The 57,671-nt window shown below is 46.4% G+C and carries 59 protein-coding genes (2 of these 59 cut by a window edge); 12 read left to right on the top strand and 47 right to left on the bottom strand.

Going from position 1 to position 57,671, the window contains the following annotated elements; genetic code table 11:
• From ABMB67_RS12940 to ABMB67_RS12920, 5 genes are all read left to right on the top strand, one after another.
• On the top strand, positions 1-1,017 hold the 3' portion of the coding sequence (locus ABMB67_RS12940) for an aldehyde dehydrogenase (protein WP_354572320.1). 450 nt of this gene lie to the left of the window's left edge; the window shows 1,017 of its 1,467 coding nt (coding positions 451-1,467); its start codon lies beyond the left edge, outside the window; it ends in the stop codon at positions 1,015-1,017.
• 29 nt (positions 1,018-1,046) lie between these two features.
• Positions 1,047-1,832 carry an N-acyl homoserine lactonase family protein gene (locus tag ABMB67_RS12935; RefSeq protein ID WP_354572319.1) on the top strand — a complete coding sequence of 262 codons (786 nt, stop codon included), beginning with the start codon at positions 1,047-1,049 and terminating at the stop codon, positions 1,830-1,832.
• A gap of 2 nt (positions 1,833-1,834) precedes the next feature.
• Complete coding sequence (locus ABMB67_RS12930) at positions 1,835-2,857, top strand: TRAP transporter substrate-binding protein (protein WP_354572318.1); 1,023 nt, start codon at positions 1,835-1,837, stop codon at positions 2,855-2,857.
• A gap of 162 nt (positions 2,858-3,019) precedes the next feature.
• Positions 3,020-3,523: a TRAP transporter small permease gene (locus ABMB67_RS12925; protein ID WP_354572317.1), complete on the top strand. Its 504-nt coding sequence runs from the start codon at positions 3,020-3,022 to the stop codon at positions 3,521-3,523.
• 3 nt (positions 3,524-3,526) lie between these two features.
• Complete coding sequence (locus ABMB67_RS12920; protein ID WP_354572316.1) at positions 3,527-4,801, top strand: TRAP transporter large permease; 1,275 nt, start codon at positions 3,527-3,529, stop codon at positions 4,799-4,801.
• Between the two features lie 249 nt (positions 4,802-5,050).
• Here the strand turns inward: ABMB67_RS12920 and ABMB67_RS12915 are convergent, their stop codons facing one another.
• The 18 genes from ABMB67_RS12915 to ABMB67_RS12830 form a co-directional block, all read right to left on the bottom strand.
• The gene (locus ABMB67_RS12915) at positions 5,051-6,139 is read right to left on the bottom strand and encodes a flavin-containing monooxygenase (protein WP_354572315.1); all 1,089 of its coding nucleotides are present in this window, start codon (positions 6,137-6,139) and stop codon (positions 5,051-5,053) included.
• A gap of 190 nt (positions 6,140-6,329) precedes the next feature.
• Positions 6,330-7,157, bottom strand: a complete 828-nt coding sequence (locus ABMB67_RS12910) for a 1,4-dihydroxy-6-naphtoate synthase (protein ID WP_251224633.1) — start codon at positions 7,155-7,157, stop codon at positions 6,330-6,332.
• Positions 7,154-7,819, bottom strand: a complete 666-nt coding sequence (locus tag ABMB67_RS12905) for a futalosine hydrolase (RefSeq protein WP_251224632.1) — start codon at positions 7,817-7,819, stop codon at positions 7,154-7,156. Before ABMB67_RS12905 ends, ABMB67_RS12910 begins: the two co-directional genes overlap by 4 nt.
• A 66-nt stretch (positions 7,820-7,885) precedes the next feature.
• A complete protein-coding gene (locus tag ABMB67_RS12900) occupies positions 7,886-8,110 on the bottom strand; it encodes a hypothetical protein (RefSeq protein WP_354572314.1) in 225 nt (74 codons plus the stop codon).
• Between the two features lie 69 nt (positions 8,111-8,179).
• Positions 8,180-8,599, bottom strand: a complete 420-nt coding sequence (locus ABMB67_RS12895; RefSeq protein WP_354572313.1) for a hypothetical protein — start codon at positions 8,597-8,599, stop codon at positions 8,180-8,182.
• A gap of 81 nt (positions 8,600-8,680) precedes the next feature.
• Positions 8,681-9,001: a hypothetical protein gene (locus tag ABMB67_RS12890; RefSeq protein ID WP_251224629.1), complete on the bottom strand. Its 321-nt coding sequence runs from the start codon at positions 8,999-9,001 to the stop codon at positions 8,681-8,683.
• Between the two features lie 3 nt (positions 9,002-9,004).
• Positions 9,005-9,313 carry a DUF4176 domain-containing protein gene (locus tag ABMB67_RS12885; protein ID WP_354572312.1) on the bottom strand — a complete coding sequence of 103 codons (309 nt, stop codon included), beginning with the start codon at positions 9,311-9,313 and terminating at the stop codon, positions 9,005-9,007.
• A 39-nt stretch (positions 9,314-9,352) separates the two neighbouring features.
• The gene (locus tag ABMB67_RS12880; RefSeq protein ID WP_354572311.1) at positions 9,353-10,843 is read right to left on the bottom strand and encodes an LXG domain-containing protein; all 1,491 of its coding nucleotides are present in this window, start codon (positions 10,841-10,843) and stop codon (positions 9,353-9,355) included.
• Positions 10,844-10,865: 22 nt separating this feature from the next.
• Positions 10,866-11,138, bottom strand: coding sequence for a YwqI/YxiC family protein (locus tag ABMB67_RS12875; RefSeq protein WP_251224626.1), 273 nt, complete (start codon positions 11,136-11,138; stop codon positions 10,866-10,868).
• A 26-nt stretch (positions 11,139-11,164) separates the two neighbouring features.
• Complete coding sequence (locus tag ABMB67_RS12870; RefSeq protein ID WP_251224625.1) at positions 11,165-11,509, bottom strand: DUF5082 domain-containing protein; 345 nt, start codon at positions 11,507-11,509, stop codon at positions 11,165-11,167.
• 44 nt (positions 11,510-11,553) lie between these two features.
• The gene (essA, locus tag ABMB67_RS12865) at positions 11,554-12,099 is read right to left on the bottom strand and encodes a type VII secretion protein EssA (protein ID WP_354572310.1); all 546 of its coding nucleotides are present in this window, start codon (positions 12,097-12,099) and stop codon (positions 11,554-11,556) included.
• On the bottom strand, positions 12,074-14,932 hold the full coding sequence (gene esaA / locus ABMB67_RS12860; RefSeq protein WP_354572309.1) for a type VII secretion protein EsaA: 2,859 nt from the start codon (positions 14,930-14,932) through the stop codon (positions 12,074-12,076). The genes essA and esaA overlap by 26 nt, the downstream gene beginning before the upstream one ends.
• A gap of 21 nt (positions 14,933-14,953) precedes the next feature.
• Positions 14,954-19,405 carry a type VII secretion protein EssC gene (gene essC / locus ABMB67_RS12855; protein ID WP_354572308.1) on the bottom strand — a complete coding sequence of 1,484 codons (4,452 nt, stop codon included), beginning with the start codon at positions 19,403-19,405 and terminating at the stop codon, positions 14,954-14,956.
• An 11-nt stretch (positions 19,406-19,416) separates the two neighbouring features.
• A complete protein-coding gene (gene essB / locus ABMB67_RS12850) occupies positions 19,417-20,610 on the bottom strand; it encodes a type VII secretion protein EssB (protein ID WP_251224621.1) in 1,194 nt (397 codons plus the stop codon).
• A gap of 31 nt (positions 20,611-20,641) precedes the next feature.
• Positions 20,642-20,881 (bottom strand): ESX secretion system protein YukD, encoded by a 240-nt coding sequence (gene yukD / locus ABMB67_RS12845; RefSeq protein ID WP_251224639.1) that lies wholly within the window; start codon positions 20,879-20,881, stop codon positions 20,642-20,644.
• Between the two features lie 80 nt (positions 20,882-20,961).
• Complete coding sequence (locus ABMB67_RS12840; RefSeq protein ID WP_251193870.1) at positions 20,962-21,255, bottom strand: WXG100 family type VII secretion target; 294 nt, start codon at positions 21,253-21,255, stop codon at positions 20,962-20,964.
• Positions 21,256-21,533: 278 nt separating this feature from the next.
• On the bottom strand, positions 21,534-23,243 hold the full coding sequence (locus ABMB67_RS12835; protein WP_251224620.1) for an ABC transporter ATP-binding protein: 1,710 nt from the start codon (positions 23,241-23,243) through the stop codon (positions 21,534-21,536).
• Positions 23,244-23,607: 364 nt separating this feature from the next.
• On the bottom strand, positions 23,608-23,970 hold the full coding sequence (locus ABMB67_RS12830) for a hypothetical protein (protein WP_251224619.1): 363 nt from the start codon (positions 23,968-23,970) through the stop codon (positions 23,608-23,610).
• A gap of 388 nt (positions 23,971-24,358) precedes the next feature.
• Here ABMB67_RS12830 and sda point away from each other — a divergent pair, with 388 nt between their 5' ends.
• Positions 24,359-24,508, top strand: a complete 150-nt coding sequence (sda, locus tag ABMB67_RS12825) for a sporulation histidine kinase inhibitor Sda (RefSeq protein WP_251224618.1) — start codon at positions 24,359-24,361, stop codon at positions 24,506-24,508.
• 311 nt (positions 24,509-24,819) lie between these two features.
• Here the strand turns inward: sda and ABMB67_RS12820 are convergent, their stop codons facing one another.
• Entirely contained in the window at positions 24,820-25,143 is a 324-nt protein-coding gene (locus ABMB67_RS12820; protein WP_251224617.1) for an NIPSNAP family protein, read from the bottom strand.
• A 183-nt stretch (positions 25,144-25,326) separates the two neighbouring features.
• Here ABMB67_RS12820 and ABMB67_RS12815 point away from each other — a divergent pair, with 183 nt between their 5' ends.
• Positions 25,327-25,563 carry a helix-turn-helix transcriptional regulator gene (locus ABMB67_RS12815; RefSeq protein ID WP_251224616.1) on the top strand — a complete coding sequence of 79 codons (237 nt, stop codon included), beginning with the start codon at positions 25,327-25,329 and terminating at the stop codon, positions 25,561-25,563.
• Between the two features lie 175 nt (positions 25,564-25,738).
• Here ABMB67_RS12815 and ABMB67_RS12810 read toward each other — a convergent pair whose 3' ends face one another.
• The 22 genes from ABMB67_RS12810 to ABMB67_RS12705 form a co-directional block, all read right to left on the bottom strand.
• Positions 25,739-26,350 (bottom strand): peptidoglycan recognition protein family protein, encoded by a 612-nt coding sequence (locus ABMB67_RS12810; protein WP_354572307.1) that lies wholly within the window; start codon positions 26,348-26,350, stop codon positions 25,739-25,741.
• Positions 26,340-26,615 carry a holin gene (locus ABMB67_RS12805; protein ID WP_251193863.1) on the bottom strand — a complete coding sequence of 92 codons (276 nt, stop codon included), beginning with the start codon at positions 26,613-26,615 and terminating at the stop codon, positions 26,340-26,342. Before ABMB67_RS12805 ends, ABMB67_RS12810 begins: the two co-directional genes overlap by 11 nt.
• A 222-nt stretch (positions 26,616-26,837) precedes the next feature.
• On the bottom strand, positions 26,838-29,147 hold the full coding sequence (locus ABMB67_RS12800; protein ID WP_354572306.1) for a xanthine dehydrogenase family protein molybdopterin-binding subunit: 2,310 nt from the start codon (positions 29,145-29,147) through the stop codon (positions 26,838-26,840).
• 1 nt (position 29,148) lies between these two features.
• Complete coding sequence (locus ABMB67_RS12795) at positions 29,149-29,619, bottom strand: (2Fe-2S)-binding protein (RefSeq protein ID WP_354572305.1); 471 nt, start codon at positions 29,617-29,619, stop codon at positions 29,149-29,151.
• A 16-nt stretch (positions 29,620-29,635) separates the two neighbouring features.
• Complete coding sequence (locus tag ABMB67_RS12790; RefSeq protein ID WP_354572304.1) at positions 29,636-30,508, bottom strand: FAD binding domain-containing protein; 873 nt, start codon at positions 30,506-30,508, stop codon at positions 29,636-29,638.
• Between the two features lie 17 nt (positions 30,509-30,525).
• Positions 30,526-31,131, bottom strand: a complete 606-nt coding sequence (locus ABMB67_RS12785) for a nucleotidyltransferase family protein (RefSeq protein ID WP_354572303.1) — start codon at positions 31,129-31,131, stop codon at positions 30,526-30,528.
• A 6-nt stretch (positions 31,132-31,137) separates the two neighbouring features.
• A complete protein-coding gene (locus tag ABMB67_RS12780) occupies positions 31,138-31,458 on the bottom strand; it encodes an XdhC family protein (protein WP_251224610.1) in 321 nt (106 codons plus the stop codon).
• On the bottom strand, positions 31,451-32,263 hold the full coding sequence (locus tag ABMB67_RS12775) for an XdhC family protein (RefSeq protein WP_251224609.1): 813 nt from the start codon (positions 32,261-32,263) through the stop codon (positions 31,451-31,453). The genes ABMB67_RS12780 and ABMB67_RS12775 overlap by 8 nt, the downstream gene beginning before the upstream one ends.
• An 11-nt stretch (positions 32,264-32,274) precedes the next feature.
• Entirely contained in the window at positions 32,275-33,741 is a 1,467-nt protein-coding gene (locus tag ABMB67_RS12770; protein ID WP_251224608.1) for an amidohydrolase family protein, read from the bottom strand.
• A 49-nt stretch (positions 33,742-33,790) separates the two neighbouring features.
• Entirely contained in the window at positions 33,791-35,077 is a 1,287-nt protein-coding gene (locus ABMB67_RS12765) for a TRAP transporter large permease (RefSeq protein WP_354572302.1), read from the bottom strand.
• The gene (locus tag ABMB67_RS12760; protein WP_251193854.1) at positions 35,067-35,555 is read right to left on the bottom strand and encodes a TRAP transporter small permease; all 489 of its coding nucleotides are present in this window, start codon (positions 35,553-35,555) and stop codon (positions 35,067-35,069) included. Before ABMB67_RS12760 ends, ABMB67_RS12765 begins: the two co-directional genes overlap by 11 nt.
• A 145-nt stretch (positions 35,556-35,700) precedes the next feature.
• Positions 35,701-36,762, bottom strand: a complete 1,062-nt coding sequence (locus ABMB67_RS12755) for a TRAP transporter substrate-binding protein (protein ID WP_354572301.1) — start codon at positions 36,760-36,762, stop codon at positions 35,701-35,703.
• A gap of 75 nt (positions 36,763-36,837) precedes the next feature.
• A complete protein-coding gene (locus ABMB67_RS12750) occupies positions 36,838-37,506 on the bottom strand; it encodes a GntR family transcriptional regulator (RefSeq protein WP_354572300.1) in 669 nt (222 codons plus the stop codon).
• A gap of 268 nt (positions 37,507-37,774) precedes the next feature.
• Positions 37,775-38,953 (bottom strand): M20 family metallopeptidase, encoded by a 1,179-nt coding sequence (locus ABMB67_RS12745; protein ID WP_251193851.1) that lies wholly within the window; start codon positions 38,951-38,953, stop codon positions 37,775-37,777.
• 25 nt (positions 38,954-38,978) lie between these two features.
• Positions 38,979-39,290: a 2Fe-2S iron-sulfur cluster-binding protein gene (locus tag ABMB67_RS12740; protein ID WP_251193850.1), complete on the bottom strand. Its 312-nt coding sequence runs from the start codon at positions 39,288-39,290 to the stop codon at positions 38,979-38,981.
• 14 nt (positions 39,291-39,304) lie between these two features.
• Complete coding sequence (locus tag ABMB67_RS12735; RefSeq protein WP_354572299.1) at positions 39,305-41,026, bottom strand: FAD-binding protein; 1,722 nt, start codon at positions 41,024-41,026, stop codon at positions 39,305-39,307.
• Between the two features lie 45 nt (positions 41,027-41,071).
• Positions 41,072-41,320: a ferredoxin gene (locus ABMB67_RS12730; protein WP_251224601.1), complete on the bottom strand. Its 249-nt coding sequence runs from the start codon at positions 41,318-41,320 to the stop codon at positions 41,072-41,074.
• 20 nt (positions 41,321-41,340) lie between these two features.
• Positions 41,341-42,336 carry an NAD(P)/FAD-dependent oxidoreductase gene (locus ABMB67_RS12725; protein ID WP_354572333.1) on the bottom strand — a complete coding sequence of 332 codons (996 nt, stop codon included), beginning with the start codon at positions 42,334-42,336 and terminating at the stop codon, positions 41,341-41,343.
• A gap of 205 nt (positions 42,337-42,541) precedes the next feature.
• Entirely contained in the window at positions 42,542-43,345 is an 804-nt protein-coding gene (locus ABMB67_RS12720) for an HpcH/HpaI aldolase family protein (RefSeq protein ID WP_251224600.1), read from the bottom strand.
• 15 nt (positions 43,346-43,360) lie between these two features.
• On the bottom strand, positions 43,361-44,428 hold the full coding sequence (locus ABMB67_RS12715) for an Ldh family oxidoreductase (RefSeq protein ID WP_354572298.1): 1,068 nt from the start codon (positions 44,426-44,428) through the stop codon (positions 43,361-43,363).
• A gap of 40 nt (positions 44,429-44,468) precedes the next feature.
• On the bottom strand, positions 44,469-44,963 hold the full coding sequence (gene rraA, locus ABMB67_RS12710; RefSeq protein ID WP_251225143.1) for a ribonuclease E activity regulator RraA: 495 nt from the start codon (positions 44,961-44,963) through the stop codon (positions 44,469-44,471).
• 179 nt (positions 44,964-45,142) lie between these two features.
• On the bottom strand, positions 45,143-46,024 hold the full coding sequence (locus tag ABMB67_RS12705) for a LysR family transcriptional regulator (protein ID WP_251225144.1): 882 nt from the start codon (positions 46,022-46,024) through the stop codon (positions 45,143-45,145).
• A gap of 184 nt (positions 46,025-46,208) precedes the next feature.
• Between ABMB67_RS12705 and ABMB67_RS12700 the strand changes: the two genes are divergently transcribed.
• The 3 genes from ABMB67_RS12700 to ABMB67_RS12690 are packed head-to-tail and all read left to right on the top strand — an operon-like array spanning position 46,209 to position 50,875.
• Entirely contained in the window at positions 46,209-47,831 is a 1,623-nt protein-coding gene (locus tag ABMB67_RS12700) for a thiamine pyrophosphate-binding protein (RefSeq protein WP_354572297.1), read from the top strand.
• A 29-nt stretch (positions 47,832-47,860) separates the two neighbouring features.
• Complete coding sequence (gene tcuA / locus ABMB67_RS12695) at positions 47,861-49,366, top strand: FAD-dependent tricarballylate dehydrogenase TcuA (protein WP_354572296.1); 1,506 nt, start codon at positions 47,861-47,863, stop codon at positions 49,364-49,366.
• 36 nt (positions 49,367-49,402) lie between these two features.
• The gene (locus tag ABMB67_RS12690) at positions 49,403-50,875 is read left to right on the top strand and encodes an aldehyde dehydrogenase (RefSeq protein ID WP_251225147.1); all 1,473 of its coding nucleotides are present in this window, start codon (positions 49,403-49,405) and stop codon (positions 50,873-50,875) included.
• A gap of 274 nt (positions 50,876-51,149) precedes the next feature.
• Here the strand turns inward: ABMB67_RS12690 and ABMB67_RS12685 are convergent, their stop codons facing one another.
• The 3 genes from ABMB67_RS12685 to ABMB67_RS12675 form a co-directional block, all read right to left on the bottom strand.
• Positions 51,150-51,422 carry a hypothetical protein gene (locus ABMB67_RS12685; protein WP_354572295.1) on the bottom strand — a complete coding sequence of 91 codons (273 nt, stop codon included), beginning with the start codon at positions 51,420-51,422 and terminating at the stop codon, positions 51,150-51,152.
• 167 nt (positions 51,423-51,589) lie between these two features.
• Positions 51,590-53,095: a tagaturonate reductase gene (locus ABMB67_RS12680; RefSeq protein ID WP_354572294.1), complete on the bottom strand. Its 1,506-nt coding sequence runs from the start codon at positions 53,093-53,095 to the stop codon at positions 51,590-51,592.
• A 24-nt stretch (positions 53,096-53,119) separates the two neighbouring features.
• The gene (locus ABMB67_RS12675; RefSeq protein WP_354572293.1) at positions 53,120-54,133 is read right to left on the bottom strand and encodes a zinc-binding alcohol dehydrogenase family protein; all 1,014 of its coding nucleotides are present in this window, start codon (positions 54,131-54,133) and stop codon (positions 53,120-53,122) included.
• A gap of 137 nt (positions 54,134-54,270) precedes the next feature.
• On the opposite strand from ABMB67_RS12675, the gene ABMB67_RS12670 reads away from it, so the two are divergent.
• Both ABMB67_RS12670 and ABMB67_RS12665 read left to right on the top strand, forming a co-directional pair.
• Positions 54,271-55,137 (top strand): AraC family transcriptional regulator, encoded by an 867-nt coding sequence (locus tag ABMB67_RS12670; protein WP_251224551.1) that lies wholly within the window; start codon positions 54,271-54,273, stop codon positions 55,135-55,137.
• Positions 55,138-55,259: 122 nt separating this feature from the next.
• A complete protein-coding gene (locus tag ABMB67_RS12665; RefSeq protein WP_354572292.1) occupies positions 55,260-55,898 on the top strand; it encodes a cupin domain-containing protein in 639 nt (212 codons plus the stop codon).
• Between the two features lie 152 nt (positions 55,899-56,050).
• On the opposite strand, the gene ABMB67_RS12660 is transcribed toward ABMB67_RS12665, so the two are convergent.
• From ABMB67_RS12660 to ABMB67_RS12650, 3 genes are all read right to left on the bottom strand, one after another.
• Positions 56,051-56,692 carry an O-methyltransferase gene (locus ABMB67_RS12660; RefSeq protein WP_354572331.1) on the bottom strand — a complete coding sequence of 214 codons (642 nt, stop codon included), beginning with the start codon at positions 56,690-56,692 and terminating at the stop codon, positions 56,051-56,053.
• 116 nt (positions 56,693-56,808) lie between these two features.
• Positions 56,809-57,606, bottom strand: coding sequence for a CPBP family intramembrane glutamic endopeptidase (locus ABMB67_RS12655; protein ID WP_251224549.1), 798 nt, complete (start codon positions 57,604-57,606; stop codon positions 56,809-56,811).
• A gap of 63 nt (positions 57,607-57,669) precedes the next feature.
• Positions 57,670-57,671: a 2-nt sliver of an ABC transporter permease gene (locus ABMB67_RS12650; protein WP_354572291.1), read on the bottom strand. 1,096 nt of this gene lie beyond the right edge of the window; just 2 of its 1,098 coding nucleotides fall inside the window; the start codon falls outside the window, past its right edge — the gene reads right to left on this strand; the stop codon is cut by the window's right edge — 2 of its three bases fall inside, at positions 57,670-57,671.

Here is a 57,671-nt window from a genome sequence, read left to right as displayed (position 1 = left end):
AATTCTCCAATGCAATTATTAATGAATAAATTAGCGCCTGCTTTGGCTGCGGGCAATTGCGTCATCATTAAGCCATCAGAACATGCTTCCATCTCAACCTTATTTTTCGGTGAATTGGTGGAAAAGGCCGGCTTCCCGCCTGGTGTTATCAACATCGTTACTGGCGATAAACAAGTAGGAGAATTCCTCACAAAATCAGACAAAGTGAACAAAATCAGTTTTACAGGTGGTACTCTGGCTGGGCGTGCTATTGGAAAAAATGCGGCTGAAAATTTCATCCCGCTTACGCTTGAACTTGGTGGAAAATCTCCAAATATTATTTTCGAAGATGCAAATCTGGAGAAAGCGATCCCCGGGGCCATTGCCGGCATTTTCGCTTCAAGTGGTCAAACATGCATCGCTGGTTCCCGTCTCCTTGTCCAAGAAACGATCTATAATAAGGTGGCAGAATTGCTTGCCGAAAGAACTAGCAAGATCAAATTAGGCGATCCTACCGATCCAACAACCGAGATGGGACCAGTCGCAAATAAAAACCAATATAACGCTATTCAAGCGATGATTCAACATGTCGAAGCGGAAGGTGCATCTATTCTAGTTGGAAAAAAGGGAGAGATTCCGGAAAACGGCTACTTCATTCGTCCAATGATCGTAATAAATGTAAAAAATGAGATGAAGATAGCGCAGGAGGAAGTCTTCGGACCCGTGCTCAGCATGATATCCTTCAAAGATGAAAAGGAAGCAATTGAAATTGCCAATAATTCAAAATACGGGTTGGCATCTGGCATCTGGACCTCCAACTTATCCCGGGCCCATCGTGTTGCGAAACAATTAGAGGCTGGAACTGTTTGGATTAATACATACCGGACAAGCGCTGTCCAAGCTCCTTTTGGCGGCGTCAAAAATAGTGGGTATGGGCGTGAACGAGGATTAGTCTCTTTATTAGAATATACACGTCTTAAAAATGTCTTGATAGACCTTTCAGATGAAGGAAGAGATCCATTTTCGATTAATGTCTAAACAATAAAACAATGAAAGGTGGAAAGGAAATGGAAACAAAGAAGCCCATTATCTATCCGTTGTTAGTAGGTGTTCTAACTATAGAAAAGTCTCAATTTGTATATGGTAGACACTATGGTCAAAAAATAGAAACACCCATTTTAATGTTCGTTATTAAAAACAATGGGCGAAATATCCTCGTCGATACCGGCCCTTGTGAGCCTGAAAGAGCTTTAAAGTATCACGGAACAATTGTTCAGGATGAAAGCATGCTTCAAGAGCAGGCTCTGAAGAGTATCGGCCTAACACCAGATGATATTGATACGGTGATCTTTACCCACTTGCATTGGGACCACAGCTGCAAATGTGACATTTATAAAAATGCTAATTTTATCGTTCAAAAACGAGAACTGCAATTTGCGATTTGTCCTAATGAAGTTCAAAGAGCGCAGTATGAAATTGGTTTCAAAGACACACTGCCGCCTTGGATCAGCGTCCTGCAAAGAATGGAAGTTGTCGAGGGGGACATTGAAAATTTCGAAGACCACATTCACTTAGTCACTCTTCCCGGCCATACTCCCGGTTTTATGGGAATTCTCGTTAATACAGAGGATGGGGACTACTTGATTGCCGGGGATACTATTCCCTTATATGAAAACTGGCTTGGAGATTCAAAGTTAAAGCATATTCCAAATGGTTTGCATATCGATTTAAATGAATACGAAGAAACGTTTAAGAAGATGGAAAAAATTAAAGCAACGATGATTGCCGGGCATGATTTTGCAGTTTTAGAATCCGCTCAGTATCCACCAAAACTTACAAAGGAGAATGAATAAAGATGAAAAAAAATTACACATGGAGAATGATAGGAATTTTTGTATTGCTCTTGTTAGCAGCTTGCAATTCAAGCAATGAAAATACAGGAGCTGAGCCGAATTCAGAGTCTGATGAAAGCGTAATCATATCATTGGGTCATATTAACCCGGAAACCGAGGATGCTCAATTTCATCAGGGAATATTAAAATTCGTTGAAATTGTCGATGAAAAAACAAATGGCTCTGTCAAATTTGATATTCATCCTGGCGGCGAATTAGGTGGAGAAAGAGAAATGATTGAAGCAACACAATTAGGTACTTTAGATATGGTTGTAACTTCCAATGGACCTTTAGGAAATTTTGCTGATAAAACCTTTGCTTTTGATTTTCCATTTCTTTTCAGAGACCGCGATCACGCATACAAAGTCCTTGATGGAGAAATCGGTGATGAAATTAATGAGCAGATCGAAGAAACCGGTGTCTATAACTTAGCATGGTGGGAAACCGGTTATCGCCAAATTTCTAATAATAAGCAGCCTATAACCAAACCTGAAGATTTAAAAGGCTTAAAAATAAGAACGATGGAAAATCCGATTCATTTATCTACCTTTGAAGCATACGGTGCTTCCCCGACTCCAATGGCATTTACAGAATTGTATACAGGTCTGGAACAAGGAGTTGTAGATGGTCAGGAAAATCCTTTCACCGTCATCGTCCCTAACAAATTGCAGGAAGTGCAAAAATACCTTACCGTATCAAACCACTTTTATACCCCTGGGGCTGTATTAATCAATCAAGCTAAATTTGATGGGTTATCACCGGAATTGCAACAAATTATTCAAGACGCAGCTATTGAAGCAAGAGACTATGAAAGAGAATTTATCCAACAACTCGACGCCAAGCTGATCCAGGTGATGGAAGAAAGTGGTACCGAAGTCACCGATCAATTTGATTTTGATGCTTTCTTTGAAGCATCCCAAGGTGTTTATGAACAATACGCGGATCAGTATGGCGAGCTTTTAGATAAAATATTAGCAGTTCAATAGAGTGAAGATCTCATTCTGCACAAAGTCAATTATAAGCAAACATCCTCATAATTGACTTTTCCTGCAATCTCTGACTCCACCATTAACTTCAAGGTCGTCCCGAAAAGGGAAATCCATCCTTTTAGGACGGCCTTCACTCGTCTCAAAAAGGGAGTTGAACCAATGAAAAAAATATTATCGGCTATAGATAAAATAAATACAGTTTTGTTGCTGTTATTAGGAACTTTTCTTGGAATCATGATTCTTGTGCTGTCGGTACAAGTTATTTCGCGCACCTTGATTGGGTACTCACTACCCTGGTCAGAGGAGTTAGCCAGATTTTTAATGATATACAGTGTTTTTATCGGTGCGGCTCTCGCTTTACGGTATCAGCAGCTAATTGCGATTGAATTCATCGCAGAAAAAGTAAGTGAAAAGACAAGAAAAGGAATGAAAATATCATCCAATCTTTGCGGAATCGTTTTTTTCATCATTATTTTGTTCCAAGGAATTGCTGTCATGGAACGGGTTCACACGCAAAGCTCGGCCGCTTTACAAATTCCTATGTCTTTCTTATATGCCGCCCTGCCGATTGGCATGGTTCTTCTGACGATGAATGCCATAGCTGTCATAATAGATATTCTGTTGAATGATACAAAAAATAACGTTAATAAATGGGGAGTGTAAACGATGATAGCTGTCTTGTTTGTTTCATTTTTTGTACTCCTGTTACTGGGATTACCGGTTGCCGTAGCAATTGGACTTTCATCTGTTATTGCCATTTTGTTTGATAGCAGTACTCCCCTTATTATCGCTGGACAACGTTTAATAACATCCGTTGACTTATTCGCTCTAATGGCCATTCCCACTTTTATATTAGCAGGAACATTAATGGAGTATGGTGGAATTTCAAAACGACTTATCAACTTTGCCAATGCACTAACAGGTCATATTTCAGGCGGTTTAGGACTGGTCTCCGTTGTAACGGCAATGTTTTTTGCTGCTATTTCTGGATCAAGTGCTGCGTCCGTTGCGGCAATTGGGGCTATCCTTATTCCAGCAATGGTTAGAAAAGGATATCACAAAGATTTTGCTGCAGGTTTACAAGCGGTTTCCGGAGAACTTGGAATCATCATCCCACCAAGTATTGCCATGATTTTATACGGAGTGGCGACAGGTACATCTATTAAAGACCTCTTTATTGCCGGAGTTGCACCGGGAATTTTAATCGTTATAACATTGCTGTTGGCCGTATATATCGTTTCGAAAAGAAGAGGGTATAGTGGGGATAAAACGATCACCTGGGCAGACAGACGAAAAGCGTTTAAAGAAGCCCTCATTCCTTTAATCATGCCCGTCATTATTTTAGGAGGCATCTATAGTGGTTTCTTTACACCGACAGAAGCAGGAGCGATCGCCGCTTTATACGCTTTTATTGTCAGTGTCTTCATCTATAAAGAAATCAAACTGCAAAACATCCTTAAAATTCTAGGAAAATCGGCTATCACATCAGCGATTATTATGTTTATTATCTCTTGTGCCGGACTCTTTGCATGGATTCTTACTAAAGAAGGCGTGCCAAAACTGGCGGCTGAGTTTTTTATTTCTATTTCTGATTCGCCTGTCGTATTCCTTTTACTAGTAAATGTATTTTTGCTGATTATAGGGATGTTTCTCGAAACTAGTATTTCTATTATTATTTTAGCCCCCATTCTTGCACCGGTGGCCGTGCAAATGGGAATAGACCCAGTTCACTTCGGGATCATCATGATTATTAATCTCGCCATCGGCATGTGTACTCCTCCGCTTGGTGTAAATTTATTTATTTCTTGTCAGATAGCTGGCATCAGTTTAGTCAAAATTTCAAAAGCTGTGATTCCTTTATTACTTCTCATCGTTTTAGATTTAATTATTATAAGTAACATTCCTTGGCTAACAACCGGCATTGTAGAGCTGTTTAAGTAACATTTGGGATTTTTGATAACATACGAAACACTAACACTGATGGTTGCTTTCGGAGCACTTGTCGCCATACGTCACAAGACAAAAAGAAATAGACCTTCCCTTGAGCCTTTGAGGGATGGTCTATTTCATAACCACTTGAGCCAGTCACTCTTGAGAGGACAGCTATTGTATATGACCGTAAGTGTAACCGCACTTGCGATCTTTTTTATCCTACTAAATTATTGAGTACACTATGACATACACTGTGGGTTAACGATGAAAAATCTGCCTTTCCTTCGTAAGAGAGCCGGCATTCTTTACAATAAAACCAGCACCATATTCCGCATCCTTTCCGACACCGCATATTAAAGCCGAGCCGCGCTGGTGCTGCCATTGCAGGCCGAGGAAAAAGAGACCCTTTACGCCTGTCACGCCGCGCTCATGCTTTGGTTGCCCGTCGGCTGTTAATATTCCGTCGATCTGAATCCAGTTATAATCAGGAACAAAGCCCGTTGCCCAAATTATAGTTTTGACTGTCAGTTGCGTGCCGTCGTCAAAAGTAGCGAGCTGACCGACGACATCTCTCACCCGGGGTTTTTGGATCACCCGCCCGGCCTTGATTAATTTTTTTAATTCCATTCCAAACACTGGATCATTTTTCTTTTGAAACCATCTTCCTCGTTTTGTATCGAGACCGGCGTATAATAGACCGCTCTTTTCAAGCCAATGGAAGATACTTTGCCCGAAAAGCCGGAGCGGGAGAAAGCGTATCGGAGCAGAAATAGCATGAAAAACGTCCCGCTGTTCCTTCGCTAATTCGACGGCGATTTGCGCGCCGGAATTGCCACCGCCAACCACGAGCACAGTCCCTTCAGACAGATCGGCTGGCGACACATACTCCGAGGAATGAAGATGGACGGTTTCTTCCGCGGTACTGGTAATGAGCGGCAGAATATAGCGCTTTTGAAAAGCGCCGGTCGCCACCACTACTTGCCTGGCGTATATGATCTTTTTATTCGTTGCAATGCGGAAAACGTTATCCTCGAATTCAAGTTTATTAACGGCGATGTTCAGCTCATAAGGTAGCTGAAAGTGGGAAGCGTATGCTTGTAAATACGCCGCCATTTCTTCCCTGGTCGGATAGCTTTCCGGGTCTCCTTCCATTTCCAAACCCGGAAGAGAGCTAAATCGTTTAGGCGTAAATAAGACGAGTGATTTGTAGCGTGAAAGCCAGGATTGGCCAATTTCAGCACTGGAATCAATCATCAGATGATCAATTCCTTTCGTTTTTAACTTCTGGCTCATCGCAATTCCGGCCTGTCCCGCTCCAATAATGATCACTTCATATACGTCTCTCATAACCATACCCCCTTACCGTATTATACGTGATAGAGACAGATAAAGAGGGAGAAATTGTTCAAAAAAGGGACTGGGGAAATGGTTGCTACCTTTTGCCCAGCCCCTTAAGCAATGTGCAGAACTGCCACGCTCTTGTAAAGCCATTGCCACTAGCTCAAAGCTAGTTTTGTCTCAAGCTCTTCTCTTTTTCTTATCGCAATGCTGCCAGGTCAAATTCCGGGACGAAGCCTTCCTCTGCCGCTCTGCCAAGTAATGCCTCGACAGCGGCATAGCCCGCTTCACCTAGATCGGCCGTAAACTCATTGACGTATAGATCAATGTGAGACTGCGCCACTTGCGGTGAAAGCTCCTGGGCGTGCTCCATCACATAACCCTTTGAATCCTCTGGATGCGCCCAAGCATATTCAACGGACGCACGCGCCCACTTGGCAATCTCTTCTCTATTAAGAGAGCGGTGGGCAATAATCGCCCCGAGCGGAATCGGCAGGCCGGTGTCGTCTTCCCACCAATTGCCGAGGTCAGCGAGCTGCTTCAAGCCATAGTCCTGAAATGTAAAACGGGCTTCGTGAATGACAAGTCCGGCGTCAATTTTCCCATCACGTACCGCCGGCATGATTTCATGAAACGGCATTACGACAATCTCACCGACTCCGCCCGGTACCTGCTGAGCCGCCCATAAGCGGAAAAGCAAATAAGCTGTGGAACGCTCACTCGGCACAGCAACTCTCCGACCGGAAAGAGCTGCCGGTCCGGCCGACTCTTTCGTCAGCACAAGCGGACCGCAACCTCTTCCAAGTGCCCCGCCGCACGGCACAAGCGCATAATCTGACAGCACCCACGGAAGAGCTCCATATGAGATTTTCAGCACTTCCGGTCCTTTGCGTTCGGCTGCCAGCTTGTTTGTAATGTCAATATCAGCAAACGTTACGTCGAGCTTTGGCGCACCTTCAATCAAGCCATGCGCCCAGGCATGAAAAACAAATGTATCGTTCGGACAAGGGGAATAAGCGATTTTCATTTGATAACCTCCATAAATGCTGCGCTGGCTTGCTCTAAAACGGCCAACGCCTCTTTAATTCGCCACGCATCGCGGTCACGTGGGCCCACAAGATTTGAAATCGTCCGGATCTCCATTACTGGCAAAGCAAACTGAGCAGCCGCTACCGCCACGCCGTAGCCTTCCATTCCTTCGGCAGCAGCCCCATCTACACGCTGCGCCAAAACCCGGGCACTTTCTGCTGTCCCAGTTACGGTGGAAAGAGTCAGAATCGGGCCGGAGTGAACCGGCAGCTGTTTTTCCCTCAGCCTCGTGACGAGCCGGCGGCTTAGCATGTGCTCTGTTTCGATCACCGCGGTGGTTCCAAGCTGCAAATGATCGATGCTGATAAAGCCTTCCGCCGATTCTGTCCCGAGATCAGCGGCGATAATCCTGTCTGCGACGACAATCGAACCGACCCCGGCCTGGCCGGAGAAACCGCCGGCTATCCCGGCGCAAATGACAAGGTCATAGCTTGCCTGCGCCAGTTCCCGTGCCGTGCTGGCAGCGGCGGCCGCTTGTCCAACCCCCCCGGTGATGACCGTTATTCCGCTGTCTCGTCCAAAGCCCCGTTCGACAGCTTCTTTTTCCGCAGCCACTGACGTCACGATTAGGCACCGCAGCGGCTTCTGCTTCTCGTTCATAGTTTTTACTCCTTTACCTTACAAGCCTTTACCATTTTAAGTGTACTCCAATTACGTTGCGCTTGGCTAGTATCGCTGCTTCTTTTTGCCCACTGCCGGATGAAACTGAGCGTAGACAATCTGGAACAAAAATGGAAAGAGAAGCACAGGCACGAAAAGAAGCATATAGCCCGTCAGCAACGCACAAGCCAGCATCATAAAGAAAAAGACGACCGCAAACCAATAAAATCCTTGAAGCCACCTATTGCGCGCGCATCTTTCACCGAAAAAGAAGATTAGAAGCTTCTTCATCAAACCACCTCTTTTCCCGCTGAACAAAAACAGCCGCTAGACTTGAATCACCTAGCAGCTGTCTGTTTTTTATTGATAGACTTCGTACTCAACCTCGTATTGCTCCGCCAAGGATTCCATTTCAGCGATGTATTGGTCAATCTTCGCCTTCCCTTCCTCTAAAAGAAGGTTCGCTTCCTGAATAACCTCTTCGCTTCCTTGTTCAACACCCTGCAAGGAGAGCCGCATCGAATTGCGTTGCATCTGGGCCCCTTCCACAAATAAAGCGTGGACCTTGTGGAGTTCCTCCGATTCCGGCTCAATGCTTTCCAGCCTTTGCACAAATTGTTCATACCTCGGCAGAACTTCCTCCACCATTGTGTGATAGAACGTCTCGTCATCGACGTAATTACTGCCCGTTACACTGCTAAGATGATCAACCGCTTCCTCCTCCAAGCTGTATATCGGATTAACTTCTTCATTAACATAATGAATAATTTCTTGTTTCACAGGGGTTGAACACCCTGCCAATAATACAAGACTCAGACATAAAAATAACCGTTTCATTCCTGTCCCCTTCTTCATTATCTCTTAAAGGTCGAGATCATGGCCTTTCACATATTCCTGCTTAAATCTCGGATATACTTTTCTTCGCAGGAGGATAAATACACCGATCATCGGCAGCGTAACGCATAAGCCGAAAAGCACGTAAAATCCGTGAATAAAGGCCATGATGATGTAATAGAGCGAATAGAGAATTAAGATTGCATAAAGAAGAATAAACAAAAGATTAAACATCATTAATGAAGCGTACTTCGTTTTCTTCTGCTTGGCGTCCGTTTGCTTGTAAGGACCGAGGCATTGCTTCACCTCGGCAATCGCATCAAAAACAGGCTGTAGCAACATATTCACGGTTTAACTCCTCTTTTCAAAGACTTCTTTCAAGCGTTCGCGTAAAAGCAATTCCCCTGCGGTTTCCAATCCCTTAAAGACCACTGCTTCAATTTGGTCGCGATTAAAAAACACATTCGTCTCGTTGGACAGATGGCCCTGTGGATAAGGACAAGCGACGTAATCCCAAATCTTCTGCTCTTCTCCTCGTTGTTCTTGCTTTCTTCCATAAATCATTACGGCCTGATCAAGGAACTTCACCGTCACAACCGAGCCGATCGGTAAAAGCTCTCCTTCGTTAGGGAGGGTTAATTGGTTGATTTCTTCTGCCATCATTTTCTCTCCTTTATCACCTATTACGCGTACTATTGACTAATCCTCAATCTGTCTTTCAAAGCTTAGTCCTAATTTGACGCCGATCACAAATCGCAAATCGAGCATCGTTTCTTTTCCTATTTTCGCTTCTCCCCCGATGCTTCCACCAGAGGCCCCGGCCGTCACCTTTGCATTCCAGTCGGTGAACGGAATTGGTAGAATCCCGCTGACATCCCCTTCGATGACAGCCGCTTTCGCTGCTACTCCGACAGAGGCATTGTCGACTCCGGCATAGCCTTTTGCCGTTAGGATCTTCGCATCGCCCTCAACTCCGGTGCGGCCTATAACCGGAATGTCACTATCGGCCTGAACTCTCGCATGATGCCTCAGCACAGTACCTTCCGCTTTGACAATTGGAAAAATCGACGGGCCGCCAATGCTTGCTTTCAACTCGGTATCAGCCATCCGCTGCGCATACGTGCCGTCAACAATACTCGTATCCAAGTCAAACCCGGCATACACGCCTGTAAATTGTGAAGACCCGCCAATCGGCAAGTCGGAATTGTGAAAGCCTTCGGAAATTCCAGTCCAGTTATGATCATAATACCCTACACCACCGGCCGCACTAAATCCGCCTCTTGGCTCACTTTCATTCCCGATAAGAAATTTCCGGCCCTCCTCCTCATCTTCCACCTTTGCCGTCATCGTCGGACGCGGACAGCTCATCATCGTCGAATACAGCTGCCATCTGTATTCCTGTTGGTCGGCATAGCGGAGGCCCGCATAATGCATATATAGCGAATCCGTCCAGTATGGGTGATTGATATACCCTCCGTTAAAAGGCGAGAACGCAGAAAGCGAATAGAGATCCTTTGTTTTATTCTGCAAATTCGTTAACAAGGCAGAATACGCCAGATTCCGTTTCACCTGATTCGTTAAGAAGGCAAGAGAATGAACCTTACTCGTAAAAATGGCCTCGACCTGCTTGACGTACTGGGTCATCAGCTGAATATCTTTTCCGACGCTCGTCAACGCCTCGGTCTGCTGCTGGTCAAAGTGATACAGCTGTTCAACCGTATCCTCCATATGGCGCTTCGCTCTTCCAGCTTCTAGCAAAACCGGTTCATCATTAACATCCGGCAAGGCTACAATGTCACGCACGCGGCGAATCGCCTGATTGGCGTCATTCGTTAAGCTCATCGTGACGGTTTTCAGCTGTTCGATTCCTTGCGATACTTCCTGCTCCAAATAACTTTGCCGAATAAAGCCCTCCTGTGCAGGCTCCAATGCCTGCAAGGCAGCTTTCATTCGTCCCAGCACGCTTTCATATTCAACGGCAAACGCTTGAAAAAAAGCGAGGAAAGGGAGATGACAATCCTGGTAAAAAGACCGGATCGCTCCTCCCCCGCTGCCTGTAAAAGAATCATCTAAATGGATCACCGCTTGAATGTTCAGCTTCACTTGCTGCAGCTGCTCTTTTTGGGAGGAAAGCGTTTCGATCACTTGATCAATTCCATTGTGTAATGCATCTACATCCAAGGTTTTCATTGAACTGCCGGCTCCCTCCTACTTATCGAATAGAAGAACTGATTTGATGGTCTGTTTCCCGCATCACTTCCAACGATTGTCTCGTACTCTCTATATTTTTCAGGACGAGCATTTGATACTGCTCAATGACCAGCTGCAGCTCGGTTGAGAGTTCATTTAAACGTGTAACAACATCAAGTACATTTCCTTCGCCTATGGATGAAGGATAAGTCCCATCGACCTGCTGCACGGCACTTTCGACCTTCGCCAGCTCCTGTTCCACATCGCTGTAAAGAATTTTAATTTCTCCGCTCATCGGCTCACCACTTTCTTATCATCTATTTATTGGCTTGCTGCGGCTGCTTTGGCCGCTGCAATTGCCTGTTTAATTGCGACGATTTCCTGCTCGGTTCGTGTGATTTTATTAGCTACAAGCTGCAAAATATGACTGAATTGGTTTGTATGAATATCCTGATAGCTCGGGACAATCGCGCCTTCACGGATGGTTTCAAACGCTTGAGCCAACGTTCCGGCCCACGTATTCGCGGAAAGCTCGGGCTCTAAACAAATTGTCTCCTGACTGTAGAAATCCTGCCGGCAGCTGTTCAACTCATTTTGGCAAATTCTGAGCCGGGATAGCTCCTCCTGTTTTTGTCTTAAACGTGCATATAAGCCTGCCAAAGCCATTTCATTTCACCCTTTCCATGGAAAAGTCCGTCTGTCGTTGCCCATTATGCTAAAGGAGAACGGCGCACAAGTTTAGGTAGAATGATGACAAACAATACACCTACCAGTAAGAGCACGATCGAAAACAGAATCGTCGTCAGCTGAATCGCCGCTGCTTCCGCTTCCTGCTGCTCACGATTGGTATTGTTTCGTACAGCCGCTTCAAACAAGCGCAGTTGCTCTGCTTTGACGACAATCGTATGATTTTCATCAAGCGGATGGGCGAACAGCTGCCGCTCCACCTCGTCAAACAATTTGTAATCAGCTTGCTGAAAAGTCAGCACCTGCTGCTCTTCCGGCATCGCCTTACGTCGCTGCAGCTGAGGATCGCGGAAATAGTCTAGGTTCAGCTCGACCTGCCCTTGCTCATACCGGTGCGGCTCCACGATCTCTTCCTCCGCCCTGCTTTCCTCCGGTAAAAGTAACAGCAGCAAAAGCGCCAAGCAAATGAGCGACGCGTGGAGCAACAAACTCTTGCGCCAGTATGCGGAGCGGGCTCCCTGTTTCCAGCAGCGGCCCACCGTCTTAGCTGACCTCGTCGTACTCTTCATAGCTTTCCACACTCTGATTTCTGCGTTCCTTCAGCTGCTTCAATACATACGGCAGCGCGACGACAATCGCACTGAGTAACGATGTTATAATGACGGCCGGCAGGAAGGCGGATTGATCGCCATATTGAATCGACATAAACACTTGCGCAACCGGATGCCGGATGCTGAAGCCGGCGATTACTAAATCAAGCAGCGGCGCGATGAAAAAGATCAGCATCGCTCCAACAGTCAGCCCTCCCGTAACTGGACCAATTTCCAACCCGAGACGAATGATCCCGGCGCAGGCAATCAGAAACAGAATCGTGCTGACAGTCCATTGTACTACCTGAACATCGTGGAGCGGGTAAATCGTTAAGCCATAAATGCTAATCATTAACCCAACTGCCAATGTTAGCAGCATAAACAAGGAAAAATTCAGCATCGACGCTACATGAGAAAAATGATAAACGAGAAAACCGATCGCCAAGCCGCAAAGCAGGAGAATAATCAGCATGACCACCGGCGGCGCCTGAGTCGTCCGTTCTTCAGGAGTTGATCCGCTGATCATCGTCGGATTCGTTAAATACTCGTAAATGTACGGATTGGCCTGCCCATCGACGACGGCATTGCGGAGAACATCATAGAGATCCTCTCTGACCAGCTTCGTCGAATCAACATTCTCCGCCCAGCTTTCGTTTAATTGATCGGCGCGTTCTTGAACAGTATCGACCCGCTGATAGAGTTCATTCGTATAGTCATTAACATACGAATGGCGGTCCGCTAATGAATGAACGAGATTCGAAATCGCCTGAATATCCATCATCGCATTTTGCTGTGTGGTCACGACAAGTTCACCATTCAATCCATCAACCGGCACTTCTTCTACCTCCGGCGCTGTTATTTCCTCACGTAAAAACGCAGTGACATCATTGGCGCCGTGCTCGATTTCAACCAGCTCACGCATCATTACCTCACGCTCTCGTTTAACCGCTTCATCGTATTCTTCCATAAACCCGATTGTCGCCTCAACAAATTCAAAGAACTCATCCTCAAGCAGGTTGAGGTTGCTCGATGATTCTCTCAGTCCTTTTCGAAGCTGATCAAAATGCTCTGTTTCACCTTTCAGCGTCTCAAAGGCCGCTTTCACTTCACTTTCGCTTTTCTCAGTGTGGGTCGCAATGATCTCACCGATTAACTCCTGATCAGTGCTATCAGTCTTTTGCAAAATGTCTTCATAGATTGATAAATAGGCAAAATAAGAAAGTAATTGATTCATATCACGGCTTTGCAATGGTTTTTCAAAGTGGGAAGCTAGCTTTTGTTTACGGGCATCATCCAAATAATCGAGCTGCAAAATTGCCGCTTCCTTCGCTTTAATCTGCTCAACTGCCTGCTCTTCGGCGGATTTTCCTTCAGGTACACTCTCCCGTTGTTCCTGAATAATCGTTTCCAACCGCTGTTCGACTACTTGCTCCCATTCTGCCTGCTCTGACGCCTGCTTCATCAGTTCATTTTCCACTAGCTCAACATTGCTTTCCAGCTGCGAGATCGTTTTTTGGATCTCGTCCAACGGCTTTTCTTCTTCAAGCACGACGGCTTCCAGCGCCTGATAAAGGCCGTTGATCTGCTCTTTTACCGTCTTTAACGAGACGCCTTCCGCCTGCCCGGCTGTTGGCAATGCCGCTGCTGAGATCTCCTTCGCCTTGCTTGTCGCCTGACTTGACGTCGCGGCGACAAGGTCGTTTCGTGCCGGCAGGAGTTTTTCTTCGAGGCGATTCAACGATTGCTTTTCTGTTTCCTCCCTGTATTGCTTCATCATCGCCTCTTGCACTTCCATGATTCGTTCAAACTGTTCCTCGACCTCTGAGCCTTCAATCGACTCCTCGATCTGTTCAACAATGACATGATTATGATTGATCGATTGCTGAATTTGCACGACACTGTCAAGTAAATGATCTCCATCCACAGTCGGAACCGGGGTGATCTCCCTGTTATGAAGAATCCGTTGGACACCATCTGTCAAATTGGTTTCATAGCTCGCCAGGCCTTGCTGTAGCAGCTGCTGATTCTGCAGACTCGTCGTCAGGAATAAATCGTTTTGCCGGTCCTGAAAATCACGATATTGCTGCACCTTAGTCAGAAACTCATTCATCTGCAACACTGACGCTTCCATTTCGGCATTTGTCCCGCTTGAGGCATCCATCGCTTCGGCTGCGGCGGCCTGCAATTGTTCAAGCATTTCCATCTGCTGCCTGATCTCTTCGGCAATCGTGGCGGATCCCGGTGAATAGAAGGCATACATGGACTCCTGAAACGCAATCTCCCGCTCAAGAATTTGATCGAATTTTTGCTTGATATCGTCGACCTCTTGAGAGACGTGGTCCCAGTACATCGTTGAAATATGACTATTGATGCGGTTTCGCGCCGTTGTCAAAGCTCGCTGGACACGCTCCATATTTGCCGCATCCAGATTCCCCTGAATTTGATAATTCAGCACCGCCTTTTCCGGCTCATCCTCTTTAAACCCCATGACCTGCGCCGACAAATTCGACGGCAAGTACAGCACCGCATCATACTGATTGCGCTCAAGTCCGGCTTCTGCCGCATTTCGTCCGACCACGACCCATTGATAGTCAGAGTCCCGCTCAAGCGAGGCGATCACTTCCTGGCCGAAAAGCAGCTGCTGACCCTGAAATTCCGTACCGAGATCTTCATTGACGACGGCAATTTCTCTGGCGGTCGCTTTATTCGCTTGATCCTGTACCGGTTCAATATAAGAGAAAAACATCGTTGGAAAGAACAGGATGACCACTATCATGACTATTAATTTAATAAGACTTTTTTTATCGAACATCATTTTGCCCTTCTTTCCTAATTAACATTTAGGAATTTGCATCCTTGTTTCTTTTCCGCTTCTAATAAGATAGCCAAACCCCGGCTGGATCTCTTCTTCATTTCTTGTAAATGGAAGCGGGAACAGGTTTTGATCCGATTTCTTTGCTAAGAGAATCGCTTGTCTGATCTGCTTAATTTCACTCGTAAAGGAATCAAACCCTTTAGAAAATTCATTCGGATTTCCTGCAACAAGAACCGTAAAGCCAAGATGGGTATAAAGCTTCAGCAGCGTCGCGACCTTATCCTGGATAGCGGTATCTGCCTTTTGTTGGAATCGGGAGAAGCTGTCAATCAGCAAATAAACCTTCGGATACGCCCGCTGCTCATGATGATGCCGTTCAATGCTCGCGACATACTCGGCTTCTCTTCTGCTCAGCTCCGCTTCCATTTGGTTGAGCCACTCCATAATCTGCTCCTTTGACTCCATATAATGAACAGACTTATGCTTCGCATCATTTGCCAGGCCACGATCGACCCCGTCAAATAACCCGATTGACGTATGGCTTTGTTCGAGGATTCCATGAAGCAGGACACGCATTGCATTTGTTTTTCCTTTTTTCGCCTGGCCCATAATCAAGCAATGCTGTTCACCAATCAGATCAACGGTCATTGTCGTCACACTCTCCTCTTCCAGCCCGATCGGCAGCTGTCCTTCCGTCACATCATCGACATAACGCTCGAAAAATTCGACGATACTCAGCTGGGAAGGAAGCATCGGAATTGGCTGAGGCAAGCTGCGGCCCTGACTTGCCTCGTTTATCAGCTTAATTTCATCTTTGACCTGCTGCAGCTGGTCAAGATCGTCCTTGCCTTTAGCCGGCAGGAATATTTGCACAAGGGAGGCCTGGTCTTTAATCAGCAGGGCACGGCCCGGGATCGGCTCGACTTCATAAGGCGTTTTGCCGACAAGCGTGTACTGTTCATTGCTATCCATGACATAATGCAGCACTTTTGTTTTCAACGTGTTCATTAATGGCTGGCGGACGCCATTAATTCTCGTCGCACTAATCGCGACAAAAAGCCCGATCGCCTGACCATCCCTCGCAAGCTGAATAAATTGCGCCTCGGCTTCCGGAAGCTCCTCTTTGACGAGGTCAAAGTTATCGACAACTAAAAAGAGCACCGGCAGCTTTTCTTCAGCCAATTGGTTATAATGCGTAATAGTGCTCACCTCATGTTCCAAAAACAGCTGTTTGCGCTGCTCCATTTCACGCTTGATGAAGGTAAAGAACTTGGCAATCTTTCGTTCGTCATCAAAACGGAAATAATCGGCGGTATGAGCCAGCTGCCTAAGCGGCAATAACGTCCCATTGCCAAAATCGAAAATATAGTAATGCAGCTCATCGGCACGATGATGTGAGGCAAAGCTCAGCAAGTAAGTGAACAGCGTCGTTGATTTCCCGTAGCCGGACGAACCGAAAACACCAATATTTCCGTCAGTGATCCATTGATATCTGTATGGTGTCTGACTCTGCTTTTCCGGTTCATCCTTCAGTCCGATCAGAAAACCTCCCGCCACAGAATCCACTTCCGGTCTCGGCAGCCACTCCCCTAACGGAGGGAGCCATGGACTTGGAAGCTTGATCAGCTGCAGCTTCTGTTGAACAGCGGCGATTTCAGCGACAACAGCTTCTATTTCTGTTTTCTGCTCCTTCGAGTCGGGCACGGTCTTCGTGCTCAGTCCCGAGAGCTGGACAAGGCCGAGATCGGTGACAAGCGAGACCTCTTCCTCCGCCTGAAAAGATTCCTCCAAATACGGAGCACCACTCCACGCTGATTGAAACAGCTCATAGACTTCGTTGTTTCCTACTTGTAAATAGCCTCTTCCGGTCTGGGTGATCGTTGCGGCATCACCGTTTTTCAAAATCTCCTTACTGTCTGTCGCGTCCTGAACTTTAAGAGCGATCTTAAAGCGGGAATTACTCCAGATCTGGTTATCGATTACTCCCCCCGGTTTTTGTGTAGCGAGGATGAGATGAACGCCGAGACTACGTCCGATTCGGGCGGTACTGACCAATTCTTTAATGAATTCAGGTTCCTCACTCTTCAGTTCGGCAAATTCATCCGAGATTAAGAAAAGATGCGGCATCGGCTCTTTGGCGATCCCCTGTTTGACTAAATCACCATAGTCATGAATATGAGTAACTTCATAAGCATCAAGCAGGCGCTGTCTCCGTTTCATTTCACTATTAATCGAAGCGAGGGCGCGCGTACTGAAGTTTTTGCTTTCGCTAATATTTGTGATTGTCCCAAGGAGATGAGGCAGCTGTTTAAATGGCTGTGCCATGCCGCCACCCTTGTAATCGATTAACAAAAAGGCGACCTCATGCGGATGAAAATGAACGGCCAAGCTGAGAATATACGTTTGTAAAAGCTCACTTTTCCCGGAACCAGTCGTCCCTGCTACAAGGCCATGAGGTCCGTGCGCTTTTTCATGAAGGTTCAGCTCAACCTTATCCTGCTTACCTTTTAAGCCGATCGGCACGGCGAGCGACTTTGAAGGCTGATTGCGGTGCCACTTCCGCTCAATCTCCAGGTCGGCGACTTCCTGCGCCCCATTCAGCTCCAAAAAGGAGACCATCTCCGGAATCGAATTGCTCATCCCCTTTTGATGATCAAGCGAGCGCAGCAGACGCGCATAGCTTTCATTGCCTTTCTCCGCATGCTCGTCAATAGCAAACGGTGTATGAACGGCCCGGTGGCGGTGAATGAGAATTTCACCTTCCTGGCTGTTAATGTAACTGATAAGGGTGTGAATCGAGTCGGTCAGGTTCTCTTTCGCGTCGGTCGCAAAGATCGTGGAAAGTCCGATACCGCGATCCTCTCCCTCTAAATATTCCATAATGAGATGGTCGGAAATGAGCTGCCGATTTTGAACAATAAAGACGAGATGTGGCGCAAAGGTTTTGTTCGCTTTCGTTTCGTCGATATCGCGTTCGCGCAGCATTTCATATATCGAGGACAATAACTGGTCTCTCGTTTTTTCGTCGTAGATAAAGCCTTTAGCAAAGGAGTGCGGCAGTTGAAAATGCGGCAGCCACTTCATCCATTCCCAGCTTCCATAAAGAGACTGATCGAAAATAGCGATAAAACGCACATCCCGGTAACTGTGAAAGAACGCCAGCTGGCCGACAATCTGCTGAAGTTGGCGCTGGACGATCGCATCCTTTCCAACCAGACCGATTGACCCGCTTGACAGATCAACCGGCAAAGCGACATTTTTTACATGCTGATAAGCGTTGATAATTTCCTGCGACCTTTCGAGCAAATGGTCGATTTCCCGATTGGCAAAGTCAAGACTTCCGACTGCTACCTGATAGCTCGACGGCACCTCCGCCCGGCCTACCCGGAACTGCAAAAAATCCTCACTATCAAGCGATCGTTCCCAGATTCTCGCGCTGATCGTCTTCGCCATCGCCTTCATTTCTTCAAAGCTCGGAAAATGATAGGCCATTACCATTTTCTGCTTTTCTGCCAGGCCTTGCAGCTCCTCCTGCTTTTGCTTCAAATAATTCGAATAAACCCGTTCCCGTTGCTCCTCACGCTCTTTTCTTTTTTTCTTTTCGCGAAAATACTGAATCGTGGATGTCATGATCGTCGTCGTAAACATCACAATTGAGATGAGGATGAATATTCCTCTTGGAATAAGGAGAACAACGACGGTCATAACGATCAGCATCATCGCCGGCGGCAAAATCAATAACCATAAGGCGCGTTGGTTATTATCGATTTCCTGGGACGGAAAGGAAAACGTCACCTTCTCTTCCGGCAGATCATAGATTAAGCGCGGCGTACGACGGTAAAGAGGGTACGCTTTCTGCATTTTGGAAACAGGCGGGCGTACGGCGGGAAGTTCTGTTTCAACTGCTTCTGCACATCTGATCATCAACAGGTCGTCCTCAACGATTGTAATCGTCATAAACGGAAAGAAAAGATGATCTCCATTTGCACAAGCAGTAGCTTCTCTCACCCGAAGGCCGTTCAAATACATGACACTTTGCTCTTCCGGCTTGAGTAACCACGTTTCATCCACTTTAACAAGCGTCAGAAAGCTGCCTTCTTCATTGGCAAAAAAGTGGCCCTCTTTTTGAATTGTCGCTCCTTGGACGTTACCGATCTTCACTTCATCTAGCTGTCCTATGTAGTAGGTATATTTCTTTTCAGCGGCGGTCCGGTAAAGCAGTCGTAATGTTTTCCCGTCCACGTTCAACGTCATCGGCTCATCTTGAGTCAGAGCACCAGCCTGCTGCTTCCCCTGATGGATCACATAGCGTTCACCATCCCGTTCAAGCGTTAGTTTACCGTCCGAAAAGGAAAGCGATTTGATCGTGATCGTATCGTCGTCGTCATTGCCGATTTGAATGACCGGATGACTTTGTTCAAGCTGGCAGGACTGATACATGTCGTCATAAAACAAAAATAATTGATTCATCTTCTCCACTCCTATGACGCATTCCCTGGCTCTTCCGCTTCTTCACTTTGCTGCTCACGCTCCTGGACATACTCCTCCAGCTCCCGCTCGATCAACTGGAGCTCTTCTTCTTTTTCCTGACCTGATAACGAGTCATCCGCTCGAATATCCTCCCTATATTTCAGCAGTCCAAACATGACGAGATCACGGTCTCCGAGCGACCTTCCGAGATCAACCGCCTCTTCGTTTTCCCCCCTGCCTACATAGATCCAGTAGTCAAAATAAGCAGGGTCGGATTGCAGCGTCAGCGTATTTTGAATGTTCGCTCTCTGCTCTCCCGTTAGTGCCTCATATTGAACATAGGCTGTCGCTAATTGATATTTCGTCACGTAAGGCATATCGTCAGGATCATAATAGCGTAATTGCTCAATGACATCGCTGTATCTCGCTGTGAGAAAATACTCGCCACTTTTGATATACGCCTGCTGCTCCGGTTGAATAAAGAAGAAAGAATAGACCGTATAGCATATCGTTGGCAATAAAAGGATAACGAGGCCCCACAAACTGTAGCGTTGAATCATCCATTTTGTTCGCGGAAGATGAATAAGATTTTGTTCTTTCTGTTCCAATTCATGAATCGATGCTCGCACGATTTCCTGAAGTTCTTCTGTGTTTTTGGCTGCGAAGAGCTGCCTCGTCATATCGGACAGCTTCAGCGTCTGATGAAAATGTATATATTCATGGAATGAGTAGCGATCATCGACCGCGGCCGCTATCGTCGCCTTCATCTCAAGAAACAGCTTCTCCTGATCCTTTGAATAAGGAGGTAAACTTTCTTTTACCCCGTAATGGAGAAAGCTCGGTTTGAAGCTGCTGTCGATGATGACATTTTCCGGACAAACAACGATAGTAAGCCGTTCGAACCGCCGGCTTTGAAGTTCTTTAATCAGCTGATCGGCAAAGAGCCAACGGCTATAAAGTGATTTTCGCTTCAGCTGTTGAAACGAATATGTCCCCTTTGGCGGAACAACGTTGACTTCCACCACGTCTTCTGACTCAGTGATTGTGCGCTGAAGCGGATCATTGAGCCCTTGAAGCATATTGATCTCCAACTTGTCGCTGAGCTTAACCTTCGCTTTCTGAAACTGAAAAACATAGCCTTCCTGCTTCTTCGTGATTATCGCTTCCGTTTGTCTTTCCAGGTATGAGTCCTTCTTTTCTTCCATTCTTTCAGGTGACCCCTTTGTCCAGTTAATGCTATAGAATTTCTAGCTTATCTCCGTTTGTAATTCCACTTTCCTCAAGTGTGACAAGTCCATGACACACCTTCTCTTTATTTGAAATGCGTACCCAGTAGCCTTCTCTCGGATTGGCTGCGATTCGTTCCACCTGCCACACAATTTCAATCACCTTTTTAATCGAATAATAGTTTGACAGTCTAAGGTCAAACTGCTTATTCGCATAATGGCGCAAATCGATTGTAACCTGAATATATATCGTCCTCACCTCTAAACAAAGAAAGAGCGCAAAAACAAGTGATGATTGTCAGCGCTCTTTGTGCTCGTTATGCTACTGATTTAACCGCGGATTTGGCTGGCAATTTGACGATCGGTATCTTCAAGAACTTGTGCAGAGTTTGCTAGCTGCATCGATACTTCGTTCAGCAGCACCGCCATGCGATCAAACGATGGGCGCAGCTCCTGATATTGTTGAGCGAAGGCTTGGCTTGATGCCCCCTCCCATACATCCTGCAAATGACTGCTCATGCTGTCCAGGCGACTAATTAGATCGTGGACATTGCCGCTTTCTGTATCATACTGCCTCGCAACCTCTCGCAGCTCTGATGGTGTTAAACGAATAATTTCAGACATATTCGATCAGCTCCTTGTTCATTTTCTCGCTCTTTATCGTAAGCGAGATATTTTTTGAAAACAATAACTTTTCTTTTTTTTACCAAAAACCATTCCTATTCCCTACAACTTTGGCGTCGTTTGTTTCGCCCCCGGTCTACAAACAAAGGAAAAAACAACCAGTAAAAAAGTAAGCGGCCCAGGCCTTAGTGCCCAAACCCATCTGACAAAAAAAGGAATCCTCAAGGTTAACATAACCTCTTGGATTCCTGTCTTTCACTCGCCTGCATGCCTGTTCTTCACCCAAATTGAGCTTGATGAAGGCGACTGTAAATTCCTTCTTTTTCGATTAACTCTTCATGTCTTCCTTGTTCGGCGATCCCCTTTTTCGTCACAACGATAATGCGATCAGCATTTTTGATTGTCGCCAAACGGTGGGCGATGACTAACGTTGTCCGCCCTTGAGCGAGCTCGGCCAGGGACTTTTGAATCGCCACCTCCGTCTCCGTATCAAGGGCGGAAGTTGCTTCATCAAGAATGAGAATCGGCGGGTTTTTCAGAAACATGCGCGCAATTGCCAGCCGCTGCTTCTGCCCGCCAGAAAGCTTGACGCCTCGTTCGCCGATAACGGTATCAAGTCCCTGCGGCTGACTGCGGATAAACTCATCAAGCTGTGCCCGGCGGGCTGCTTCAAGAATCTCTTCATCTGCTGCATCCAGCTTACCGTAGGCGATATTCTCTCTAATCGAACCGGAGAAGAGGAAAACATCCTGCTGTACAATCCCAATTTGGCTGCGTAACGAGGACAGCTTAATATCGCGAATGTCGACGCCATCGACTTCAATGCTGCCCTCCAGCAGCTCATAGAAGCGGGGCAGCAAGCTGCATAAAGTCGTCTTCCCCGCCCCAGAAGGGCCGACGAAAGCTACTGTTTCGCCTTTTCTGACAGTCAGATTAATATCGTTCAATACCCGCTCCAATCCTTCATAGCCAAAGGAAACATGGCGGTAGCGAATATCGCCTTGAAGCTCCATCTCAACAGCATCAGGCGCATCCTCTATATCCGGCTTCGTATCAAGGATTTCCGTGTAACGCTTAAAGCCGGCAATCCCTTTCGGATAACTTTCAATCACCGCGTTAATCTTTTGAATTGGTCCAAGAAGAATATTGGCCAATAGAATAAAAGCAACAAATTCACCATTCGTCAGCTCTCCGCGAATAACAAAAAACGTTCCGAACAACAGTGTGAAAAGAGTGATGATTCTCATAAACATATAATTGGCTGTAATGTTCTGCGCCATAATTTTGTATGATTGCAGTTTCGTATTTCGATATTCCTGATTGTTCTTCGCAAATTGACGCTGCTCGTGCTTTTCATTCGCGAACGCTTGAACTACCCGGATTCCGCCGATGCTGTCTTCTACCCTCGCATTAATATCAGCGACATCATGGAACATCTTTCGAAAGGTGCGCGTCATCTTTTTATTGAAATAAATCGCGCAATAGGTCAGAAGCGGAATGACAATGAATGAAATCAGCGCAAGCTTCCAGTTAATCGTCATCATCAGCACAAATGAGCCGATCAACGTCATCACCGCGACAAAGACATCCTCAGGCCCGTGGTGGGCGACCTCGCCAATCTCCTCCAGGTCCTTTGTCAGCCGGGAAATCGAATGGCCGGTTTTGTTATTATCATAGTAGCCAAAAGAGAGCTTCTGCATATGCTCAAACAGCTTGCGGCGCATATCGGTTTCAATGTTAATCCCGAGCATATGGCCCCAATAGGTGACCACATAATGCAAGCCGGTATTAATTAAATAAATGAGCAGTAAACCAAAGCAGGCCCATAAAATAATCGACCAGTCGCCACTTGGAAGCAGCCGGTCAATGACCTGATTCACCGCCAATGGAAAAGCCAGCTCCAGCAGCCCGACAAAAACAGCGCATGAAAAATCAAGAATGAACAAAAACTTGTAAGGCTTATAATAGGAAAAAAAACGTTTTAACAACGGTAACACTCCTTCAAACAGGCAAGCGGGCCAATACGGACGAAAGTAATTAGAAAGCGAGCCTATCCTTCATTTGCTATAGTGATAATGATAATCAATTATATGGCAGATCTAGCTGACTTTCAAGCAGTCTATCATATTATACAAGAAAGAGCGTGCCAAAAAGGAATATTTCCCCTCTCAGCACACTCCAAAACGGTAAGCAGCAGCTGCCTGTCATCGTGAGGAAAGCCGCTTTCTTCCTTTCTCACCATATACCGCAGGCAGGTCGCCTTCTATTTAGGTTTTGCGAGGTTTATCGAACATCGAAAGCCCGCCTCTCCCGTACCGGCACTAGGTCCGGTCGTGCGAAAGAAAAACGAGGCTAGAATCCATCTCTCTCCCGTGACATTTCGTTTCTCTCCTCAGCCGTCTCAACCGGACGGAGATTGTCCAAAATCTTTCTCGTTTCCGCCGTGCCAAGCTGATAAATTCTTTCATACACCTGACGCAGCTCCTTTTGCGTTTGATCCTTTTCAGCATCGGACGCTCTTTCATCAAATGGGCGGGCAAACACTTGCTGCGGCTCAAAGTCGTGATCGCCAACCTCGTCCAGCAGCGCATAAAGCTCATCTTTTTCCTGTTCCGTTGCCCTGATTTCATACTGAACCACATTTTCAGGTGTTTTCGTTTTACTAATGCTAAGAATCGGCATATCGACACTTACATAATACGTTTCCCGTGTCATGTCGCATCTCTCCTTTAGTAGCTAAGTCTTGCTATCCTTTACCCGGCTACTAGAAGATTCACACCTCAACTACTTTTTGAGCGCCATTCTTTTCATTTGAATGAATTGCTTCCCCAAAAATCCCAAATGGCAGAGTCTGTTTATTTTTATCTTTTTTCGTCAAAGGCTGCCCGTCCTATTGCGAACGATTTCAGTCACTGTTCGCCGATTTTTTGCGTATTGTCAGGGCGATATGTACTTTTCCTTAATTTTGTAGAAGAAAACTGGAAAATTGCAGGATCTTTAGGTATTTTGTCGATAATTTTTATCACGAAATGACTTTATTAATGAGAGGAAAACAGTTAACATTAAGACAAAGGGAATAAATAAGGAATTAGGAGAGGAAAAAATGCTAGATCACATTGATGATACGTTGATGCTCGAATCTTACTACAAAGCAGTCGAACTTAACCTCAGCCCAGATTTCATTGCCATCCTCAGAAAAGAATTAGAAAGAAGAGAAATCCAAATTGAAGCACCGGAAGAAATCTGTATTTAGCCGTTTAAGGGGGTAAGCATGGGAAAGTTATCATCACTTCCAATTATGAGCATTATTTTTTTTATTATGGCTCTCTTTTGGCTACTTGCATCTATCGCAGTCTACGGGGATTCACTTTTCTATCTGTTTACATTATTAGTTCCTGTTAATCTATATTTCGGTTTTAAGTTTTTACAACGGTAAAGGATGACGTAAAAGCGTTATCTTTTTTTCTCTTGCAGAGGGGTGGCCGAGAAAGCACCTTATCAGCACCCCTTATGTAACTCTATCGTTCTTCCATCGCCTTTAGACATTCATTCGACAGCCCTTTATTACTTTCCTGTAAAGTATGGCACATTTTTCAAGAAAATGCTTTCCAGTTTTTTGACGATTGGGCCGTCCTTTTCAGAATCGGCTTTTACTCGCTGCCATTCCGGGTCCGCCTGAAATTTTTCGAATTGTTGATTACGCGTTTCCATATCTGGAAATTCCATTACATAGAAAATCCGGTTATTTTCCGGTTCAATGTCTTCCCAAAATTGAGTTACACGCATCCCATGCTTTTCAAAGATTTCCAGTGTCGCTTGCGAAAAACGATCATGAATAGCTTGCATTTTGCCTTCGTGCATCGTATAAATTCTCAACTCATAAATCATTCGGTTCCCTCCAATAAGAGCGCTTTCATAAACACTATTTCTAATTATTATAACACATTTCCTGCTAAAATCTTCTTTCCGATAACATTTTTCTAGATATATTTGTAGAGCAGATTGCGAACCAAGATAGAACATACTAAACTGAAGGAGAGGGATATTTTTTTGTTGAGTGGAGGGAACAGGATGTTAAAACCAAAAATCCGCATAAAATTGGCAGAATTAGAAAAAAGACAAAATGAAGTGACTAAGACATTAGACATTAGTGCGCAGCGTTTTAGCAACTGGGTCAATGGAGCAGCCTATCCAAAGCTGGAAGAAGCCTTCAGGCTGGCGAAATATTTAGATTGTTCCATCGAAGATTTATGGGAATACGAGGAGAAATGTGATCAAACTGGAACGGACTACTTACAGAGTTCCTAGAGTACGAATGCAAAGCTGCTGAAAAAGTGAAACTCATCTCCAGCAGGGAGGGAAATCAATGAGCAGGAAATCCGTTCTTCCTGCTCACTTTTCGCGGCACAAAACCACCGTATCGCTAGGGAGTAAGCCGTTCCTGCCTCTTCCTGACTGACTCCACTCTCTCTTTCCAAAACCACTAATCCAATTTGCCAAGCCGGTCGAGAATCACGGCGAGCTGTTCTCGGGTCAATGGTTCTTTGGGGCCTTGCCCTGTATTCATGATTCCTTTGGCTAGCGCTTTATTCCATGAGGCTTCAGCCCATGAGCTTGGTGTTTGATTACTCACTTGAAGAACCCCCCTTTTAAATTCATTAAATGTCGGCAACAAGATCGCCGGACAATTTTTTCCTGTCCAATGCTGATGAGTTACGACCCGTTCAATTGGAATCGAAAGCTCCCTCATTAAGCGGGCGATCAGCCATTGAGCATGGCGCTGGGTTTGCTCAAAGTCTCCGTCACTATTGACACAAAGCTCGATTCCAAGCGATTGACGATTTCCTTCCGAACCAGCGTGCCATCCAAGTTCATGATTAGGTAAATGCTGAATAATATACTGGTCATCAACGGTGTAATGCCAGGAGACTTGACGGTTTTGCGCATCCTCCCCTTTGACATAGCGGGCATGAGTCAACGCGTCTGCTCCCCTTGAACGGTTCGCTGTTTCATGAATGGTGAGATGGGTTGGGATAATCCGGGTGCCTGGACGATTACGATTAGAAGCAGGAATGAGATCCTGCCTAATCTGCATCATCCATTCCCCTTGTCATGCCTTCACGGTTATTCCCTACCTCAAACAAACCTGTTGCTGCCAATGCCGCCAGACCGCCGGCCCACAGTCTTAAGCTTAATGAAAGATCCGTGAACGGATAGGACACCACCCCAACAAGTAAGCCAACGACAAAAGCGACTGCTGGAACATAATTCTTCGGAAAAGAGACGGAACGTTTGATCAATTCAACCAGCGCTAAAATTACTGGCGAAATGACGGTTGCAAACAATAAGACTGCTTCCATTTTCATCAGCTCCTTGCTACATAACATGTAAAAAGCTGATTTTTGAAACGGCGCTTATCCTTCTTTTCATAAGAAACAGGCTCGTCTTATCATGAGGAAGGGAACGAGGAAAATGTTTTGTCCGATCACTATGGCCAAATGGCAAAGGCTTTATTCGGCGAAAAGCCCGACTCAAAAGGGAAATCAAACCTTTTAAGTCGGGCTCCGGAGCTATTCCTCTTTTTATAGCCGTCCGAGTGCGGACAGGATTTTTTCCGGCTTCATCGGTAAGTCATAGATGCGGGCGCCAATCGCGTTGGAAATCGCATTGGCAATGGCCGGAGCTGTTGGGACGATTCCCTGCTCGCCGACGCCTTTCGCCTTAAACGGCCCCTTATTTTCCAAATCCTCAACAATGATGATCTCCATTTCCGGGATGTCTGAGCTGGATAAAATTTTATAATCCAAAAAGCTCGGATTACGGTTTCTTCCCTCTTGTTCAACGACACCCTCTGTCAAGGCGTAACCGACGCCTTGAATAATACCGCCTTCTAATTGACCCTCAACCGCTTTTGGATTGATCGCCTTACCGACATCATGAGCGGCGACAATGTTCAGGACCTTCACCTGTCCGGTTTCGACATCGACCTCCACCTCGGCAATCTGACAGCCGTAAACGAGATTCGGAAAGTTATGTGAGCCTTCTCCGCGTTTGAATTTCGGCGCCTCCGGATCAAAGAAGCGTCCTTTTCCGGAAACCGTCCTTCCTTCCGTATAGGCGGCGTATCTTGTCACCTCGGCGAAGTCAACCGCCTTCTCCCATTGATCGGCGGGGCCAATTTTTCCATCACGGCAGATGAGATCAGCCGGAGGAAGAGCGAACATCTTACCGGCAAGCTCCAATAATTCGTTTCTTGCCTGTTCAGCCGCTTCCTGGACGGCGATGCCGTTGACAAAGGTTGTCCGGCTGCCCCATGTCCCTAAATCAAACGGAATAATATCCGTATCATGATCGATGATGTGGATGGAGCGCGATGGTACTCCGAGCACTTCGCCGGCAATTTGCGCCATCGCCGTCTGCGGCCCCTGGCCGATTTCAACCGCCGGTGTAATAATCGTCACCTGGCCTTCCTCTGAAATCTTCACGAAGGCCTCCGTCGAGTTGAAGCCGTAACCGCGGCTGCCGCCTCCTGATTGCAGCATGCAGGCAAGACCGATTCCCCGCCGCTTCGTCGCATTCTCCGGCTGCTTTGCGTACAGCTCGCGCTTTTCCTGCCATCGCGCCTTTTCCATCGCCACCTCCAGCGTGTCCCTCATTGATTCCGTATCAATGATCTTCCCGCTGCTCGTTACTTCATCGCGTGAATGGGCATTCAGCAGTCTAAAGCGAGCGGGATCGATGCCTAAGCGATCAGCAATCAAATCCATTTGTGATTCAATCGCAAACGTGATTTGCGGATTGCCGAAGCCGCGAAACCCTGTACAATATTGATTGTTCGTATAGGCGATATAGCCGTCAAACTTCGTATTTGGCACTCGATAAAAGCAGGAATTCACGTTTTCACAATAGCTCATCGTATTTGGTCCCTTATCATTATAAGCCCCGTTATCGACCGTTGCCGTGCAATGACGGGCGATGATTTCCCCTTCTTTCGTAACCGCGGTTTTCAATGTAATCTGATACGGGTAGCGCGGCCGTGCCGTCATAAATTCCTCCTGCCGGGAATTCGAAATCCGTACAGGCTTTTTCGTCTTTTTCGCCAAAAATGCAGCAATCGGCTCCTTCATATCCATCACAAGCCGGTTGCCAAACCCGCCGCCTACCGGCATCCGAATCACTCTTACTTGCGAGATCGGCAAATTAAGCACCATCGCCAGTTCCTTCCTCAAAGTATGGGGAGTCTGTGTTTGCGAGCGAACCGTTAACCGGCCGGACTGATCGAATTCAGCGATACACGCTCTTGTTTCCAGGCAGCAATGCGCCTGCTTCGACGTCTCAAAATGATCCTCATAAATATAAGCGGCCTTGGCAAATGCCGCCTCCACATCCCCATATTCCGTATGCATCTCATGAGCAATATTGCTATCTGCTTCCTGATGAACACGAGCGCTCTCTTCCTTCAAGGCATCCTGATAGTGATACACCGCCGGCAGCATTTCATAGTCGACTTCGATCAATTCAAGCGCCTGTTCGGCAATTTCCGGTGTCTCGGCCGCAACAGCCGCCACTTCGTCGCCGATAAAGCGCACATACTCATCACAAAGCACGAGGTTGTCTGCCTGTTCCGGTCTGAAGCTGAACTTGACCTTTTCCGTATCAGCAGCCGTAATGACAGCGCGAACGCCTTTTAATGCTTCCGCCTTGCCCGTATCGATTTTGCGAATGCGCGCGTGACTGTGCGGACTTCGTAAAATCGCCCCATAGAGCATCCCCGGCAGCACCGTATCATCAATATAGCGCAAGTCACCGGTCACTTTCTGGTACCCGTCAATCTTCGGTTCGGACTTTCCGATCAGCCAATGCTTCTCCGCTTGTAATGGCTCGTTTTTCATGCTAACCCCTCTTTTCCTGTAGCACGGCTGCAGCTTCCTTGACGGCATCAATAATTTTTACATACCCCGTACAGCGGCATAAATTCCCTGCAGTTTCATGCTTGATTTCTTCTTCAGTCGGATTTGGATTACGGTCAAGTAATGCCTTTGTCGCCATGACAAATCCCGGTGTGCAATAGCCGCATTGCGTCCCCCAATGCTTGACGAATGCTTCCTGAATCGGATGCAATGCCCCTTCTGAGGTCAATCCTTCCACCGTCGTAATCTCACTGTTTTCACACTCGGCCGCCAAAACGAGGCAGGACTTGACGACCTCACCATCAACGAGCATCGAGCAGCTTCCGCAATCGCCGGTACCGCAGCTTTCTTTTCCACCGGTCAGCTGCAAATCCCTTCTTACATATTCAAGCAAGGTCCGGTTCGCTGGAGCAGCCAGCTCATAGATCTCTCCATTCACTTTCATTTTCTTCATTATGATCACTCTCTCATTAGTTTTCTTCTGATCGAAGCACGATGTCGTGTAACGCCCGGGCGACTAAAACGCGGACCATTTTTCTCCGATAAGTGGCACTAGCTCGCACGTCTGTAATCGGACTTGCCTCGTCGCTGGCCATCTTGGCCGCTTCCTCTATCACCGTCTTGTCTAAGCGCTTGCCGAGAAGGTGAGCTGACGCCAGCGGTGCCTGGAGCGTTGTCGGTCCAACCGCCCCCATCGCAATTCGCGCTCCAGTACATTGACCTGCTTCATCTAGCTCCACACTAGCCGCAGCGTTAATAATCGCAATATCGTCATACGTTCTCCCTAGCTTTTGAAAGCTCGAAAAGGCTCGTTCTCCCGGAAGTGGCAGCCTAATGGCGCGGACAAATTCATTCGGCTTAAGAATCGTCTTACTTGGACCGAGCCAAAATTCAGAAATCGGCACGATCTTTGAGTCCGCGGAAGACTGAATATGCACCTCCGAATGATAAATAAGCAGCGCCGTATTTGCATCTGCAGCTGGAGAAGCGTTGCACACATTTCCAACCAAGGTTCCGCGGTTGCGAATTTGGCGGTCAGCCAGCTCATAAATTGCCTGCCATAAAGCCGGATATAAGCTTTTCACGCCATCATGATCAAGCAGCTCACTTAACGTGGTGTTACAGCCGATCTCCAAATAAGAATCGGATGTTTCGATTTTTTTTAATTCAGGTATGCTCTTGACATTAATAATGTGCTGCTGGGACCAGCGCTTGAATTTCATTTGCAAAATTAAATCCGTCCCTCCCGCCAACAGCTTGCCATCCTCCCCATATTGGTCAAGACAGGCTAAAAGTGCATCGACGCTTGTCGGGTTATGATATTCAATCTCGTTGATAAACACGTGTGATCTCCTCCTGATTAGTAGCCATCCAGCTGTCGGGCGATGGCTTGTTCATACTGCGACTGTTCGTTTAAATTAAGCAAAATTTGAGGCTGTCCGACCTCAATAAGCTGACAGCCCGGATGATGGCGGATCACGGCACGAAGCCCCTCCGTTTCCTCAGTGATCGCCTCAAGCTTCTTGTACAGGGAGGCGGCAAAAAGAGGGGGGTGGCCTTTTCTCCCTTGATAGACCGGAATCGCAAGCTCAGCCCGCGAGCTTAACAACGTATTAATTGTGACTGCCCGCACAGGCTGATCAACACCGATGATGAGGACATTGTCGCTTGCCTTTGCCAAATGCTTCATCCCAAGCCGGATCGAGCTTGTTTTTCCTGCTTCATAATGTCGATTGATCCTGATTTTAATGGTCAGCTTCGTTGCGAAGTCTCTTGTCGCTTCCAGTATCAGCGGCTTTAGCAAATCGGCCTGAAAGCCAAGCACCACCACGACTTCATCAATCGTTGATTGAGCCAGCTCGTCCAGCTGCTTCTCCAGTAACGTGCGGCCGCCCCATGGAAGCAGCGCCTTCAGGCTTCCCATCCGCGAGGATTGTCCGGCAGCTAATAAAATAGCCGAATTCATTTTGCCTTACCGTCCGATCGCTTCGATAAAAATTTCCTGAATGCCGCCGCAAATCCCGCCATCCTCATAGAAAAGCCCTTTCGTTAAATCGACTTTGTGCCTCACCGGACTTCCGCTTTCGATCACTTCCAGCCCCTTCTCAATCACTTCACCTTCGCCACAGCCGCCACCAATCGTACCGGAAATGCTGCCATTGCGAAAAATCAGCATTTTCGCTCCGACCTTTCGTGGGGTCGAGCCTTTCGTCCGAATAACGGTCGCCAACGCCGCTCGCTCATTCGTATCCTGTAATGTCATAATCTGCTGAATAAAACCAAGCTCATTCATGTTGTTCCTCTTCCTCTCTGGCAATAAAGTAAGGAATTTTCTCACGTAGTGAAATACCTGATTTCTCATTTTTGACCTTCAGTACTTCTCCAATGATGCTGACGGCGATTTCTTCCGGAGTCTGAGCACCAATATCAAGCCCAATCGGCGCATAAATCCGATCAAAATCAGCGTTCGGATATTCCTGCTTCAACTGTGAAAAAACGCCTGATATCCTTCTTTTGCTGCCAATCATCCCGATATAGGCGACTTCCTTGTCAAACAGACTCGGCAGGATCATTACATCATGCTTATGTCCGCGCGTCACAAGCAGCACATACGTCGATTTGTCCGTTTTTGCCTCGGCAAAAAAGTCGAGAAAAGGCTGACAGATCACTTCATCAGCCGCCGGAAAATTCTCTTTCATCGCATACTCCGCCCGGTCATCAATCACGGTGACATCGAAGCCGACAAGCTTGGCAATCTCGACAATCGGCACCGCCACATGACCGGCACCGGCGATAATCAGACGAAGCGGGGGGAGAAAAACGTCAACATAGCATTCCATTCTCATCTCCCGCGTTTCAATCACATATGTTTTTGATTTTCGCTTTGCAAAGGCTTCATTGACACATTGTAAGACGGCTGTTTTCACTTCCGCTAAAAGAGGAAATTCACTTTCTGTTTGACCGTTCATCCAAACGAGCAGCTTCCTTCCGATCAGCTCACGATGCCTCTCTTCTGCTGATGCAATCTCGATAATGGTAACAAGAGACACGCCTTCCTTCCGTTCTATTGCTTCTGCCAGCTTACGATAAATGTCCATACGATCACCTTTTATGCTTGCTTTGTTGGGATTTCAGCAACCTTCATCAGCATATGATAGATGTCAGGTGCCTTGTTTTTAATCTTTTCAAATTCAGTTTGATTTCGCTGTAGCAGGTCGGCCCCATTTTCGATCGCTTTGTTGAAGATCGCTTTTTCATCAACGCCGACCGCTTTCCGTTCGCTGACCACCTTTTTGCCGTTTACGTAAACGGCGTCGATCGCCATATCGGCCCGTCCGTATACGAGCTGCCAAATTAAATCATTTAATGGAGCGAAGTTGCTCACCTCTTTATTTAATAGAACGAAGTCAGCTTTCTTACCCGCTTCGAGTGAACCGATTTCGTCAGACATTCCGACCGCTCTTGCACTGCCGATCGTTGCCATCTCAAGCACATCAACCGCCTTCACCCAACGCTTGTAGTCAGGAGTGAACGTATTGGAGAGAATCGCCGCCAGTTTCATTGATTCAAACATCGATTGATAGCCGCAGCAGTTCGCTCCATCCGTGCCGATGCCGATATGGACGCCGGCCTCCTTGAGTGGAATAAGGGGCAGCACTCCACTTCCGAGCAATAAATTACTCGTCGGATTGTGGACGATCGTCGATCCTCGCTTGGCGATCAGCTCAATATCGGTGTCACTGACCCAGACGCCGTGGGCAAAAGAGACCGATTCATTCAAAATGCCGAGCTTTTCAAGATGCTCCACCATTGAATGGCCGTAGCGCTCATAGCCTGTCACTTCCTGGGCCTTCGTTTCAAGCAGATGCGTATGCCACGGCAGCTCATATTTTTGCGCTAATTCCATCGAGGCGACGAGCAGTTCATCACTGCAGCGCTGCGGCCCCGAAGGTCCAACGGCAACCGTAATGCCCTTGTCCGGCTCGGATACGTTTTGAATGACGCTTTCGACCATCGCGATATTATCCTGCCAGCCTGAACCGACTGCCTTCGGTCCATGAGGCTCCTTCCCAAGCTCGATCTGAAGGGCTTCCGGCAAGCTGTCGGCATACGCCCGGTCGCCAAACATCGGCGTCAGAACAGCGCGGATTCCCGCCTTTTTATATTCAGCAGCAACTGTTTTCATCCCGTCAGTATCCTGTGCGAGATGATCGAGGAAGGTTGTCGTCCCGCTCTTGAGCATCTCTATACTGCCAAGAGCGGCATTGATCGCATAATCCTCTTTCGTCATATTTTTCCCTTCGGCCATAATATAGAGCATCCACAGCTCAAGCGGAATGTTTTCCGTCGTGCCCTTTACCAGGTTGGCGTAGGAATGGGTATGGGCGTTGATTAAACCTGGAATGATGATGTTGTTATCCCCATTGACGATTTCCACTCCATCCCTGTTACCTTGATACATTCCTGCGCCGATTTCTTTAATGCGGTCTTGTTCCACAAGCAGATAACCTTGTTTGATAACCTCACGTGAGTCATTCATCGTGACAATCATCGCATGTTCAATTAATGTTTTCATGTTATACTCTCCCCCAGTTGTCTTTTTCGTTTTTTCTTTGAAGTCCGGTTTACATGTTCACGAACAGTTCAGGCAGCCATAGGAATAACCCTGGAAAATAGGTGACGAGTAACAGTACGATGCACATGACGCCGATCATCGGTAAAATCGGCCGAATCGTTCTCGTAATCGAGACATTGCCAATCGAGCAGGCTGTAAACAAGGTGAATCCTAATGGCGGTGTAGCCATTCCCAATGAAAGATTGGTCGCAACGATCAAGCCAAGATGAAGACCTGAAATATCAAGAGCTGAAGCGACGGTTAACAGCGTCGGCACGGTAATAATTAACGCCGATGTTGTATCCATAAAACAGCCAATCAGCAATAAAAATAAATTGATAATCAACAGGAGTAAAAATTTGTTTTCTGTTATTGAGTATAAAAATTGCAAAATTTGCTGCGGCGCCTGCTCCGCTCCGAGCACCCAGGCGAAGGCCGCGGCATTGGCCGTCAGAATCATAATGACAGCCGAGGTCGAGACAGTCTGCTTGAAAATCTCAGGCAAATGGCGCAATGAAATCGTACGGTAAATGAGCAGTGACACGACCAACGCATACACAACACTAACAACTGCCGCCTCAGTCGGAGTGAAAATTCCGCCAAGAATTCCGCCAATGATGATCACCGGCATGAGCAAAGCCCAAATCGCATTCTTAAACGCCTTGAAGAGCTCACCCGATGTCACCTTGCGCTTATCCGGTTCAATTCCAACCTTTTTTGCCCGAAAGTAAGCGATCGTCATTAGCGCGACCCCGATTAGCACCCCAGGCAATATCCCGGCGATAAACAGCGCCGAAATCGACGTACTGGCCATCGCCCCGAAGATGACGAGGGTGATGCTCGGAGGAATCATCGGTCCCATCGTTCCCGCCGCCGCAATATAGGCGACTGACCACTCCTTGCCGTAGCCTTTCTTTTCCAATGTCGGCAACATCGCTCCGCCGATCGCCGCCGTCGTTGCCGGACCTGAGCCTGACAGTGAGGCGAAGAACATCGAGGCAAGGGCGGTTGACATCGCGAAGCCGCCAAGCAGACGGTCAAGCAAAAGCGAGCTTAATTTAATTAAGCGGTCGGAAATCCCGCCCTTTTGCATGATCACCCCCGACAGAATAAAAAAAGGAATCGCCAGAAAGACGAATTTATCAATTCCAGTAAACATTTGCTGAGCGACTAAAATAAGCGGATACTTCGGATTTAACGCCAGATACAATGTCACGGATGCCGTCAAGGCAAAAGCAACCGGCATATTAATGATGAGGCAAATGCCGAGAAAGATAAGTAGCCATTCAATTCCCATCAGGGCTCATCCCTTTCCGCGGAGCTTTATAGAAAAGGTTCCATAAAACTTCTATAATACTCAGCACCATCCCGACCGGAATCGCTAAATACGGATAAATCATCGGTACTCGCAAAACGGGTGACAGCTGGCTTTTGACAACCTGACTGGCAGTAAATCCCTGGTATCCAATGACAGCAAGTGTCACGATTAAGAAAATACTCGCTATTAGCAAAAGAAGCTGACTGCCTTTTTTCGGCAATAAACCGACAAAATAGTCAACTCCTAAATGAGCCCCTACACGAAAGGCAATCGCCACGCCGAGAAAGGTAACCCAAACAAACAAATATCTTGATAGCTCCTCTGTCCAAGCAGGAGGATTGGAAAAAATGAATCTTGTAATGACTTGGTGAAATGAAACGTAGGTAAGAACAATAAGCAATAGGATAGCAATGCTATCTATGACTCGATCATAGACGCTTTTTATACGGACGATCATATGCCACCTCTTTTTCGGAGGATCACGGAAAGGCAGTTGCAAAAGCCCTTAATCAAGAAGAAACAGGCAGCAGCAGTTCTTCCTGTGTAACAGACTTCCCCTGCTGCTTTGAAGCTCTTTTCCCCTGTCCCTTTTCCAGGATCTCCTATTCTAATGTGTTTCCTGTCGCCTCTAAAATATCAGCCAGCAATGCGTCGCCATTTGGAACGGATTCAGCAATCTTGACCCATGAAGCTTTTGCTCCTTCAATAAATGGTGTCAAGTCGTCAACCTGAACAATTTCAACGCCGCTTTCTTCCAACGACTGATAAATATCGGCTTTGACCTCAGCAATCACGCCATTATGATATTCAGCTGCTTCAGCAGCGGCTTCTGCCACAATTTCCTGCAGGTCAGCAGGCAGCTGATTATAAAAATCCTCGCTAATTAAATACATCATCGTTAAGTACACATGCTGGGTTTCAGAATATACCTTGGACACTTCAAAATGCTGACTGCTATAAAATGCTTCCGGCACATTTTCAGCGGCATCGACTACACCCTGCTGCAGCCCTGTATACAGTTCTGAATAAGCCATTGGTGTCGGAGCTGCTCCTAATTCCTGAAATAATTCTAAGTGAGCCGGTGTTTCAAGTGTACGGATCTTTAACCCTTGCAGATCCTCAACTGTTTGAATCGGCTTGCTGGCATAAATATTTCTAAATCCGGCGTCAATTGTTGCCAAACGACGAATCCCGACATCAAGCATTTTTTCATTAAGCTGCTCACCAATTGGACCTGTTAACACCTCTTGAGCGATCTCGCTGCTATCAAATAAGTATCCTAAATCAAGCAAGGCGAATTCCGGAACAAAACCAGCCATTGGCCCAGATGAAATAATCCCCATTTCAACCGTGCCCATTTGCATCCCTTCAAGCATGTCACGCTCATTTCCTAATGTTGAATTGGCATGAACATCGACAATGATCCTTCCGTCAGAGCGTTCTTCCACAAGTTCCTTAAAATGATTTGCCCCATCCTGATAATGATAATTTTCATCCAGCACATGACCAATTTTAATCGTGAACGTTTCCTCCGAGCTTGCCCCTTCTGAACTTGTTTCTCCTGCAGCACCGCCACTTTCGACTCCCGTATCGGTAGAACCTGACCCACACGCAGTCAAAGCAAAAAGTACCATCATCGTTAAAAGTACAACTAATTTTTTCATGTAAAATCCCCTCCATCACGTGTTTGTTGTTTAAGAGGTTCTTTCTACATTCTCCCGAATCTCAATTCTCTTTATCTATGATTGATAATTGCGATAATTAAAAATCCTCTGCTTTGATAATTCAATCTGCTCCTGAATACTTTTAACGGCGAGCTCCTTGTTCCGCTCTTCCAGTGCTTGAATCAGCACTCTGTGTTCTTGATGATGGAGTTCCATCTCGTCTTCTGTAAAATTATGAAACAAGGCCCGCTGCATCAATTCCAGTACTTGTCTGACAGAATTCGTTAACAAGCTGTTTCCACTTGTTTGAGCGACCTTCGTATGAAATTCAAGGTTTACTTTACGAAAGTTCAAACGGAAATCATCCGCAAAATAGACCTTGTCTTCCTTTGTCAACTCACGCAGCTCTTCAATCTGAACCGCCGAAACATTTTGCACGGCCAACTCAACAGCGGCTGTTTCCAGAATTAATCTCATTTGAAACTGCTCAACAAGATCCTGAATCGTCGGATTCGAAACGAGATATCCTTTATACGGGATGACTTCTACAAGATTCTCATTCCGTAGCCGGTTCAATGCTTCCCGCGCCGGTGTTTTACTAACGCCAAAGTAATCTGCCAGCTTATTTTCATTCAATAATGTCCCGGGTAAATATCCCGGATACCCATATAAAATCGCATTGCGTATTTCATTGTAAATATGCTCCGAGCGGGGCTTCTTGCCAATTTCGCTTTCCATTTTCATACGATTCATCCCTCCTTTGCTTTTCTTTCTATTCGCCTCCTTAAATAGCCACCTGAAACATTGCGATACTTTATCAAAAAGCTACCAATATATCAGTAATATAATCATAATATACTAGTGTTTCGAGATTTAAGTTGCTCCGTGTCACATTATCTGCCACGGTTTTTAATGATGACATGTTATTCGCGCTTGGCGTTACCTTAAATCAGCAGTTTCGTCCCCTCCCCTCTCACTCAAATCGGTAGCTTTTCAACGCCATCGCCTTCTTCTACACCGATGACTTTTTTCGTAAATGATTGTAGGCGAGCTGCGCATAAATACCAGCACTGTTCCACAGCTCTTCCACCCCTAATATTTCGTTGTCGGTATGCCAATACTCCATCTTCCCCGGGCCGAACATGACGCTCGGAATGTCCCATTTATTTAAATAACCGGCATCAATCGCACTGTTCGAGTAAAAAGCTGTCGCTTCCTCATTGGTCACAGCTTTAATTGCTGCGCTTAACTGCTTGTAAACAATCGAATCGTCATTGACCTCAGACGGGAATGTGACAGGCCCTTGGACGACATCAACTTTGTAAGGTTCATGCCCGGCAATTGTCTGTTCTACTTCTCCCACAATTGCCGCAACATCATCTCCCGGCAGTAAACGGCGGTCGAACACGAGCCGACATTCATTTTGAATCGTATGAGTCGCGTCAGGAAAACTTTTGATCGATGTCGATGTTAACGTCGCTTTGCCAAGCTTCGGGTGCTCCCCTTTAATCGGCATCTCCCTTAGCTTGCCGACGACCTCCATCGCACCTTCAATCGCGTTCACCCCAAGCGATGGCGTGCTGCTGTGGCATGACTTCCCGTACACATTCACCAGAATATCGACCCGCCCTTTATTCCCCTGGCAAATCTCGCTGTTCGTTCCAATTCCGACGACGCCAAGATCCGCCTTTAAATCGATTTCCTTCCGAATGCTGTCAATCGCGTCATGACGACCCGTTTCTCCGGCCAGACTGACCGCGAAAATCAGCTCGCCGTCCAGCTCCTCAAGATTTTTGTTTACGTACTCGGCTGCTGCAATCATTGCCGCCAATGCGCCCTTTTGCTCGGAAACGCCTCTGCCGCGCAAATATTCCTGACCACCCTCGATCACAACTTGTCCGGCAAACGGCTCGTTCATCGAGGAAGCCGGATGCGTCATCGCATAGCCTAAAAACAGGACCTTCTTGGCTGAATCCGGCCTGCCAATCCGGCAGATCAAATTTCCCATTTGATCCAGCTTGACGTTTGTCAGGCCCCTCTCTTTTAGTTCAGGTAGTAAACAGTCGCGGATAAACCCCTTTATTTCAGGATCATATTCCATTTTCTCCGTCTGCTGACTCGGTCGTTTTACGAGCTTGCGCGCCAGTTCCTTCAATGCTTCCACGTCGATTTGTTGCTTGATGTTCGTCATCTTTCTTCCTCCAGTCACCAGCCGGTTATTTTCGTTTTTTTGAGCCAAAGGCGAGATCCTTTATTGGGAACTTCGAGCCATTTTTCAGTTCGAGATCACCCGTTGCCAGCTCCATACACGATTTGACGATTTTTCCGTTTACGTTGACCATACAGACGGAACAAATCCCTCTCCGGCACGAAGCTTCATAAGCCAAAGAAGAGTCACATGTCGTACTGATTTCATCGAGTACATTTAATATGCTCATCCCTGTTTTTAATTCAACTTGAAACGTTTCATTGTAGGTTTCCGCCTCAGGTGCCGGTTGCCTTTGGACGGACACTGTAATTTCTTTCACGTTGGATCACTCCCTTAGTTAGGTTGAATGCTTGTCACAACAAGAGGTACGTCCTTAATCTTCATTTCACCATTGATGTTTTGCACGATAATGTTTTTTAGCTGATCCTCTCTGCTTTCCGGAATATCCTTCAAATAATGGGCTCCACGGCTTTCCTTACGTTCAAGCGCGCTTAGCGCAATCGCTTCAAGCAGGGATACGACATTTTCCAGCTGCATGCATTCAAGCAGCTCGCGATTATAATGAAGCGTTTTATCCTTCGTCACTAATTGAGGCAGCTTTTCCTCTCGGATCGTCCGCAGTTCTTTAATGACGCTTTGTAAGTTTTCTGTCGTACGTACAACGCCGATGTTGTTCCATGAGAGCTTGGCCAATTCCTGCCGGAGTTCATAAGGACTCATCCCGTCCTGGCGTTTCAAATAAGCTTGCTGCTTTTCATGAAGGGCGTCCAATTGGGCCGTCTCGATTTCCAGTAATTCGTGCTCTTTCGCATAAGCAGCCGCTGCCGCCCCGGAAACGCCGCCCTGCACCAACGTTTCAGTTAAGGCATTCCCCGAAATCCGGTTCGCTCCGTTAAATCCGCCCGTCGCTTCGCCTGCTCCATACAAGCCGGGCACTGAGGTTTCACCGTCGACATTAATGCGGATACCTCCCATGAAGAAATGACAGCCGACACCGATCTCAACCGCATTGTCGCGGAGCAGCTCCTCCATCAAATCGTTAAAGTTCAGCTTTTCATACGTCCAGTCGCTCGTTACGAACGGGTACCAGTCCGCAAATCTGCGTATCAGATTTTTCGGCAGGTGAGCGGTTGAATAATAGACGCCTCCGTCCGGCGTTCCCCGCCCTTCGACGACCTCATTCATAATCGCAATTGATAATTTGTCGCGCGTGCTTTTCTCCATCCTTTCAGGGTCCCAATCCTTCATAAAGCGGATGCCCGATTTGTTTAACAGCCATCCTTCGAGGCCGTGCTTGCTGCCGAACGAGATTTCATAAATAAACTGATTTCCACGCCAGGCAGGAGGGTTGATCAAGACACCCGGCATAAACTGCGGCATCTCCATATCAATCAGTTCAGCGCCAGCCCGCCAGGCCATCATGTAGCCATCTCCTGTCAGCTCGTCCGGAGCGGTGCGAATCGGAAAAGCTGCCATTCCCCCGCCTGTCGCCAGGACGACCGCTTTCGCCCGAATGGTGATAAACATTCCATTCGCAAGATCATAGCCGTAGATGCCACAGGCTTTGCCGTCCTTTTTCAAAATCTCAAGCACCATAATTTGCTCCATGATCGTGACCCTGTCATGCTTTCGCATCTTCTGTGCCAATTTCCTCGTCAGCTTCAAGCCGTTAACGATCACACCGCGCGGATACTCATGGCCCGGCGTATGAATCAGGCTCTCCGCTTTCAGCCCATCATCCATCAACCCTTTAAGCACGGTTGGAATCTTCCTGACAATCGACTCGACAAGCTTTTGGTTATTCAAATACTTTCCGCCGATCACCGTATCTGTAAAAAACTGCTCCTCCGAATCTCCACTATCTCCCGGAAGTCCAAGCTCCTTTGCCGTCTTGCTGTCGACATTAATATCAGCACTGGCCGTTAATGTCGCCCCGCTCATATTGACCTTGCCCTTTGTCACAACGGTTACATAAGCACCGGCCTCCGCAGCAGCAATCGCCGCCTGCGCCCCTGATGCCTCACTCCCCACTACTAATACATCTGTTGAATACATCCTCTCACCTCAATTGAAAGTCGTTTTTATGTTACCTGTTCAGCTTTATTCATTTTTCAATGCGTCACCATTAAATGGACTGCTGTCAATTTTGATTGATTCAGTCGGACAGCCTTCCAATGCATCATGCATGTCCTCTTCTACTTCCTCAGGAACAACGGCCGTCCCCTGATTTTCATCGAGCATGACAAAGGCGATCCCTTCATCATCGTAATCATAAATATCCGGAGCAGAGGCCCCACAGGCTCCGCACGCAATACACGTCTCTTGATCAACAATCGTATAGTAGGCCATTCTCACTTCTCCTTCACGCTTTAGTTAAAAATAGATGTGCTATGCAGCGGTTGAACCTTCGCCTTCGGGTCGAGAAATGCCTTTGCGTTGTTCACCGCAGTCGGCGCTTCTCCAAAGCCTGTCGCTATCAACTTGACCTTGCCTGGAAATGTGCAAATATCACCTGCGGCATAGACTCCGGCGAGATTCGTTTCCATCTTTGAATTCACGACAATTGAATTTTTTTCAATCTCCAGGCCCCAGTTTTTTAATGCTCCGAGCGACGAAACAAAACCGAAGTTCACAATCACTTCATCGACTTCCAGCTCTTCTATTTGCTCTTCCTTAACATGCTTGATCTTCACCTTGTCAATTCGCTCTCCACCTCCGACCAATTCCAGAGGGACAAAAGGAGTCTTTACCTCGACCTTGGAGGCTTTAAGCTGCTCAACACTATGCTCATGCGCGCGAAATTTATCGCGGCGATGAATTAATGTCACTTTCTCGGCAATCGGCTCCAGCATCAGCGCCCAATCGAGAGCCGAATCACCCCCGCCAAAAATAGTGACACGCTTGCTGCGAAATGCTTCGATATCGTTAATAAAATAATGGAGGTTCTGTTGATCAAATCGCTCAGCCTCTTCAAGCTCAAGCTTCCGAGGCTGAAAAGCTCCATTCCCGGCGGTAATAATGAGCGCCTTTGTAAAATGCTCCCCTTTAGATGTCACAAGCTTCCAAGTATCATCCGCAAGATGTTCCAGCTTCTCAGCTGTTTCCTCCAGACAAACCGTTGGCGTAAATTGATTCATTTGTTCTGTTAAAGAATGAACGAGATCCTGAGCCTTTACCTTCGGAAAACCAGCGACATCGTAAATATATTTCTCGGGGTATAAAGCAGCCAGCTGGCCGCCAAGCTGCGGCAGACTTTCAACAATCTTCACCCTCGCCCCCCTCATCCCGGCATAAAACGCGGTAAATAACCCTGTCGGTCCACCTCCAATGATCGTAATATCGAATGGTTGCTGCCTGTCCATGATCCAACCTCCTGCTATCACTAGATTCAAGTGGAATATCACTGATATATTATTAATATATTTCTTAATGTCTGTTTTTTCTGTCTTTTCGTGAAGTTATCTCACAGTGTTTTTCAGCGATCAGTTAGAGAAGTGAACAACAGAAAGAGGTGTGCAAAAAGGATTATTCTCCTTTTCGCACACCTCTGAAAAAGCAAGCGAGAGCCGGTTAATGAACCGCTTTTGCTGCCTGCGCAAGTTGAACGATTTGCTCCAGTGCATGCTTGATAATTGGCAAATCATGCCCAAAAGAAATCACTTGTGCTCCCCTTTCCTTCCAGTCTGTGATTTTTGTCTGAAAGTCTGTCGCTGTCGGGTCAAGTTGCGGAGAGATCACCTTACCTTTTTTTCTTGCGATTTGAAAAATTTCTTCTTCTACTCTCAGGACATCTGGATGATTCCTTTGACCAGGGACCCCTAACGCATTGGCAAGGTCGCCTCTTCCGCTTAACACCATATCAATTCCGTCAACATCGAGAATATCCTCAAGCTGGTCAATCGCTTTTACATTTTCTATTTGAATACCGACCATCACTTCTTCATTTGTCCATTTTTTAAAACTGGCACCATCGACCGCTCCATAGCCTGATTTTCTAGGCGCCGAAAACATTCCTCTTTCCCCAACGGGCGAAAATTTGGCTGCATTGACGATCATTCTGGCATCACCTGCCGTTTCAATATCAGGTACAATAATTCCTAATGCGCCTAACTCCAACACACTCGATATTTTTTGCTCATCGAGATTAAGTCGGACGAAGGGAGCCATGTTATAATTTTCAGCTGCTCTGATCATATTCTCAATCATCGGCAGATCAACAGCAGAGTGTGCCCAGTCGATTCTCACCCATTCCATCCCTGCTACCCCGGCCAACTCAACAATAGTAGGAGACGGTGTAGCTACATAAAAACCAAACGACACGTCTCCGCGCTTGATCGTTTCCTTTACCCGGTTTTTTTCCAGCCTGTTCTTCATTAAAATCCCCCCTTATCATTCAGCAGCTTGATAGTCTGGTAGTTCGACCCCGTACTCTTGACAGAGCTCTTTCATATCACACACAAAAGGCTCCAACACTTTAACGGTTCCTTCTTGCTGATTAAGCTTTTTTGTCCACTCAATCTCACCCGGCAAAAGAACTTCGCGACGTTCATCGAGCTTCGGTGCCGCTTTTATTTTCTCGACTAATATTTGTATTCTTTCTTTGAATTCATCTATCGGCATAAATGATTGAATATTGAGAGCAATAAACAGATGCCCACACTTTCGTTTTCCATTCGTTTCAAAACTTAACACTTCATCTGCAAAATTCGATCCGGTCAAAATTCCAGTTAGAATATCGACCATTAAGGCGATACCATACCCTTTATAATCACCAATCGGCAAAATAATTCCACTCTCCAATGCTTCATTTGGATCGGTTGTCGGCTTCCCATCCTTTGTTAAACTCCACCCTAATGGAATAGGTTCTCCTTTTGCAGCTGCCAGACGTATTTTCCCTCTAGCAACAATGCTGTTCGCTATATCCAAACTGATCGGATAATCAAGGTGAGAGGGACAGGCAATCGCCCACGGGTTATTTCCCAGCAGCGGCTTTGAACTTCCTGTTGGAGCATTTCCCGGGGAAGCATTTGTAAAGGAAAGACCAATTAAATCCTCCTTTGCCGCCATCTCTGAATAATAGGCCGCTGTCCCGAAATGATTGCTGTTCCGGACGCCAACCACCCCAACGCCCCGCTCCTGACTGATTCTTATCGCTTCATGCATTGCTTTTTCCGCCGCCACAGCTCCCAAACCGTTATCTGCATCGATGATTTTAATATTCGGTTCATCCTTTACCAGTATAAAATTAGGCTGCGGATTGATATTTCCTTGTTTGATATGCCTGATATAAACAGGCGCGATTCGATGAAAGCCATGCGTATAAATGCCTTTTTGATCGGCATCAAGTAAGTTGTTCAGTAATGATTCCGCATGCTGTTCAGAGACACCGAATTGCAAAAAAAGGTCCCGTCCCATCCTCATATACTCATTTGTCTTGATTACATAAGACTTCCCCATGAAAAGATATTCCCCCTTTCCAAGCTTACCGATCACTTTGTTAGTTGTATTTCTTTTCAGATACGAGAACGCCGCTTTGATCGGCATAAACATAATGGCCCGGCACCCAATCAATCTGGCCAAATGTCAACGTCAGATCTCTTTCTCCTTCACGCTTTCCCTCTGTCGCAAAGCGACTTGCCTTCGGATGGGTACCGAGTGCCAGGATCCCCATGTCCAGCTTTTCCAATCCTTCAATATCCCTCACATACCCATTTATAATAATGCCGGCGATTCCCCGACCGGCGGCGATACCTGCTTTCCGGTCTCCCATCCAGGCACAAGGCTTTGAAAAAATCCCATCCATAACAATAACCGAGCCTGGTTCAGCTGTTTCGATCGCCTCCATAAACTTTCTATTGTTGTTGTCAAAGATCTTTACCGTTGTTATCGGGCCTGAAAATGCCTTCCTCCCGCCATAAGACTGCCATCTTGTTTCCGAAATACTTACCTCATCAAGATATTGATCACATAAATCAGGTGTACTAACTTGCATGAAGTTCATCCCCCTTTATTATTCTTAATTTTCCAACTCTTTATTTTGAATTATATAAGGAGTAAAAATAATAGTGGTAATACCGATTCATTATCTACTGGTATAACTTTTTCTTATAGAACCGCTACATTTCTTCCGATTGAAAGTAAAGAAATGAGCTAAAGAGTGGGATCTACTCTTTAGCTCATTTCCTGTTTCGGCAAACTATATTTCTCCATTAAGCGAGAAAACTCTCTAACGGTAGCGAGGACTAGCTCCTTTTCATTATAAATTAACCATGTGTTGCGCATAAGCGGTCTGCCATTATTGTAGAAGAGGTTTTCAATGTGAAGATCCATATCCTGACTAAGGCAGTAACTTGGAACAATCGCATAGCCCAGTCCCTGAGACACCATCTCAATCGCAATTTGGCTATTGCCGACCTCCATGCTGATCAGCGGAGGAGACGAAAAGTTTTCCTGCCACCAGCTGTCAAGAGAATGCTGCAAAAGCGGGTCCGTCGTGAAACTTACTCGCGGTATTGACGGCAGCTCACGTATGTTAACTTTTGTTTTCGAAACGATGCAGATGCTCTCTTCTTTGAGCTGCATCGTCTTCCCACTCCAATTAAAGTCCCCGCGCACAATCGCAACCTGTACCTGTTCTGACTGCAGCAGCTTTAACACTTCTGAACTGTAACCTGGTATCACCTCAGTCTGAACTCTGGGAAATAATTCGTTAAATTCACGTAAAATACCGGGAAGATCTTTATAAGCATAATTAATCGAAACACCAATTCTCAGATTTCCCTGTACTTTATTGTTTTTGAAGTTTTGCAAATGATCCTTCGTTTCCTGAAGACTATTCAGCATTTGCTTCGCATACTCAACGAGGTATTCCCCTTCTGATGTAAAAGTCACTCCCTTTTTACTTCTATACACAATATTGACTTGAAACTCGTTCTCCATTTGTTGAATTCTTTTCGTTATCGCCGGTTGCGACACAAACAGCTGCTCCGACGCTTTCGTTATGCTCCGCTCCTCATAAAGCGCTTTTAACACTTGCCAATCTTTTTCATCCATTCATTCATGCCTCCTTTTGCGGATCACGATATGATGTTTGGTCATAATTTTTTTTTATGACAGCCTATTACGAATAGATATTAACTCTATTATAACGTTTTGTTTTAAAGTAGGGATAGAATAAAGAGTCTTATTTATTGATACTTCGAAATTATCAGGTAAATACAACAAAGGAGGCTGTTAAATGATACTTGGAGAGGCAATCATTCAAAAGCTGAAAGCCTCAGGCATTCAGACCATTTTTGGAGTACCCGGCGGCGGTACATCCAGCGATTTATTATGTACGATGGATGAGCATGGAGTTGAGTTTATCTTAACTCAACACGAAACAACAGCCGCTATTATGGCCAGCGTAGTCGGAGAAATGACTCAAATTCCTGGAGTATGTATTGGCGATCTTGGTCCTGGTGCTCTGTCATTCAGCCCCGGATTGGCATACGCCCAACTTGACCGCGCTCCCTTACTCCTGCTAACAGACCGCTATGGAAACGAAAATGTGAGCTACGCCCTGCGGCAAAATGTATCGCATCATGACAGCTTTTCTCCAATTACAAAACTTTCTTCCACACTTTCCACAACAAACTGGAATTCGATGCTAAACCGGGGATTAAAAGTGGCCTTATCACCACATTACGGTCCAGTTCACTTTGATATTCCAAATGACATTGTGAAGCAGGAAGTTGATAGTCAAATTCAACCGTTTGATGCTCAAATACCGCAGGCTTTCCCGGATGAAAAAAGTGTGCAGCAAGCCGTTGAGGCCATCCAGCAAGCAAAAAAACCCATCATCATCGCCGGCCTCGGAATTAACTTCGGAACAGGAAGGCAGTTTTCCTTATTAGAAGCTTTTGTATCTCAACATCATATTCCAATCTTTAAAACAGCAAAAGCAAAAGGCGCTGTCTCTGACGATCACCCTCTGTCACTTGGACTGTTTATGGGAGGAAAGCTGGAAGCCCCCATTATGGAGAACTGTGATTTAATTATCGCCGTCGGACTTGATCCGGTTGAATTGCTTCCGAAGAAATGGACGTATCCGCAACGGATTGTCTCGATCAGCACCACAGCTAATCTCGAGGAAGTGTATCATGCCGATATTGAAGTGTCGGGAAATCTCGAAAATGGACTAAGGAGCATTCACGAAAAGCTGGCCGATAGCAACAGTCAATGGCAACAGGAAAGCATCGACTCATACAGACAACGCGTCATTGATACGTTGACAGTTCCTACTGAGGGGCTTACGGCTAATCAAGTAGTTGAAGTGGCTCAGCAAGTATTGCCTTCAGACACCCTTATGACTACCGATGTCGGGGCAAGTAAATTAATTGTTACCCAGCTTTGGAAATCCGTTCATCCACGAAGCTTTTTTATTTCGAACGGACTGGCAACGATGGGCTTTTCTTTCCCTGCGGCGATGGCGTTACAGCACCTGTATCCTGAAAAAACCGTCGCTTCGCTAACCGGAGATGGCGGCTTTATGATGAAGCTGCCGGAAATCGCCACTGCCGTTCAAAACAAATGGCCAGTCATCATGATTGTTTTTTCTGATCAGCGTCTAAGTCTGATGGATGTGAAACAAAAGAGCAAAGGATACAAAAAAAGCGTCGGAAATCGATTTACTGCCCCTAACTATGTCGCTCTCGCTGAAAGCTTCGGAGCGAACGGCTGGTCAGCTGATAATGAAGACGATTTGAAAAAAGCAATTCAGGCAGCGGTAAAGTCCGATAACAGAATGCCTTCCATTATCGAAGCGAAAATCGACCCTTCCACTTACCATAAGCAATTTCAAGCCATTCGCGATTTATAATTTTTTAAATAGAACAGGAGGAAAACATGATGTCTGTTAAATATGATGTAGTCGTAGCCGGTGCAGGAAACGCCGCATTATGTGCGGCCATTTCCGCGAGAGAAACTGGATTGTCTGTTCTCGTGCTGGAAAAAGCGCCAAAGCACAAGCGAGGAGGAAACTCCTACTTTACCGACGGAGCAATCCGCTTCGCTTATAACGGAATTGATGATATTAGAAAAATCATTCCTGAGATGACTGACGAAGAGGCAGCCAAAATCAACATGCCTTCTTATCACGTAGACGACTATTACAACGATCTGATGAGAGTAAATAACAACAAAAGTGATCCTTCCTTAGCGAGACAACTCGTTTCGAGGTCATTTGAAACGATTACATGGATGCACAGCCATGGCATTTCTTTTGAATTAAATTACAAAAACCAATCGTTTGAAAGAGATGGAAAATTTCATTTTTGGGGTGGGCTTCCGGTAAAAACTCATAACATCGGGATGGGACTTATCAAAAGCTTAAATAAACGGGCCGAGGAATTAGGAATTGATATTTGGTATGAAGCAAGAGCGCTCGATATAAAAAAAGAGAATGACAGAATTACTGCGATAGAAGTTGAGAAAGGGGGGCAGATCGTCTCGATTCCCGTCCACAGTGTCATTTTAGCTTGTGGCGGCTTTGAAGCGAATAAAGAAATGCGGGCAAAACATATTGGGCCTGAGTGGGAAGCGGCGATCGTTCGTGGAACTGAATATAACACAGGGGACGGCTTGCAGATCGCTCTAAAAGCGGGCGCGGCTCGTCATGGTGACTGGTCAGGCTGCCATTCAATCGGAACGGATTACAATGCACCGAAAGTTGGTGATTTCAGCAAGCCTGGTGATATTTTCAAGAAACATTCCTACCCTTTAGGACTACTCATTAATCGAGACGGAGAGCGGTTTGTCGACGAGGGGGCAGATTTCAGAAACTACACGTATGCCAAATATGGAAGAGAGATTTTAAAACAACCCGGAGCGATGGCTTTCCAAGTATATGATCAGCAAGTTCGCCCGCTCCTGCGTGAAGAATACGACCTTGAAGAAGCGACCGCCTTTCAGGCTGACAGCGTCGAAGAATTAGCCGACATGATCGACGTCAATAAAGAAGCCTTTCTGAAAACGATCGCCGAATACAACAATGCAGTCCAGGATGGCAGCTTCCATCCGAATGAAAAGGATGGAAAAGGCACGCGGGGAATTCACCCGCCTAAAAGCAACTGGGCATTGAAGCTTGACCAGGCCCCGTACTATGCCTTTCCTGTCACATGCGGAATTACCTTCTCCTTTGGCGGCCTGTTGGCAAGCATTGACGCAGAAGTTCTGACAGCAGACGCGACTCCAATCAATGGGCTCTTTGCGGCTGGAGAGATGATCGGTGGACTGTTCTATGATAATTACCCCGGTGGATCAGGCTTAATGTCCGGTGCCGTTTTCGGCAAATTGGCAGGCAAAAGTGCCAGTCGTTATGTAAAAACGATCAAAACAGAAGAAACAACCCTCTAACCCCTTATCAATAAGAATATAGAAAGGCGGAAGGATATGAACATATTTAAAGCCTTAATAGGAGAGCATTGGAAAGAAAGTTCATCCGGTCAGACATTTCCTTCTTCCAATCCGTTTAATCAAGAAGTCTGGGCGTCCATCCCCTCTTTGACGAAAGAAGACGTAGCCGAAGCTGTCGAGGCAGCACATCTCGCCTTTCGTGATTGGAAGAAAACGAATGGTCTCGAGCGTGCTACTTTGATGCACCGCCTCGCTGATCTGATCGAAGCAGAGGCTGATCACCTAGCTCGGACTGAAACAACGGATAATGGAAAGCTATTTAAAGAAACAAAAAATCAAGTATTATTTTCCGCCAGAAATTATCGCTATTTTGCCGGTTACGCCGATAAATTACTCGGTGACTTTGTCCCATTGGATAATCGAGAGATGATTGATTATACCGTAATGGAGCCGATTGGGCCAATTGCTCTTATTACGGCTTGGAACTCTCCTTTATCGCTGCTTGCCAATAAACTCGCACCTGCTCTCGCGACTGGAAATACGGTCGTCATCAAACCGTCTGAGCAAGCGAGCATTTCGACGCTCGAATTTGCGAAGCTCGCCATCCAGGCCGGTTTCCCCCCTGGTGTGATCAATGTCGTAACCGGGGACGGGGCTGCCGGCGACGCTCTGATCCGTCATCCACTTATAGCGAAAGTCAGTTTTACAGGCGGCTCCCAGACTGCCCGGTTGATTACAAAAGCGGTGAGTGACAAGTTAATTCCGGTTACGCTTGAGCTGGGGGGGAAATCACCAAATATTATTTTTGCTGATGCCGATTTGGAAGAAGCCCTGACAGGCGCAATTGCTGGTATCTTCGGAGCTGCCGGCCAAACTTGTATAGCCGGATCGCGCTTACTGGTCGAACGTTCTATTGTAGAGGTTGTCAAAGAAAGACTGATCCAGAAAGCAGCGACAATCAAGCTTGGCGACCCTTTTGACCCTGCTACTGATATGGGCCCAGTCGCCAACAAGCTCCAGCTGGAAAAAATCGTATCGATGATCGCAGAAGCAAAAGAGGAAGGGGCAGAACTGCTCTATGGCGGAGAAATAGCAAAAGACGTCGGTTTACATGGCTACTTCATTAAACCAACGATCTTCTTTACTGAAAGGGCTGAATTGAATATTGCCTGTGAAGAAGTTTTCGGGCCCGTCCTGACGATCATCCCATTCGATAATCCAGAAGAGGCCCTTTCTATCGCGAATCACTCGCCTTATGGCCTCGCTGCCGGAATTTGGACTCGTGACATAAAAAAAGCCCACCGCGTTGCAGCAGAAATCGAAGCGGGCAATGTTTGGATCAATACGTATCGCGCATCAGCGGCCGGGGCTCCCTTTGGAGGAACCAAACAGAGCGGCTATGGAAGGGAAAGAAGCTGGCATGCCTTATATGAGTATACTCATATAAAAAATGTAATGGTGAATTTATCGACGAAAAAGCGCGACCCTTTCTCTATGCAAACAAAATAAAAGGACGTCCGACCATAGTTCGATCGCTACCGCCTTGAGAGGTGAACCCCTTCCTCTCGAAGCTGCTGAAAAAGTACGATTTTCACTTTTTCAGCAGCTTTTTTGTAATGAGCGTAGCCGTTGCCTGATTTTGAAAGCCTTGCTACGAGTGGGTGTCTCGCAGCAAGGCGCGCAACGTGCGAAGCCATTACTCTTCTTCGAGTTACGAAAAAAGAAGTTTTTCAGTGGCCCTGTCACTGTCTACCATATTGGGAGCATGTTTTGCTTTGTCGTTTCAACTAAATCTTTCTTTTCTCTCTCGATCCAAAATAGCCTTTAACTTCGGTGTCAGGACATAATTGCTTTTCCCTGTAATCGCATTTTCAGTCAGCACGGCAAGCTCTTGATCATAAATAATCCCGGCCTCTTCCGGCGTAATCCCGAACTTCCTTCCAGCTGCCTTTAAAACGATAGGGTCATGCCTTTCGGGATTGTACTCGCCATCTTTTTGTTCCAACTCTTCCCATTTGCGAACACAAAAAGAATAAAGGATTTTCTTGTCGACCAATGCACACACGTCCTTTCGTAAAAATAGATTTACATGAGAAGCATGTTCTGGATGTGATAGAGAGTCTTTCTCCCTACTATCGTTCGCTATCAATAGGGAAGATCCTACCTTTTTTGTTCGTCAAATTTTGACATTAATCTCCGCAACTAGAGGGAGCAAGTTCCCACTTATACGTCCATTAGCAGCTGCTTCACGCTTCTCCTTGCCCCATATTGCAAAATATCGGCAAGCTCTTGCTGCAGCGCTTCCTTCAGGCCGTCGATTGTCAGCAAATTCATGCCCCAAAGCTCCCTCCGCGAAAGCAGCACTTCCGCTAGTTCGGCCGGGTCCTCTCCATAGCGGGCCCAGGTCTCATGAAAGCAATCAATGACGTGATCATGATCACGAATCACGTGCTCCTCCCCCTGCTGTCGGCTTCCGATTAAAAAGTCCCCCTCGCGCCGTACGGGGCGGTAATAAATAATCAAAGCAGCGAGGGAAAACACGAGAACCCGCGGTAATGCGCCCTCGTGCTTGACGTATGCAATCAGGGACGGAATCACCCGCACCTGGAATTTATAGACCGCATTCATGCCGATATCAGTCAGCATATGCCTCGTGTACGGGTTATGAAACCTCTCAAGCACGGAGGCGGCGAAGCTTTGCTTTTCCTGCTCCTCCACTTCGACGTACGGCAGAATTTCTTCTTTCATTCCTTTCTCGACATACTTGAGCAGCGTTTGATCCCGCATCGCTTCAAACACAGTATCTCTCCCGGCTAAATAGCTTGCAGCAAACATCATCGTATGGGCGCCATTTAATAAGCGGACCTTTAAATCACGGTAAATCGTACTATCTCCCCATTTCACATTCAATCCGGCCTTTGTAAACGGAAGCAGTCCGGCGGCAGCGCTATCGGCTTCGACCGCAAACAAATGATAGGGCTCCCCCACGGTTAAGAGGACATCCTGATAGCCTAGCCGCTCAAAAAAAGCGTCACTGTTTTCTTTCGGAAACCCGGTCACAATACGGTCAACTAAGGAGTTGCAGAACTGATTGGCGCGAGCGACCCACTGCACAAAATCCTCCGGAAACCCCCATTCCCTGGCGATGCGGATCACGAGCTCTTTTAACACGGTTCCGTTGTCTTCCACAAGCTCACACGGAATGATTAGCAAACCGGCGTCATCTTTACCTTTGAAGACGTTGTACCGATGATACAAAAAAGCCGTTACTTTGCCCGGGAAAGAAAGCGGGGACCCCTCTTGGTGATACTCCTCCTGCATATAGATCAGCCCGGCCTCCGTCGTGTTGGAAAACATAACTTCGATCGCCGGATTTTCAGCGACCTCCAGCACTTCCTGCCAGTCTGTATAGGGATTAATTCCACGTGCAATCGAAGAGATAATTTCACTTTTGTCCACGGGCTGCCCGCCTTCGACTCCCCGCATGACAAACGTATAGAGGCCATCCTGCTCCTTCAATTTCGGTACGACTTTCCCATGAGGAGTCGGCTGAATCGCTACGACTCTGCCATTGAACAGCTGCTGCTTATTCATCTGATGAATCATCCAGTCGACAAAGCCTCTCAAAAAGTTCCCCTCTCCAAACTGAACGACCTTTTCCGGCAGATGCTCCGCTCGAAAGCATTCCACTTTGCTCTCATCAATCAAACCTTTGGATAGTTGCTTCATCGTCTTCCTCCTTCCCCTCTGCTACTACTCCACTTCCACCATCACTTTAATTACATTCGTCTTTGGATCAGTGACCGCTGCAAACTGCCGTGCCACTTCATCAAGCTTTATTCTTTTTGTCAGCAAAGCCTCACAGTCAACCAGACCTTTTTCAATACAGGAAATGACATACTCAAAATCAGCTCTCGTCGCATTGCGGCTGCCGCTCACCGTCATTTCCCGTTTGTGCATTTCCGGGTGCTGAAAGCTGACATTCTCTTTGGTCAGCCCGACGAAGACGAGCTTTCCGCCATGACTAACATAGCGGATCGCTTCGTTCATCGAATGCTGATTTCCAGTCGCATCAATCACCGTCCACGCTCCGTCCCCATTCGTCAGCCGCTGAAGCTCTGAAAGCGCATCCTCCCCCCCCTGAATCACATGATCAACCCCGGTCCACTGCTGACAAAAACGCAGTCTTTCCCGGTTAATGTCCATGGCGATCACCTTCGCCCCGGCCAGCACGGCAAATTTCATCACCGCTAATCCGATAGGCCCGGCGCCGATCACCAGCACTTGCTCGTGCTCCTTCACCTCTGCTCTTCTGACCGCATGAGCGCCGATACTTAATGGCTCAATTAACGCCGCCGCATCAAGGGAGATATCGTTCACTTTGACCAAATGAGAGAACGGGACAGAAAGAAATTCCTTCATTCCCCCGTCAGTATGGACGCCAAGCACCCGCAGGCTGACGCAGCAATTAGGCTTCCCGTTCCGGCATGCCACACAGTTTCCGCATTCCATATACGGCACAATCGTCACACGGTCTCCGAGTTGAAACTCACTTTCCCCGTTCATCTCTACAATCTCGCCGCTTAATTCATGGCCGAGCACTCTTGGATACGTAAAATAAGGCTGATTGCCATAGAAGGCATGAATATCCGTTCCGCATATGCCAATCCTCTTAATATGAAGCAGGGCCTCCCCTTCCTTCGGTACAGGCTTTTCTTCCTCGCGTTCATGAAATATATTCGGCTGCTGGCAGTAAACCACTTTCATCTTCTCATCCCCTCTTCATCTATTAGCTATTTCCTTCATCTTATCAGCAACAGATGATAAAAAAATTGCCTATTATTGCGTATTCATACCTTATTTTGATATGGTTAGTAAGAAGAGAAAACAGGGAGGACCAGGGAATGAAACCGATTCAAAAAAGCTTTGCAGCAAGCAGTCTCTTTCCTTTCGAAATCGTTTACAAAGATTCCAAGAGTCTGCAGCGGGAACTGCCTTTTCATTATCACGAATGGTATGAGCTAATTTATGTCTATGATGGGGAAGGAACCTTTTTAGTCGATCAATCGATTCAGTTGATGCAAGCCGGCGATCTGTTCGTCATTCCAAGTAACATTATTCACCGGGCTCTCCCAAGTAAGGACAATCCGGTGACCTCAACGGCTGTCTTTTTTCATCCTGTTTTTGTCCAGGATCGTTTTCTCGGAGACTCGTTTCACTTTCTCCAACTGTTTGAAACATGTTTACAGCAAAAAAGCTATACATATCAATTGGATGAAACACAGCAGCAAGCCGTTATCAATGAGCTGGACTCCATTCAGACAGAAATAACGGAAAAAAAAGCCGGCTACAAGCACGCCACCCTCATTCACCTGCAAAAGCTACTACTGTTCATCAACAGAGAATGGCCCCGGTCCAATCCTTCCAGCACAGCACCCCTACCTCACACGGCGCCCGGCTGGATGAATGACATTCTTTCATTTATTGAAACCCAGGACCTCAGTAACCTTTCTCTTTCGACGCTTGCCAAGTACGGCAATGTCAGCACCGCTCATTTAAGCAGAGTTTTTAAAAAGACAACCGGGCTGAAAATGTCAGAATACATCATGACGAAAAAAATTCTCAAGGCAAAGAAAATGCTGTTAGGCTCCAATTTGACGGTTGAAGCCATCGCCCGAGAATGCGGCTTTGAAAGCCTGCCTTATTTCCATCGAACCTTTAAAAAGTACAGTGGACTGACACCTTCCCGTTTTCGCAAACAGCACTGGTAAAAGGGCAATGTATCGTCTCCTTTCCTCCGCCAATTGGGTACATGCACAGGCGAGACGCTTGACGCATAGTATGCCGAAGATAAGCTTCATCGTACTTGATAGAAAAGGCAGGAGGATAATCAATGGCTTCCTATATGGATTACACATCACCTTCAACTGAGTTCGCGTTTGATGTCAACCAAAGTAACCTGATGCATAAGGACAGTCAAAATTACATTAACATTTTAAGCACCAATCAATTAAATACGTTGGAAAATGTCTCGTTGCTTGATATTTTTCTCAGCACGAATAATGTGATTGAGCCACATTATCATCAAAATGCGGCTGAATTAGTCTATTGCATTTCCGGCGCCGCCACGGTTTCCCTGCTTAACCCGTTTACAAAGGAGTTTCTCCATTATCCGATTACGCCCAGACAGGTAGCAAATGTTCCTCAAGCCTGGTGGCATTATGAAGTCGCTACGGCGGATAACACCCACCTTTTAGCGATCTTCGACGCGCCAATCCCTGAAGTCATTCTTGGCTCTGATCTTTTGAAGCTCACCCCTGCCAACATCATGGCTCACACCTACTGCATGGACGAAAATGAATGGACGCAAACGACGGCTCCTGTTCAGCCTTCCACCTTTATCGGACCTACAACAGACTGTACGAGAGACGCCGATCGCACTGCTCCGGCTCACAACCAGACCCAGGGCTATATGCCGGCACAGTACCAGCCTTATCCATACACATCCTATCCATATTATCCGAAGTGGTAGAAGAAGCACGTGATAAGAAAACGCGTAGCATCCTTTCTTAGAAGCGACGTGCGAAGCCGACGCCCTGAATCATCCCGAAAATGTTTATACTTTCTTATCTTTTAAAAAAAGTCAGCCATGAGCAAAAAGGCTCTACGACTGACTTTTTTTCGCTACTCTTTCCTCACCCTCGAAAGAGTCAACCCATCTCCAATCGGGATCAGCACCGACTCCAATTGAGGATGTTCAGCTACAAAATGATTAAATTTCTTCATACATTCCGTATAACGTTTCGGTGTAACGGTGTCGTCGATTACACTGCCTGCCGCAAGAACATTATCAGAAACAATTAATGCGCCCGGTTCAGCTAATCTAATGCAGGCTTCTACGTAATTCTCGTAATTCTCTTTATCAGCATCAATGAAGAAAAAATCAAAGCGTTTCTCTTCCTCAGCCAACGTTTCGAGACTTTGCAAAGCCGGTCCGGTAAGATAAGAAACCTGCCCGCCATAGCCCGCTTTTGTCACATTTTCATGGGCCAGTTCTGCATAGCTTTCTTTTAATTCGAGCGAGGTTAATGTTCCTTCTTTCCCGAAGCCTCTGGCAAGACAAATTCCGCTGTATCCTCCAAGGGCACCGATTTCCAGCACATGCTTCGCTCCCGTGATCGACACGAGCAGCGTCAGCAATTTTCCGGTAGAAGGAGAGACGGAAATCGCAGGCATGCCGTTTTCCTGAATGGAAGAAATCACTTCCTCCAATAGTCGATCCTGACTGTAGAAAACCGAGTCAATATAACTGTTTACTTGCTTCATTTTCGTCAATTCCTTTCCTCTCATCTGTCATGCATTCTCCCTTTTATTTTACTACAACGACGAAAGAAGTTATGCCAAAACTAGCTTTGACCGATTGGCGAGTAAGCCATTGCATATCATGTAGGTGCTTTATGGCTCCACTTGTGATGGGGATAAATGAACGCTAATGCAATCGCACCAATTGTACTCGGCAGTAAAATAAAAGCAAAAAAACGAAGTGTAAACAATCCACTAACATCAAAATGACCATGAGAAGGATTTAATATTTGAGTCGCGGTCATGATCGCCACATGAAAGCCAATTGATGTCCAAACGTTTCCTGACACAGCTCTGAAATACCCTAAAATAAACGCGAAACCAGGAATAAATTGAATTTGCTCCACAGAATACATCGCTCCTATAAAGAAAGCAAATAATGTGAACAAAAGTGATTGCAAGATGACCGTGAGCCAATGGGGAAATGATACATGTAAGTAACGATAGATATACCCTCTAAAAATAAGCTCTTCAGGCAATGCCTCCATCAAAAATACAGTAATGAATAAAATCAGGATGCTCAGCAACAAGGCATTAAAGTCCGTATGGAATGTTATGTCAACCCAGCCAAGCATGAGACAAATAACTAAACCGACTAATGCAGGAATTGTCCAGAGAAGAAAGCCGACAAAAAATGAAAAGATGTTTGTTCGAAGTGATGCCTGACCAAGGTTTTTCCACGAAATGTTATCAATTCTACATACGATTCCTAAAAGAGCAATAGTGAAAAAAGTAGTAAGGAGAGCAATGAAGAAATGGTTTAAGCGACTGTATTCTTCTCCGGACGTCACGTCGCTAATGTAAATAACAAAATTCCAAACGGCAATGCCTAGCAACATTACAATTCCGATTCTGACTACTGTCGCTGTCATTTTCATTGATCTGCTTCCTTCCACATTAGCTTTTTCCAACATTTCAGATGACCTTGCCCGGGCCCTTTCCT

It is taken from the genome of Halalkalibacter oceani, assembly GCF_040544555.1.
Taxonomy (GTDB): Bacteria; Bacillota; Bacilli; order Bacillales; family Bacillaceae_D; genus Halalkalibacter; species Halalkalibacter oceani.
Note: the sequence above shows the minus strand (reverse complement) of the source record. Positions and strands in the feature narration are given on the sequence as shown.

Bases quoted from the DNA above. Each gene is read 5' to 3' on its own strand.
- ABMB67_RS12840 (WP_251193870.1), bottom strand. From the start codon at position 21,255: ATGTCTGAAATTATTCGTTTAACACCATCAGAGCTGCGAGAGGTTGCG.
- ABMB67_RS12875 (WP_251224626.1), bottom strand. From the start codon at position 11,138: ATGAGCGGAGAAATTAAAATTCTTTACAGCGATGTGGAACAGGAGCTG.
- ABMB67_RS12870 (WP_251224625.1), bottom strand. From the start codon at position 11,509: ATGGCTTTGGCAGGCTTATATGCACGTTTAAGACAAAAACAGGAGGAG.
- ABMB67_RS12750 (WP_354572300.1), bottom strand. From the start codon at position 37,506: ATGAAAATGGAAAGCGAAATTGGCAAGAAGCCCCGCTCGGAGCATATT.
- ABMB67_RS12655 (WP_251224549.1), bottom strand. From the start codon at position 57,606: ATGAAAATGACAGCGACAGTAGTCAGAATCGGAATTGTAATGTTGCTA.
- ABMB67_RS12880 (WP_354572311.1), bottom strand. From the start codon at position 10,843: ATGAAAACCTTGGATGTAGATGCATTACACAATGGAATTGATCAAGTG.
- ABMB67_RS12920 (WP_354572316.1), top strand. From the start codon at position 3,527: ATGATAGCTGTCTTGTTTGTTTCATTTTTTGTACTCCTGTTACTGGGA.
- ABMB67_RS12805 (WP_251193863.1), bottom strand. From the start codon at position 26,615: ATGGAAGCAGTCTTATTGTTTGCAACCGTCATTTCGCCAGTAATTTTA.
- ABMB67_RS12780 (WP_251224610.1), bottom strand. From the start codon at position 31,458: ATGAATGAGCTTGGTTTTATTCAGCAGATTATGACATTACAGGATACG.
- ABMB67_RS12760 (WP_251193854.1), bottom strand. From the start codon at position 35,555: ATGATCGTCCGTATAAAAAGCGTCTATGATCGAGTCATAGATAGCATT.
- rraA (WP_251225143.1), bottom strand. From the start codon at position 44,963: ATGCAAGTTAGTACACCTGATTTATGTGATCAATATCTTGATGAGGTA.
- essB (WP_251224621.1), bottom strand. From the start codon at position 20,610: ATGGAAGAAAAGAAGGACTCATACCTGGAAAGACAAACGGAAGCGATA.
- ABMB67_RS12755 (WP_354572301.1), bottom strand. From the start codon at position 36,762: ATGAAAAAATTAGTTGTACTTTTAACGATGATGGTACTTTTTGCTTTG.
- ABMB67_RS12665 (WP_354572292.1), top strand. From the start codon at position 55,260: ATGGCTTCCTATATGGATTACACATCACCTTCAACTGAGTTCGCGTTT.
- ABMB67_RS12690 (WP_251225147.1), top strand. From the start codon at position 49,403: ATGAACATATTTAAAGCCTTAATAGGAGAGCATTGGAAAGAAAGTTCA.
- ABMB67_RS12795 (WP_354572305.1), bottom strand. From the start codon at position 29,619: ATGAAGAAAATGAAAGTGAATGGAGAGATCTATGAGCTGGCTGCTCCA.
- ABMB67_RS12745 (WP_251193851.1), bottom strand. From the start codon at position 38,953: ATGACGAACATCAAGCAACAAATCGACGTGGAAGCATTGAAGGAACTG.
- ABMB67_RS12775 (WP_251224609.1), bottom strand. From the start codon at position 32,263: ATGGACATTTATCGTAAGCTGGCAGAAGCAATAGAACGGAAGGAAGGC.
- ABMB67_RS12660 (WP_354572331.1), bottom strand. From the start codon at position 56,692: ATGAAGCAAGTAAACAGTTATATTGACTCGGTTTTCTACAGTCAGGAT.
- ABMB67_RS12885 (WP_354572312.1), bottom strand. From the start codon at position 9,313: ATGGCAGAAGAAATCAACCAATTAACCCTCCCTAACGAAGGAGAGCTT.
- ABMB67_RS12905 (WP_251224632.1), bottom strand. From the start codon at position 7,819: ATGAACGAGAAGCAGAAGCCGCTGCGGTGCCTAATCGTGACGTCAGTG.
- ABMB67_RS12765 (WP_354572302.1), bottom strand. From the start codon at position 35,077: ATGGGAATTGAATGGCTACTTATCTTTCTCGGCATTTGCCTCATCATT.
- ABMB67_RS12670 (WP_251224551.1), top strand. From the start codon at position 54,271: ATGAAACCGATTCAAAAAAGCTTTGCAGCAAGCAGTCTCTTTCCTTTC.
- ABMB67_RS12915 (WP_354572315.1), bottom strand. From the start codon at position 6,139: ATGAGAGACGTATATGAAGTGATCATTATTGGAGCGGGACAGGCCGGA.
- ABMB67_RS12820 (WP_251224617.1), bottom strand. From the start codon at position 25,143: ATGATTTATGAGTTGAGAATTTATACGATGCACGAAGGCAAAATGCAA.
- ABMB67_RS12900 (WP_354572314.1), bottom strand. From the start codon at position 8,110: ATGAAGAAGCTTCTAATCTTCTTTTTCGGTGAAAGATGCGCGCGCAAT.
- ABMB67_RS12675 (WP_354572293.1), bottom strand. From the start codon at position 54,133: ATGAAAGTGGTTTACTGCCAGCAGCCGAATATATTTCATGAACGCGAG.
- tcuA (WP_354572296.1), top strand. From the start codon at position 47,861: ATGTCTGTTAAATATGATGTAGTCGTAGCCGGTGCAGGAAACGCCGCA.
- ABMB67_RS12770 (WP_251224608.1), bottom strand. From the start codon at position 33,741: ATGAAAACATTAATTGAACATGCGATGATTGTCACGATGAATGACTCA.
- essC (WP_354572308.1), bottom strand. From the start codon at position 19,405: ATGAATCAATTATTTTTGTTTTATGACGACATGTATCAGTCCTGCCAG.
- ABMB67_RS12700 (WP_354572297.1), top strand. From the start codon at position 46,209: ATGATACTTGGAGAGGCAATCATTCAAAAGCTGAAAGCCTCAGGCATT.
- ABMB67_RS12735 (WP_354572299.1), bottom strand. From the start codon at position 41,026: ATGTATTCAACAGATGTATTAGTAGTGGGGAGTGAGGCATCAGGGGCG.
- ABMB67_RS12680 (WP_354572294.1), bottom strand. From the start codon at position 53,095: ATGAAGCAACTATCCAAAGGTTTGATTGATGAGAGCAAAGTGGAATGC.
- ABMB67_RS12705 (WP_251225144.1), bottom strand. From the start codon at position 46,024: ATGGATGAAAAAGATTGGCAAGTGTTAAAAGCGCTTTATGAGGAGCGG.
- ABMB67_RS12830 (WP_251224619.1), bottom strand. From the start codon at position 23,970: ATGACACGGGAAACGTATTATGTAAGTGTCGATATGCCGATTCTTAGC.
- ABMB67_RS12935 (WP_354572319.1), top strand. From the start codon at position 1,047: ATGGAAACAAAGAAGCCCATTATCTATCCGTTGTTAGTAGGTGTTCTA.
- sda (WP_251224618.1), top strand. From the start codon at position 24,359: ATGCTAGATCACATTGATGATACGTTGATGCTCGAATCTTACTACAAA.
- ABMB67_RS12810 (WP_354572307.1), bottom strand. From the start codon at position 26,350: ATGCAGATTAGGCAGGATCTCATTCCTGCTTCTAATCGTAATCGTCCA.
- ABMB67_RS12925 (WP_354572317.1), top strand. From the start codon at position 3,020: ATGAAAAAAATATTATCGGCTATAGATAAAATAAATACAGTTTTGTTG.
- ABMB67_RS12730 (WP_251224601.1), bottom strand. From the start codon at position 41,320: ATGGCCTACTATACGATTGTTGATCAAGAGACGTGTATTGCGTGCGGA.
- esaA (WP_354572309.1), bottom strand. From the start codon at position 14,932: ATGTTCGATAAAAAAAGTCTTATTAAATTAATAGTCATGATAGTGGTC.
- ABMB67_RS12800 (WP_354572306.1), bottom strand. From the start codon at position 29,147: ATGAAAAACGAGCCATTACAAGCGGAGAAGCATTGGCTGATCGGAAAG.
- ABMB67_RS12910 (WP_251224633.1), bottom strand. From the start codon at position 7,157: ATGAAAATCGCTTATTCCCCTTGTCCGAACGATACATTTGTTTTTCAT.
- ABMB67_RS12785 (WP_354572303.1), bottom strand. From the start codon at position 31,131: ATGAATTCGGCTATTTTATTAGCTGCCGGACAATCCTCGCGGATGGGA.
- essA (WP_354572310.1), bottom strand. From the start codon at position 12,099: ATGAAGAGTACGACGAGGTCAGCTAAGACGGTGGGCCGCTGCTGGAAA.
- ABMB67_RS12930 (WP_354572318.1), top strand. From the start codon at position 1,835: ATGAAAAAAAATTACACATGGAGAATGATAGGAATTTTTGTATTGCTC.
- ABMB67_RS12720 (WP_251224600.1), bottom strand. From the start codon at position 43,345: ATGAAGAACAGGCTGGAAAAAAACCGGGTAAAGGAAACGATCAAGCGC.
- ABMB67_RS12715 (WP_354572298.1), bottom strand. From the start codon at position 44,428: ATGGGGAAGTCTTATGTAATCAAGACAAATGAGTATATGAGGATGGGA.
- ABMB67_RS12815 (WP_251224616.1), top strand. From the start codon at position 25,327: ATGTTAAAACCAAAAATCCGCATAAAATTGGCAGAATTAGAAAAAAGA.